Here is a 57,671-nt window from a genome sequence, read left to right as displayed (position 1 = left end):
ATATACCTTTTGGCGCACTTCTTCATTTTCCCAGTTTAAATCTGCCTGCGTCACATCAAACAAGTGCAAATAATATTGCCCTGTTTTTTCATCATACTTCCAGGCAGAACCGCCAAATTTGGACTCCCAGTTCGTCGGCTCGCTGCCATCTTCCTTTCCGTCGCGCCAAATATAAAAGTCACGGTACGGGTTGTCCTTTGAAGAACTGGCTTGCTTGAACCATTCATGTTCTGTCGATGTATGATTCACCACAATGTCCATGATGATTTTAATGCCGCGTTCATGTGCCCCATCCAGCAAACGATCGAAATCTTCCATCGTTCCGTATTCTTCGTGAATGTTATAGTAGTCACTGATGTCATATCCGTTGTCACGCTGAGGCGACTTATAGATTGGCGTAAGCCAAATGACGTCCACACCCAACTCTTTTAAATAGTCTAGCTTTTCAATAATGCCCGGCAAATCGCCGACACCATTGCCCTTTGTATCATAAAAACTTTTCGGATAGATTTGGTATACAACTGCTTTTTTCCACCAAGGATGTTTCATCTCTTCCACCACCATTTGTTATTTAAGTAAGTATACTCTTGTTTCATAAGGTTTTAACTTGATTGTATGGATCGTCTCTGTTTCATCTACTGCATAGTTGCTGATCAATAATTGTGCAGAATTATATTCAATCGTATCCGGCAATCCAAACACCGGCTTCTTTCCGAAAAAATTACAAACAACCAGCAGCGTTTGCCCGTCCAGTGTACGTTTATAAGCAAAAATCTCCGGATGATCCTCTAAAAGCAATTCATAATCTCCGTACACAATAATGTCCTGCTCTTTTCGAAGTTGAATGAGTTTGCGGTAATAATGGTAAACGGAGTCCGGATCTGCCATCGCCTGCTCAGCGTTCACTTCATGATAATTCGGGTTGACTTTAATCCATGGCGTTCCTGTTGTAAATCCGGCATTTGGACTTGCATTCCACTGCATTGGTGTTCTCGAGTTATCGCGTCCTTTTGCATAAATGCTTTCCATGATTTGTTCTTCAGGAATTCCATCTTCCTTTTGTTCCTGATACATGTTCATGATTTCAATATCACGATAATCGTCGATTGATTCAAAGCGAACATTGGTCATTCCGATTTCTTCTCCCTGATAGACATAAGGAGTGCCTTTCATCATATGAAGAAGGGTGGCGAGCATTTTCGCTGATTCCACGCGGTATTCTTTGTCATTTCCAAAGCGTGACACTGAACGCGGCTGATCGTGATTATTGAAGTAAAGACTGTTCCATCCCTTTTCTTCCAGCGCTTTTTGCCACTTTGTCAAGTTCTGCTTTAAGTCCAGCAAGTTAAGCGGCTTTAAATCCCATTTTCCGTTTGGACCGTTATCTAGCCCCATGTGTTCAAACTGAAACACCATGTTTACTTCTTTACGATCTTCATCTGTATAAAGTCGGGCCAATTCCGGTGTGACCCCAGGCATCTCTCCGACTGTCATCACATCATAGGAGGAAAGGGCTTCACGATTCATTTCTTGCAAATAGTCGTGAATATGAGGGCCGTTTCGATAATATTTGCTGCCGGATGCATACTTTTTCCCGGGCTTGGGCTCACCGTCAGGCAGCTCTTCCGGTTTTGAAATAAAATTGATAACATCCATACGGAAACCATCAATGCCCTTATCGAGCCACCATTTCATCATGTCATACACTTCTTTTCGAAGCTTCGGATTTGCCCAGTTTAAATCAGGCTGTTTTTTAGAAAAGAGATGTAAATAATATTCACCCGTTGCTTCGTCATACTGCCATGCTGAACCCCCGAAATTGGAATACCAGTTGTTCGGCTCTTTTCCATCTTTGCCGGGACGCCATATATAATAGTCACGGTATGGGTTGTCCTTCGATTTTTTTGCTTCCACAAACCATGGATGCTCGTCGGAACTATGATTGACAACAAGATCCATAATAAGCCTCATCCCGCGTTTATGTACTTCGGACAGAAGATCTTCCCAATCGGCCATCGTGCCGAATTCATCCATAATATTTTGATAATCGCTAATATCATATCCGTTATCATCATTAGGTGATTTGTAAACAGGAGATAGCCAAATCACATCAATCCCTAGTTTTTTCAAATAATCAAGCTTGGAAATAATACCTCGCAAATCGCCAATGCCGTCACCATTACTGTCCATAAAGCTTCTGGGATAGACTTGATACACAACGCTTTCTTTCCACCACGTTTTACTCATTCACACCAACTCCTAATATTCCGCTGTATGTATGCTCTATAAAGGAAACTTCCATCAGTGGGGGGCTTACTGCCCGTTAATGCGGGATAAAGCAAGATACGATACCATCGTGAACAAGCTATATGCTTTTATGTTCGATGGTATCGTTGGCTTTTCTTATCATAATCCTTAGAGCCTGCTTCTTTCGCAGGCTCCATGTTTCATTATTTGTTTTTACGCAATTTGCCGAATACAAATGTCAACACAGCTGGAACGACGATCGCAATCGCCATGCCGATAAAGAATGCTCCCCAATTTTGCGGGAAGATGGATAAGAAGGCAGGCAGGCCGCCGACACCGATAGATGGTGCTTGTACGCCATTCATTGTAATAACCATGCCTGCAAGCGCTGATCCGACGATCGCTGAGATAAAGGCAAAGCGGAAGCGTAAGTTCACACCGAACATCGCCGGTTCTGTAATTCCAAGATAAGCTGAGATTGCAGATGTTAAGGATAAACCTTTCAGCTTTTCATCTTTTAATACAAACATCATCGCTAATGCTGCAGAACCTTGTGCGATGTTTGATAGAGCAACCATCGGCCATAAGAATGTTCCGCCTGTGCTGCCGATCAATTGCAGGTCAACGGCTAAGAACGTATGGTGCATACCTGTAATAACAAGCGGAGCATAAAGACCGCCGTAAAGCAATCCGCCTAACACAGGAACAGCGTGGAAAATACCTACAACGGCAGAAGTAATCACTTTAGCAATGGTAAATGTAATCGGTCCGATTGCAATGAATGAAAGAAAACCAGTCAACAATAAGGCAATTGGTGCTACAAGCAACAACTGGAATGCATCCGGAATACGCTTTTTCAAGAAAATTTCAAGTTTCGCTAATACGTAAGAAGCAACTAATACGGGCAATACTTGACCTTGATAACCAACTTTTTGAATTTCAAAGCCGAATAAGTTCCATGTTGGAATTTCTTTTGCTGCACCGTAACTCCATGCGTTTAAAAGATCAGGGTGCACTAACATCAAACCAAGAACGATCCCCAACAGCGGGTTTCCGCCAAATTTGTTCACAGCAGACCAACCGATTAATCCTGGTAAAAATACGAATGCTGTATTCGCAATTAAGTTAATAATGCTTGCAAAGTCTTTCCACTTTGGATACACATCCACTAATGCTTTTTCATCAAAGAAAATGCCAGGGCCGGTTAAAACGTTATTAATCCCCATTAATAAACCGGCTGTTACGATGGCTGGCAAAATCGGGATGAAAATGTCCGCCAATGTCTTAATCGCCCGTTGCAGCGGATTTAAATTTTGTGCAGCGGCATCCTTAATCTCTTGCTTAGTTGCTTGACCGATTCCTGTCATCTGAACCATTTCGTTATATACTTTATCAACGGTGCCCTGCCCGATCACGACCTGAAACTGACCGTTTGCAGAGAATGAGCCCTTTACAAGATCAATATTTTCAAGCGCCTCTTTATCCACTTTGCTCTCATCTTGTAAGGCAAAGCGCAAGCGAGTGACGCAGTGGGTAGCGGCTGCAATATTATCTTTGCCGCCAATAGCCTGAACAATTTGTTCCACAGATTTTTTATTTACACTCATCTTTCTATCCTCCTGTTACCGTTTACAACTCCACGAAAGTAAACGGCGTTAATTCCCTCTCCAAAAACTATATTAAAACATTTAAACTCATCTTTTTTTTACCTTTTGTCAACGGTTTCATTTTTATCCCTCTCTTCCACCTTTTCAAAAGATCGGAAAATAACGGCTTTGCTTAAAACCTTTCCATCCCGGTAAAAATTCCGCCTGGTGAATCGCTTACATGAAGCGATTGAACAAGCACTTGTATATACAAGATCAAACTTGTATATACATATTATCCTGCACATGCAATCTTGTCAACAAAAATCGACAAATAAACTGAATATATTTTCCCCTTCATTCTCTAGTAAAATTAGGATGAATTTATCAAAGGTATACCCAAAAACGATGGGACCGAAAGAAGTCAATAAAATAAAGAGGGTGGTTCAAAAGCATAAAGGATACGCTTTTGAACCACCCTCCTGAAAACAGATAACCGGCGCTAAACATTTACATTCCAAAACTATGATATTGGACAAAAAGAACGAATGCACTTTTATTCATGCGATAGATAGGCATCGATTTCCTGCAAATACTCACCGATTTTTCGATTATGAATCACAAGGTCAGCCATTCCATCCAATTCCGTTTCTTCCATATTGATAATGACAAGCTGTGCTCCATTCCGTTTTGCCTCAATCGGAAATAAATTGGCTGGAGACACTTGGAGAGATGAACCAAGCACAATAAACAAATCGGCTTTTTTCGTTTCTTGTTCCGCTGCCAGCACCGCTTCATCGGGAAGTGTTTCTCCAAACAGAACGACGGACGGACGAAGAAATCCCCCGCATTCACATGTCGTGTGTGCCTGCAAATACAGGTTATGGTTTGCCTTTTGCCTGCATCTGTCACAGTAAAGATACCGTAATGTTCCGTGCACCTCTGCAATGTTTTCGCTGCCGGCAAGATGATGAAAACCATCTACATTTTGGGTGATGATGCTTTTAATCAGCCCTTTTCTTTCCCATTTCGCTAATATATAGTGCCCGTCGTGAGGCTGACATTGCTTTAATCCTTTAATTCGCTCTGTATAAAATTCCACAAATTCGTCACGGTTATGCTCCATCGCATACGTACTGGCCAGCCTTGCAGGGTCTTTGTATTTCCATAATCCTTGAGCAGCTGAACGAAAGTCCGGTAACCCGCTTTCCGTCGACATACCTGCTCCCGTTAATACAACAGGATACTTTGCTTTACGCAGCAACGTTTGTAATTCCATCACCTTCACCCCCTGATTCGACTCCAAGTTCATTATACCATATTTTGCCTTGCCGTTAGTTTATCATACAATTAGTTGTCCATATCCAGTCCGTCTAATTTCTTATATAAATCCCACTTATTTTTTTAACCTCTATCACCGGATCTTCTTCTATTCATACCTTTCTGTTCTCTCATCTTGCTTAATTTTTTAACATCATCTATCGCTTGTTATCCTGTTTATGTTCCTTTGTTTGAGCATCCTGAATAGACTCAAAAGGTTCTCAATCATGTAGCATGGACCGCTTTTGTCCATGTTACATGATTGATGTGGATTTATATATTTTTAAAAAGAAAGGCACACGACTTAAAAGCCGTGCGCCTTTCGCTCTTAGTAAGGGATATTAACTGAAAAAAAGCCCAGTGATTTGGTACCTCGTCTTAATGTTGATTTGGTAACGTTCTTGCTGCTTCCTCTTCAGCGAATGTGCTTAAATTAGAAGCCGCACCCGCGGATGCAAAACCGGCGATAAGAGTTACTGCTAGACAAATGCTTGTTAACCATTTTTTCATCTTCATCACCCTTTATAGTAGTGTAATGTTACTGCTATTATAACTTACTTCTAAAAAGCTTGTAGGAACGTTGTCACGTATTCTGTACAGGAAAACTGCATCAAATGGACGATAAACTGCTTCTTTTTTAAAAACATATAATTATAGTAATATTTTCATGTCATTTTAGATGGCGTGTTGTTCCAATAGCTTTTTCATCTGCTGCTTCACAAGCGCAACAAATTTTTCATTTTTCTCCAGCCCAAAGATAAAAATAGCTTTCTCTAAATATTGTGTCCCTTTTTCTTTTTGCTGCATTTTGATTAAGTTGCAGCCAGACTGATAATGTAACTCGCCAAACAAATAGAGAGACTCGCAGCTGATGCATAAATGGATCCCTCTTTCACTATATACCAACGATTCTTTATACTCTCCCATTTCCGTCAATGTCCGTGATAACCCGTACAAAATCCGAATTTTAATTTTTTCATTTTTAATCTGCGGCAAATACTTTAATTGAGTCAATGCCGTTTTATAAATATCCACCGCTCGCCCAAATTCTTTTTCTTCATTATGGATAATGGCGACACTGTTCAAAACCTCAATTTCTCGTTCCTTGTAATAAGAATGAGAGGTTTGGGTTAATGTAATGGCCTCGTACAATTTACTTAGCGATTTGTCTTTATTTTTATATACATAATAGTCACAAATCCCTTCATGCCACATCAAAAATTGCTTATTAGCGGGCGTTTGAAAAAGCGGACTCTCTTTTTCACGCTGAACGATATGAGCGACGGAATCATAATCCCTCTTACGAATATATTGACGTATTAAATTTTTGACCTCCGCTACATAATCAAGCCTTGGCGTTTCAATAATATCAAAGAAATAGTTCATATCTACACCAAGGCGTTTGGAAATTTCATATAAGGTGATGCTGTAAGGATATTCATCCCCGTTTTCAAGCTTACTGATTTGTGCCTGTGTACAAATCCCTTGTGCCAGTTCTTTTTGTGACAATCCGACCATTTTTCTTAGTTCACGAATGATACTGCCAATACGCACTTGCTGCTCCACATCGCGTCCCTCCCGCCTTTTATCTTCCTACCTTCTATTTATACATAACTCGTACCATTTCCTTCTTAATTCGAAATACTCATAAAGAAAGCCCGTCAATTGGCGGATTTTTAAGGAACTAGACAGAGACACAGCTTGACGTATAAAAAAGAGGTTGTCCCAAAAGTACAAAAAACGTACTTTTGGGACAACCTCCTGTGATGAACCATCATTAAAAATCCAAGAAAATCAAGGATTTCAGCGACATTTATCACAGAAAAATATATAAATCCAATTTAATAATCCGACATAAACATTTGCCTATGGTTCTCTTATGGCTTTTTTGGTTTTCCCACCTTGAGTCTGCTAAAAGGGTCTTCGTATAAGCAGCTGCTTATGCGTAACGAATTCGACATGGGCGGTTTTTGCCTATGCCGAATTCGTTATGTGGATTTATATAGATGATGATCATTTCCTAGAGGCTTTTGAGCCCCTTTAAAATCCGTAATGAACGGATCTCCTGTTTTGTTTCAGCTGTTCCAAGCTGATAAATTTTTTCGTACAGCTTTGTGATTAAACTATGCTGCTCTTCTCTTGTCTCTATGCCGTTTTCTTCATTCAACGATGTAATAATTGGTGTTGGATCATATTCGGTTGTCTTGATCTCTTATGCTAATTCTTTCGCTTTTGTTTCTTTTCCTAAAATCAACACAGATAATGCTCCAATTACGATTGCAATACAAAAAATCGCAAAAATCATGGTAATCGATGTTTGTTGGGCAGCAAGATAACCGACTAAAAGAGGTCCCAATATTCCTCCGACACGTCCGAACGATGCAGCCATTCCGGCTCCCGTTCCGCGAATTTCTGTCGGGTATTGCTCTGGAGTGTAGGCATACAACCCGCCCCATGCTCCTAGATTAAAGAAAGATAAGAAAATACCGGACGTTAATAATAATGGCAATGACTCAGCATTTCCAAAGAAATAGGCACTTACTGCCGTTCCAATTAAATAGGTGACTAACACGAATTTTCGACCAGCTCGCTCAATCAGCCAGGCAGCGCTGAAATAGCCCGGAAGTTGGGCCAATGTCATGATTAAGACATACTGGAAGCTTTTAATTAGACTGAATCCTTTCATGACCATAACGCTTGGAAGCCATAAAAACATGCCGTAATAGGAGAAAACGACACAAAACCACAAAACCCAAAGCATAATCGTTTCACGGCGATACTGTCCTGACCAGACATCCGCCATATTCTGAAACACAGAACGCTTTGTTTGAACTGCTTCAAAGCGCGGTGAATCGGGTAGATTCCAGCGTAAATACAAAGCGTAAAATGCAGGTAGCGCGCTTAAAAGCAAAGCTGTCTGCCATCCAAACTTTGGAATGATAAAAAAGGAAATGAGCGCGGCGATCAACCAGCCTCCTGCCCAAAAGCTTTCAAGCAATACCACTACCTTTCCCCGCTCTTTTGCGGGCACTGTCTCTGACACTAATGTGGATGCAACCGGCAATTCCCCTCCAAGTCCCATCCCAATCAAAAAGCGTAAAAGCAAAAATACAGCTAACGTAGTGGAAAAAGCGGACAATCCGCTTCCGACGGAAAACAACAATAATGTAATAACGAAAACATGTTTACGCCCAATTTTATCGGCTAAAAGTCCAAATATGAACGCGCCGGCGGCCATACCGATGGAGTTCACACTCCCAATCCATCCCATTTGCTGGACAGATAAATTCCACTCTTTTTGTAAAGCGGCCAGGATGAAGGACAACATCCCCACATCCATCGCATCAAACAACCAACCAAGCCCTGCGATACTTAAAAGCTTGCGATTTGATATATTCTTTGCCTTAGTCATTGTCAACCCCCTTATTTTACACGTGTAAACTTCGACTTTACATCAAAAATATTATAATCAGTACTATGATTATATTCAATCTTTTTTTACACATGTAAAGCTGTAAAGTGCATTATCACTCTTTACACTGGATGAACTTGTCCCTTATTATGTGCGAGAATAGACGATTGTAAAAGGGGAATATCCAATTGGTTTAAAATCAAATGCTTTTGATCCAGCCTCATTTTCAACAAATTTGATTTGTTACCTTATGTTGGGAGCATATAAAAAAACGTCCTTTCCGTCATACGGGAAAGGACGTTTTTTATGAAGCTATAAATTTTTACCTTCATTTTCAATTGAGTTGTTGTATAATCATTATTAAAGTATTCGTTAAACCATTTTACACAGGGGCGATTTCTGCTAAACTATTCCAATGCCTTTTACCCTAGACACTGTCATGTTTAGTCGTTATCGCCTTTTGAATTTTTGCGGCTATTGCCTCTTGATTCCCCGCCCTTTTCACCAATTTCTTCATAGAAATCATCACCATGATTTTTAGATGTTGCTTCTCCGCCTTTTTGACCGATTTCTTGATAAAATTCTTTATCATGATTTTCTGATGTTGCTTCTCCGCCTTTGCGGCCGATTTCCTGATAGAATTCCTTATCATGATTTCTGGAAGTTGCTTCTCCACCCATGCGGCCTGCTTCTTCTCGACTCATTTTGTTATCATCGTTTCTGTTATTTTTGTTGTTTTTGTCTGCCATTTTTAATTCCTCCTTCATTATTCTAGTAAGTTGTGCTCTACCACTTTTTTATGTGGTTGGTTATGATATACCACTTCCCCTTTATGCTAAACCTTTTTTTCATAAAATTTTTAATACGAAACATAGAGTACTAGATTGTTTATGCTTTCTTACATAGCAAAAAGAAAGTCTGGATATGCCCAGACCTTCTTTCGATGTATACCGCTATTTATTACTTATGAATCCAAATTGCACCTGCTGAGTTATCTTTTGCTTCACCGATGACTTGGAATTTCAGGCCGTGATTTGGAACAAGGCGGCCTGCATCAGGAATGCGAGCATCAATATAAGATTTCGCATCATCAAAAGCAGTCGTTCCCGGTAAACTTAAGAAATTGTAAGTACCGCGTACAGAGTTCGATACTGTAAATGCCGGTGTAGGATCTAATGAGAACGCTGCATTCGCTACCTGGTAACGAGTACTTTGCGTCAATTTCCCTTCTATATTAGGAACGGCTGCCGGATGTGCATCGACTACTCCCAGGAAGCCTTCACCAGGGTGTTCGCCAACCCAGTTGTCCATGAAACTTTCGTCACCGTACCATACAACCATACCTGTGTTGTATTTCGCACCGCGGGAATACGCTAATGATTTATCAGCACCGGCATAATTTCTCCACTCCAAATAATAGTAATTATCTTTGAAATAGCTGCCGTCTGTTGTTTCGAATCCATCCAATTGGAATTTCGGTGTACCTTCTGCATCATCGAAGAACACTTGGTTACCGTCTACTACTAACTCTGCATTATCTAATGCAAAACCGTCCAATGCCAGACCACCGTCTGTATCGTATTCAAATACAAGCTTCACTTTTTTGCCCGCAAACTGACTTAAATCATAGGACTTGTCTATCCATTGGCCTTTTGAAGATTCTGCGCGAGTATCACGATCTGTATCGTCATCACCGATTGTATCGATTAATATTTCTTGACCATCGTCTGTTATCGCATTTACATATAAGAAGTCGTAATCCCATTCAATATCAAAGTACGCTTTATAATTAAATGATGCAGACGTTGCATTTGTTAAATCAAATTCAGGTGATGTCATTCTTGTCAGAAGATCATCTCCTTTTGTGCTGTAATAGTACTTCGCGCCAAAAGCAGGCTTAATGCCTTGCAATTTTTTTTTCGGCAAGTTAACCTTTACGACGCCGGGATTTTTGGATTTGGTTACACTTTGGTCAATAATAGTCGCTACGCCGTCTTTCGCAATGTCTTCATAATCGATTTCGGTAATGTTGGCCCAGTTGCCGCCCATTACTTTTTGGAAAAACTCTTTATTTTGCGGGGAGAAGCTGGACGGTGCCGTTCCGGCAATGTTCCCGTTCCAGCTGCCGCCGCTCATGATGGACCATGATGCAACAGGCTCGCCTTCGCCTGTATACTGGGTATCATACTCATCCGGCAATCCTAAATCGTGGCCGAACTCATGGGCAAACACACCAACCGCTCCGTCTTCCGGCTGGATTGTGTAGTCGTACGCTGCCATTTTTCCATCCCAATAGTCGACTTTCGCCTCTGTACCATCGACTTCATACGGGCCATCTAATGTCCAACGATGTGACCAGATTGCGTCGTCACCTAATTTACCGCCGCCTGCCTCCTGACCTGTACCGGCATGGATGACCATTAAATGATCGACTAAACCATCCGGCTCATTTTGATTTCCGTCACCATCAATATCATATTGGTCGAATCGATCGTATTGGGCCAAGTCGATACTCGCTTTAACCGCTGCATTCAATGCATCCTTTACAAGATCGCGAGGTCCTTTAGGATTTAAATTATCATTCCCTCCATTTGGATTGTCATCTCCATATTCGCGCGCATTGCCCGGCACTGTTAGCCAATCGGATACCGTGCCGTCCACTGTATAGCTGCCGCCTGACTGTTCTTCATAGTATTGCTTGAATGTTTGAATTTTTTCCCCATTAAAGAGTGTGAATTCTTCATCACCGAACATTAACTGTTGATAATGCTCACGATTGAAATCTTTCGCGTACATATAACCGTCTTCTTGCACCACGTTGTTATGTTTGAAGTCGGCAAACTCTGTTAATAAAACAAGAACTTTATCTGTACGAACAGAGCCGCTGTAAGAGCCTTGCTTCGCAGAATCTACTTTTACATAGCCGTTCGGCTTTCCTTTTTTAAAGTTTTCATGGCCATTTTTCAACTGTTTTGTTAGCTTGTCTTTTTGTTTCGCTAAAAACTCTGAGGCTTTTTGATCAAGCATCTTATCATTATGGTGGTTATGCTTTTGATGTATGTCTCCTCCTTTTTCCTTAATATACTGTTTGACTGCTTGTTGAACTTCCTGCACTGAAGCACTTTTTGAAATCATACCGCGCTCTTGCAAAGTCTTAGCAAGACGTTCTTCTGGAATAGTGTTTACATCAATAGGCGCTGATTCCGCCGAGCTGTCTGAAGTTGTTGCAGCTTGTACAGGCGTTGACAATGCAGAACCTAGCAATAAACTCCCGGCCATGATAGATCCAACTGTTATTTTTGCTAGTTTAGCCGCTTCTTTCTCCCTCTTTTCAGCAGACCTTCTTAGCTTTCTCATGTGTACCCCCCTCCAACAATTTAGAACAAAGATAATTTTGTGAATTATCAAACTTTTATTCGATTATATCTCACTATTTTTTTACAACAATAAACCAAATGGCTTATTTTATTAATAAAATATTCTATTAAAATATCAAACATAATGTCTTGATAGTTGGAATGAAGACTATGATCCCATACCTTATATAACTATAGTTATTTGAAAACGGTCTTTTTTCTTATCTGCATCATTCAATAATGTTATAGACCTGTTTTTAAAACTGCAAAAATAAACCTCTGCGCCCATAAGGATGCAGAGGTTTCTCTTCCTTTTCTCATTCATACTTGGACCATTTGACCGTACTCTCCAATACAATAGCCAACAAGATTCCCATTAATAAACCATTGCTGATTAGAGGACGAATGTAGATGGATACACTGGCAAAAACCTCGGGTGGCATGTTCATTAAGGAAATTCCCATTAATGCAGGAAGGGCAATACGATAAATGGTTTTCGAATTAAACGTATAGTCTTGAATGCTTCGTAACGCTGTCCCAAACAGCTGTAAATAGGCTACAAATAACACCGAATTCCCTACTGTCACAGGCAGCGTTGAAAACAATGCGCCCAGTGCGGGGATAATCCCCAGAATGGCAAATAAAACGCCGCCAATGAGAAATGGCTTCCGATCTAAAATCCTGGAACTTTCCAAAAAGCCGATGGAAGATGTGAAGGGCGCATAAGGAACAAGACCTAACACAGCGGCAATACAGGTAAAAAGGCCCGTGATCGTGAAGGAAAAGCGATATTGACTGTTTTCTGTTGTTGTTCCGTGCAGCTTTTCTGATGCACGGATCGAGGCCATGGTATTACTTGCGTTTAATATCCCCGCTAAAAACGCTGTAATGACAACCCCAAGCTGCAACTGTGGTTTTCCCCATGGAAACAGCGACAGCTCAAAACCTGTGCTGCTAACCAAAGGAGATGAGGGAAATAACCATACATATAAAATCCAGCCAATGGTAATTCCGATCAAAATCGCAAAATTGCTGATAAGCCCTTTCCCTTTTATGCTGATTACGCTTACCAGAATGACAATGGCGATGGAAAAAAGACTGACCGGCAAATCAAGGGAACCTTCTTCCGTCACCTTCAGCATTCCTTTAAAGAAGATAAGGATAAGCTGAATGGCCAATAACAACAAATATATACTCATGACCATTGGGGTAAAGATTTTTTGCAATAGGGGAACTAAATTCAATGCACCAATCATCATCGTTGCAGCACCTGCAAGAAGAATCCCCAATGCAAGACCGCCTCCCACTTCTGCATAGCTCATTCCAACCGAAGAAGCGGAAGTACATAAACTAAGAATAAGTCCCCACCATATGCCCGAGTGCCCTTCCAACAACGGATAGCGATGCCCGATGATTCCTTGCAATATGCACGCAAGGCCCGTGACGATAAACGAACTTCGCATTGCTATTGCTATTTGCTCCGCCTCTAAATGGAAAGCGTTCCCAATCGAGACCGGCACAACTACCGTATTGGCGAAAATAAAAAAGAGCCATTGGAGGGAGGCAAACACGGTGGCTGAGGAAGATAATTTACTCACATTTTCTCCTTCTTTCTTTCAAACTACGACCCTTCTATTATATCTCACATAAATAATGGGGCACGAATTGTTTTTATCCGTGCCCCATTATTTATGTGGATTTATATACAAATAGCTGTCTTAAAGTGCTGCTTCGTCTGTTGTTTTTTCCATCTCCGTTTTAAAAACAGGGAAGTTGACATTGTGTCTAACTGCCATCACTCGAATAACGAACGTTACGGCGAGACATATATATAACGATAAAATATGCGGAACATGATCATATGTTAGCAAAAGACTCACCGATCCAATAATGGCAGCAATCGCGTAAATCTCTTTTTGAAAAACAAATGGAATTTCTTTAGCGAATACATCGCGCATAATCCCTCCGCCAATTCCCGTGATCAATCCCATGGAAACGACAATAAAGGGTTCATCCATGTTATGGGTTAAAGCGGTGTTCGCCCCCACTGCAGTAAAGACACCAAGACCAATAGCATCCGAAATCATGATGATTCCGTGAAGCCGATTCACATTATGGTAAAACAGCCATGTAGCCAGCGCCGCTGCTAAACTGACAAAAAAATAGATTGGTTCAACAAAAGCGGTTGGCGGTACATTCCCAATCATTACATCGCGAATGATTCCTCCGCCTAGAGCTGCTGCTACCGCCAAACAAATGACTCCGAATAAATCAAGTTGCTTTTTGATTCCGACAAGCGCACCGGATATTGCAGACGCAATAATCCCAAGAAACACGAACACATTAATGACAGCCATATTTTCCCCTCACAATATTTGATTTTACAAACATAAAATTTACAACAATCCGGGGGCTGTGACAATACTTTTTTCACCATTTTTATGAAAGATTTCACAAAAATGAACAATTCATGAATCCCTTGGCCCGCTTAGCTTCAACCATAAAATTTTCCACGCGGTAAAAAAGCGTTTTCACAAACTTTCCGTTTGCCGTTCCGCTTGAATGATCGACCAGTGAAATCGAAAAAGGTTCTCGTATAAGCCTTCGACCAGGGCCCGCAACGGAAATGGGCGAAGGCTTATGCGTAAAGAATATGACATGGGCGGTTTTTGCTCATGTCATATTCTTTATGTGGATTTATACATATATTCGACAAAAATAGGCAGAATCCTAGTCTTTCCTCATAGTCTCTTACTACCTTTCTTCCATTTCCACAATTTCCCCTATTCCCTTACCCCCAAAAATCGACATAAACTATAGAATAGATATATGAGACTTTAACTCTAAAGGAATTGGGTGAAAATATGTTCTCGAATACTGAGATTGGAATTGATTTAGGTACAGCAAATGTCCTTGTTTATAGTAAAAGTAAGGGTATTATCTTAAACGAGCCTTCCGTTGTAGCCATTGATACAGAAACGAAAAATGTGCTGGCGGTTGGAACGGAAGCGAAAAGCATGATTGGAAAAACTCCAGGCAGAATTATGGCGATGCGTCCGTTAAAAAAAGGCGTGATCGCTGATTTTGATGTCACAACAAGCATGCTGAAACAAATTATGAAAAAAATTACGAAAACATCAGGATTTTCCCTTCGCAAACCGACCGTTGTGGTTTGTACACCGTCCGGTTCCACAACAGTCGAACGACGTGCCATTCACGACGCGGTAAAAAGCTGCGGTGCCAAAGAGGTCCACTTAATTGAAGAACCTGTAGCGGCTGCCATAGGAGCAGATTTGCCTGTCGATGAGCCAGTGGCAAACGTGGTAGTCGATATCGGCGGAGGTACAACAGAGGTGGCGATCATTTCCTTCGGAGGAATTGTTTCTTGCAACTCAATCCGCATCGGGGGAGATAATCTGGACGACGATATCATGCAGCATATCCGCAAAAAATACAATTTGCTGATTGGTGAACGAACAGCTGAGCAAGTGAAGATGGAGATCGGCTATGCTCCGGTGGAACACGAAGAAAAGACGATGGATGTGTGCGGCCGTGATTTAGTGACGGGGCTTCCGAAAACAATTACTGTCAGCTCCTATGAAATTCAAGGGGCCATAAAAGAATCACTGCTTCAAGTTTTAGAAGCCATTCGCGCTACATTAGAAGATTGTCCTGCAGAATTAAGCGGAGATATCGTAGACCGTGGAGTCATTATATCCGGAGGCGGCGCTTTGTTAAACGGCATGCAGGAGTGGCTAAGCGAAGTCATGGTCGTGCCTGTCCATGTCGCTCCAAGTCCTTTGGAATCAGTGGCAATCGGAACAGGGCGTTCCCTAACATTTATTGATCGAATTCAAAAAGCTGTGAAGTAACAAGAAAAACAGGAACCTTTTCAGCAGGTTCCTGTTTTTTTATGGCCGGTTTAAAAAACAATGTTAATTTTCCATGTTTTTAACTCCTATGTAAAAAAACCGCTATTTCCCACACTTTCATCTCCGACTAACCATAGACAAGATATCAATAACCTCACCGAGTTCATCCAACAATTGTATCCAGGTACATTGAATAATCCTTTTTTACACTCTATTACAGCTGCCGAATATTTGCATATGATGTTTTACATTTTCGTACGCTGCATGGATGACATCTTGATGAAAAATAAAATAATCTGCATAAGCCGCAGCCTCAACCGATTTATTAACCGTGTTCATCACACTATTAAAAGTGGCGGTCGCGACGTTAATTTTGCGAATGCCATGTTGAATACACTTCTTAAAATCCTCAGCGCTAATCCCGGAGCCTCCATGCAATACTAACGGAATGTCCACTTGTTGGTCAATTTCTTGCAAACGATCCAATCGTAAGTTTGGGTTCCCCTTGTACATACCGTGTGCATTTCCGATGGCAATTGCTAATGCATCTACATTGGTTTCCTCTGCAAATCGCTTCGCTTCTTCCACGCTGGTAAGTGAAATCTCAATATCTTCCGAGCCGTCTTCACTGCCGCCGACCCTGCCGATCTCCGCTTCCACTGTTGCACCATATTGCTTTGCCAGCTTTACAACCTCTTTTGTATTTCGAATATTTTCTTCCAGCGGATGGTGAGAACCATCATACATAACAGAGCTAAAACCAATTTCTAACGTCTGCTTAATTTTCTCGATTGTCATCCCATGATCAAAATGAACTGCTACAGGAACATTGGCTTCTTTCGCCGCTGCCACCATTAAAGGACCGATCATATGGATGGGTGAATGCTTAAGACGAACTTCCGCAATTTGCAGAATTAAAGGGGAGCGCAATTCCTCCGCTGCTTTGATAGCTCCCATTACCATCTCCATATTTGCAATACTGAACGCTCCTACTCCGTAATTTTCTTGCTCTGCTTTCGTTAAAATGTCTTTCATTTTCACTAATGCCATTGAATACTCACCTTTTTCATCATGATTTACCATTCCATGTTTAATAAACAGCACCATTAGGTTAAGCGCTTACCCTTTTCACGAAAAAATTATACGTTTGCATTCTAGGTGTGTCAATGAGAATTCCGAATATTTTTAATTGTCAATCCAAGGTCGATACTCCTTTTTATACTTTCAATGCAAAGGGGCTGTCGATTCACGAATAATTAGTTCAGGAGAAAGGAGTAAACGTTCTTTATAGGTTTTAGGCTCTTCCATTTCTTGAATTAATAGATTCACCACTTTTGTCCCTATCTCTTTCATCGGTTGAGCAATTGTCGTTAGCATCGGAGTTGCAGTAGTGGAAAGAACCGTATTGTCAAATCCGATGATCGATACATCGTGAGGAATACTTAAACCTGCTTCTTTAATGGCTTGCATGGCTCCAATGGCCAATAAGTCGTTACACACAAAAATAGCGGTGGGTCTCTCCTTCAATGAGAAGAGTTGTCTAGCACTTTCATACCCTTTTGTTATGGCAGCTTCTGTTTTAATAACGTACCTGTCAATTCCTTGAACACCCGCTTCTTCCATAGTATCCCTAAAGGCATATACACGAGGTTTATTGCTGCGGACATTTTCCGCGATAATAGCAATTCTTCTATGGCCCAGGGATAGTAAATACGAAGTAGCCAAGTAGCTCCCCCGATAATCGTCAACCGTCACTGTATTTATGGATAATTCCGGGATTTCTGACGCTACCAGGGCAATGGGAATATGTTGCTTTACCATATCTTCAAGCAAGCTTGCACATCGGAAAGCCGAAGCTACAATAAGACCATCGATTTGCTGTCGGATTAAGAGCGATAAATACTTTTCTTCCTTTTCTTTATTATTATCCGTGCTGCACATCATGACATTGAATCCCAGTTCATGGCTGCGATCTTCAATGCTTCTTGCAATTTCAGCAAAAAAAGGATTTGAAATATCAGGTATAAGAAGGCCGATCGTTTTTGTTTGTTTTCCTGTTAAAGCAGACGCTACTACGCTTGGATGATAATTGAGCTCACTTATGGCCTGAAGCACTATTTTTCTTGTTCGTTCACTGATACGTCCAGTATTGTTTATCACTTTTGATACGGTAGAAATTGAGACACCTGCTTGTTCAGCGACACTATAAATCGTCGGTTTCATATAATGCCTCCTCTCTTATAGACTTATATTATGTAATATGAATCTTTCAAAAATAGGCAGCACCGCTGAAAGCGTTACTGCCTATTAGATATTTGCCGGTCGACCCTTTAACTCTCTCATGTAATTCTCCGCTGTATCCTTAATTCGCCGCAAGTCTATTAACCAACTTATTCATATATAGATCGATTTAGAAAATTCGACCTGACCAAAGAACGGCCATGCCAAATTTTCTAGACCTAAGCGGCTGGCACCCCCCTTGCGGGGTTGGCGCCAACCGCATAGGTGAACCCTTGAGGGCGAATTCAAGTTGTCTGGATCACCGATTGTGATGCCTCTTGATTGAATGAAGATGTGTCGAGTTATTAAGTGGAATATATATATAGATTAGATCCTGCGAAACAGAAGCGTTATGTAAAGACTCATAACCCTTTTCAATATAATGCACAACCTGTAAGGAATCCTCAATAGAATATCTTGGTTGCCAGCCATTGAGGATGCAATCATGCAAATGTTCGACTTGATTTAAATATTGATCATCTTCGTAAGCTTCGTATAAAACGGTTTGATTATTATGATCTTTTATAATCACTTTCCCAAAATGATCGGGTGATACGTCTGGACGGAAAGATGAATCTACTAAAATCGTCCCTTTTGGCCCAATCACTTCATAGCGATTAATAAATGGAAGTTCGACACTTGCTGTCACCTCAGCCGTTCGCCCTTTTTTGCTGCTTTAATAGCCCATTCTGCATGCAGGGCATTGGGTAGGGGAATGTAGACGGCATTAATAGCGGGATCATCAAGTAACTGATCATATTCTTTATAGATCGTCGGGATATTGAATCTCTCTGCACGTCCCTCGCTTTTACTTGCAATTGCCACTACTTCGGCACGATCCGAACGCCTTAAGGCTGGTAAGAGCTGATCATAAGCGATATTCGCCGCGCTGAGAATCCCCCAGCGAATTTTTCTCATACATTATCAACTCCCTGTTTATACTGAAATATGCTGATCCGCATAAGACATTATAAAGCATTTGCAAACTTGGCTGTTCCCGTATTTTTATCGAACATACAAGAGTAGTCAAGTGCTTTTACCAAAAGCACCCGGCTACTTCCCATCTTTCCAAAATCAACCTTGTTATTTAGAAATGCTTTGTAAGAATTCTAATTTTTCTTGTGCATTATCTTTTGTAATTACATCAATGCCGCTGTCAATACGTTCTTCAACCTTTTCACCTTTCACCGCTTTTACTGCATTTTCTACTCCCTGGTACCCCATATCATATGGACTTTGGGCAATCGTTCCTGCCAGTTTTCCGTTTTTAATGGATTGAACGGCTTCAACCGTACCGTCTGTACCAATAACCGGAACTTTTAATCCTTTTGCATCAAGAGCGCGCAATACCCCCAGCGCCATGTCATCATTTGCACTAAAGACACCTTTTATATCGGGATCTTTTTGTAAAATATTTTCCATAACAGACATCGCTTTTGTTTTGTCACTGTCAGCCGGCTGTTCGGCTACAACTTTCATTCCGGCTTTCTCTAACGCTTCTTTTGCCCCTTTAATACGCTTATCGGTTGCTTCGTTACCTAAAGCACCTGCGATTAATGCTACTTTGTCCCCTTTTTGAAGCATGGAAGCTAATAGCTTACCGCCTTCTTGACCTGCTGTATAGTTTTCCGTTCCAATAAATGATGTTTTACCTTCAAACTCAGCATCTGTGTCAATTAAAAGGACCGGAAGATCACTTTGTGTCGCTTGTTCTAATACTGGTACAACTGTATCAGGCTGTGATGGTGAAACGACAAGAGCACTGGGACTTTGGTTAAGAGAATCTTCAATCATATTTACCTGTTCCATGATTTGCGATTCAGCAGATGGACCGACAATCGTCACATCAACACCTAAGTCTTTCCCGGCTGCTTTCGCTCCAGCTTCAACATACTTCCAATACGGGCTGCTTAACGTTTTTAAGACAACGGCAACACTCTCGCTTCCGCCTTCTCCACCCGTTTTGGCTGAAGAACCCTGACTGCATCCAACTGCCGATAATAGTAAACCTGTAGCCGCTAGTACCATTCCAAATTTTCTCATTTTTTTCTCCCCCTGTTTTCTATATAATGTGAATCTTCATTCAGGGGGGTACCTTCATCCCCCACTGAATGTTAGTTGAACCAATCTGGCTTTTACCGGCATTGATCCCTACCTATCTTCTTCAGATTCCTTATCATCTTGAGATAGGGGTCTTGCTGCCAGTTAATGCGGGATAAAATGATCATTCAAAGAAAGCGTTTAATCAAAAATCCCTGAAAAAGTGTCTTGATTAATGATCCATTATCCCTTCTTACTGTTTCGCTGACGAAGCACATCCACATATACAGCAGCGATAATAACGAAACCAATAACGGTCATTTGAAAGTCGGCTGATACGTTCAAAAGGTTCAGTCCGTTTCTTAATACCGCGATGATCATCGCACCGATTAATGTACCCCAGACCGTACCAACACCGCCAAAGAAGCTTGCTCCACCGATAATAACAGCGGCAATCGCATCCAGCTCATATGATAACCCGGCAAGCGGGAACGCTGAGTTTACACGTCCTACCATAACTAAACCTGCAAGCGCTGCCATAAATCCGCTGATTGTATAAACGATGACCAATACCCGATTAACATTAATACCGGATAAGTGGGCTGCTTCTTTATTTCCACCGATTGCATAAATGTATCGGCCTGTTTGTGTTCTTGTTAGGAAAACATGGAAAATAACATACATAGCAATAACAAGCAGGAAGCTAACCGGGATCGGGCCAACAAATTCCCTTCCCAAAAACTGAATCATATATGGGAAACCGGCAATCGGGGCTGCTGCTGTAATAATAAGAGCTAATCCCCTCGCAATGTTCATCGTTCCAAGTGTTGAAATAAACGGATGGGGCAACCGTAATTTTGTTAACATGATTCCGTTCAACCAACCGAAAAAGGCACCTACCAATAAACATACTAGTATTCCGACGAATGGATTCATTCCCATGTTGACTGTTACAACCCCCATCAACATGATGGCAATCGCAAGAATAGATCCTACAGACAAGTCAATTCCGGCTGTTAAAATCGGTAAAAGCATCCCGAGCGCCAGAATGGCATTAATAGATGATTGACGTGCAATATTCATGACGTTGTTGACCGTTAAAAATTTATCTGATAAAACCGTAAGTATCACGCTTAACAATACTAAACCAATTAGAGCCCCAAACTTTTCCAAGTAATAACGAGTGGATTTTCCCTCTTTTGCTGCTTTTGATTTCTCTACAATAATCTCCGCCATACTATCAACCTCCTGTAGCCGCTTTCATAATATTTTCTTGTGTTGCTTCCCTGCGAGGCAAATCCGCTGTAATCTGTCCTTCACTCATGACCAGAATGCGATCGCACATTCCTAAAATTTCTGGTAAATCAGAAGAAATCATCAATACGATAGCTCCGTTTTCTACCAGCTGATTCATTAATCGATACACTTCTACTTTTGCTCCGACATCAATCCCCCTCGTCGGTTCATCGAAGATAAAGACCTTCGCTTGTGTACAAAGCCATTTTGCAATGACGACTTTTTGCTGATTACCGCCGCTTAGTTTGCGTGCATTCAATGTAATATCTCCTGGGCGGACCTTTAATTCTTTTATATAGTCTTCAGCTGTATGTTTGATTCTTTGCAAGTCTATTAATCTGTTCTTCTGAAAGCTTTTCATATTGGCTAGTGAGATGTTAAAATCTAGAGGCTGATCTAATAAAAGGCCTTCGTTTTTACGGTCTTCTGTGATAAAAGCAATACCTGCATTAATCGCATCGCGTGGAGTTTTGATGGTTACTTCTTTTCCATCGATAAAAATTTTCCCGTCCTCTTTCGGATCTGCTGCAAAAATGGCTCTCGCCAGTTCAGTACGTCCTGCCCCAACAAGACCTGCAATCCCTACAATCTCACCGTAGCGAACATGGAAGGATAACGAATGTTTAGAGCCCTTTACTTTCAAATTCTCGACACGAAAACCTTCATTGCCGACCGTAAAAGATTGTTTTGGATATTTCTCATCTAATGTACGGCCTACCATTAGCTCAATCCATTTGTCTGTGCTTGTCGTTTTAACTGGGAGGGTCTCAATTTTAAACCCGTCCCGCAAAATCGTAATTCGGTCACCCATTCTTTTAATCTCATCGAGCCGGTGAGAGATGAAGACAATGGCTATTCCTTTTCTTGTTAATTCTTCAACAGTGCTGTATAACTGCTCTACTTCTGTAGCACTCAAGCTGGCTGTTGGCTCGTCCATGATGATTAGCTTCGCATCAAGAGTAAGCGCTTTTGCAATTTCAACTAGCTGCTGCTGGCCAATTCCCAGCTCACCCAGGTTTCGATCGGCTAAATTAGGGTTTTGGCCAAGCATTTGTAAATAATGTTTCGCCCGCTCTTTCATTTGCTTATGATTCAACAGCGATGCTTTTCCGCCATTTTTTAATTCCCGGCCGAGAAAGATATTCTCATACACTTTCAATTGCGGGATGACATTTAACTCCTGATAAATCGTTGCAATACCAAGTTTCATTGAGTCTACGGGATTGTTGATATTTACAAGCTGGCCTTCCCAATATATTTCCCCTGCATCTTTTTCGTAGGCGCCAGTTAAGATTTTAATAAGCGTAGATTTTCCTGCACCGTTTTCTCCAAGCAGTACATGTACCTCTCCTGGGCGGACATCCAAATCAATGCCTTTCAATACATGGTTGTTTGAGAAACTTTTCTTTATGCCTTTCATCAACAATAAACTTTTTTCCTCGTTTTTCATTTATGGACTCCTTTCTTACTTGAATACTATAAGCCCAATATAAGCTAATTAAGGTAAGCGCTTTCCTTCCTTTTTTAAATTATATGGCGATTACGAAAATTAATCAACATTATTTTTCAAAAAATTCGATTATTTTTATTTTTTTGAATCAATCAATCAGATTGACTAGCCTTCGGTATCTCCTAACACTGAAAATACTGTTCATATGCAATACTTCCACTTTCTCTGGCTAGTATCACAGTTGTGTTCCTGTTGGCTGTATGTCTTTTACCAGAATAAATCTAACGAATCTTATAGTCCTTTCATTGACAAGCACAAAAATGTAAGCGTACCTTCCTCCTCTTTGGAGTTAAGCGCTTAATTCCAAAGAGGGGGATTGATATTGAAAATAAGATACTTATCGGGGCATTATGTCTAATTTCACAAACTTCTTGCGCGGGAACCTTCTTTCCCAACCGATTGGAATAAAACTAACATAGCAGCGATCAATGATAATATACCGGCGAAAAAAAACACTTCATTTAAGCCGATTCGCTCAGCAATTTCTCCCCCCATGATCGGACCAGAAAAGATGCCTAAAGCATAAAACGATTGGTAAAAACCCATCGCCGACATTTTTATTTCTCCAGGACTAATTTGTACGACTTGGCTTAATAGCAATGGAAAAACAAATCCGAGTGAAAGACCGATAGCGGCGTGTACCCAGCTAATCGAAATGAGGGATTTCGAAAATGGCACAATAAAAAGAAAGATAGACGTAACGCCAAAACTGCTCATTAAAACTAGTTTATTATACCTCACATTTAATTTGTAAAATACAAGCCACAGCGAAGACAAAGCATGCGGTATGAAAAATGCACACGTTAACCATAAAAGGGACTTCTCTTCTGCTCCTAGTCGTACCGCATAAATAGGAGTGAACCCGAATATAGTGATAAACAAAATGGCGTGTGCAATTAAAGAGAGAACCGTAATCATCTTTAGATGAGGCATAAGGAACGTTTCTTTTATATGCAGTGAAATATTAAAAAAAGCTTTATCCTCTTGTGATTCGACTTCTTTAATGCTCCAGGCAAAAAAAGCACCAAGCAATGATACAGCAACGCCCACCCAAAAAGGAAAGTTCCATCCAAAGAGAGCTACTAGATATCCGCTAATTGCCATGCTGATAAACTGTGCGGCTACGGTTAAAAATTGCAAAATACCCATCGCTTGCGAAGCGCGGCTCGTTATAAAATACTGCGAGTATAAAACGGTAGCCATTACCCACATAGAAGCTGTAATGCCGGCCAAAAGTCTTGCGATTAAAACCATTACAAAGGAATGAAAATAAATTAAAAGCAAACTGCTAATAAGCGCCATTACAAATCCAGCGACAAGCAAGTGTTTTCTCAAGCCTTGTAAAAGGTCTGATAATATACCAAACGGAAAACGAAGTAATATCTGTGTTATGCCATAGCTTCCAAGAATAATCCCTATAGCAGAATAAGTGAAACCAATGGATTGTAAATATACTCCAAAAACAGGAGCATAAATATAAATAGCGAACCAAAAGCAGAACACGGCCATCATAAAAAAGAAATGATTTTTTACAGAAATGTTTGGCTGCAGTTTCGCTGCTTTTCTCTCTTTTAATGCCCCCAAATTGCTCAACCTCTCCATTTCTTATTTGTAGAAATTATTGATATGAATTCATATACATAACAAAATCCCCTTCAAGTAAACAGTATCGTGCTTTCTTGTTACCGTCTACTTAAAAAGGGATAATATGGCTTTTGTTTTAAGATACCGATACCTGTTGTTCTAATTTGCTTGTCTCATCAATTCAGGCTCCACAGCTTTCTTTGCTTCCGGAAGGGTGAGGAAATTCGTTAAGAAAGCACCAGCGAAATACAAGCCAGCGAAAATCCACATCACTCCGCCCACCCCTAAACTTCCGATGAAGGCGGTAACAATTAATGGTCCTGCAAAAGCGGCCAATCCAGAGCCTAAGTTCAGAACAGACATTGCTGCCCCCTTATTTGTCTGGGGCGAGAGAAGGTACTAAGGCTGTAAGAGGTACATAACCAGCCTACAGCTCTTCCTAACATATTCTGTGGCGTTCGATAAGAAACCCAAACCAAGAATGAGTAAGCAAATAAAGGATACCCAAAACCTCTCAAAGCATAACCCAACAATAGTATAGAATAGTTCATATGCGGAATACCCCAAGCGATAAATCCAATTGAACCAAGGATAAAAGCACCCAAACCATACGTCATGGCCTTTCTTGGGCCCCAGTTCTGAACAAACACACCCGAAAACCAGGAAGAAGCAGATACAGTAATTCCATAAACCGTGAATAGCAAAGCGGATTTTTCCATCGTCAAGCCTTGATCAACGAGATAAGGTGATAACCATCCTTGTTCCAAACCATCTTAATTTTTTAACATCACATCTATCGCTTGTTATTCTGTTTATGTTCCTTTGTTTGAGCATCCTGAATAGACTCAAACGGTTCTCGTATAAGGCTTCGGCAAGGGCCTGTAAGGGGAATTGGCGAAGCCTTATGCGTAAATCATGTAGCATGGACCGCTTTTGCCCATGTTACATGATTTATGTGGATTTATTTATATACGGCCTCATTAGCGGGATGTGATTGGACTTTAATTAGTTGACCTGTTTCGAACGATTCTTTGCAGGCGTATCCTAGAATGGTAGATTGAACGCCATCATCAACCGTTACATGTGGCTGACGATTTTCTAAAATACATTGAATAAACTCTTCTACTTCGCTTAAATACGCCTGTTCAAACCTTTCGATAAAACCTTCAGAACATTCCTTTACTGCGCCCTGGTCTCCAAATACCGTTACCATGTTTTTCTCGGGGACAGTTCCAATGCGAAGCGTTCCTTTTGTCCCGACAATTTCCGTTTCAATATGATACCCGTGGGCGCAATTGCGGCCGGCCACAAAAATCCCCATTGTGTTATTTTTAAACTTTACAAGAGCTGCACCTGTCTCTGCATCATTCAATTCAGCGATTTCCGGGTAGGCATAAGCGCCGCCAATGGCCCATACAGAATCCGCTTCCGATTGTAGATACCATCTCGCGAGATCTAGATCATGAATGGACATGTCTAAGAACAGGCCGCCGCTGTAGTTGTTTTTGGCAAAATTCATGAAACCGTCTATTGCTTTTGCGGGATCGAATCCGTAACAACGAATTAAAACAGGTTCACCGATTACACCTTGTTCCATTTTTTGTTTTGCATATTGATAAGACTTGTCGTAACGTCGCATAAAGCCAACCATGAATACTTGATCTGGATGTTTTTCTACAGCTTCTTTTACGCGAACGACCTCATTCAAATGCAGGCCCAGAGGTTTTTCGGTAAAGACGTGAAACCCTTTCTCCAATGCTTTTTCAATTTGTTCACAATGAAAGCCTGACGGTGAGGCGATGAAAATGGCATCCAACTCTTTATTTTCTAACATATCGTTATAATTCGTATAGCCGTGGGGAATACCCCATTCCCTTTGAAGCTCATCCACTTCTTCTTTCACAACGCTGCATATAGCATGAAGTTCGCAATTGCGAATACGAAATGCCAGATTTTCAGCATGCTGTCTTCCTAAACGACCTAATCCTACAATCCCGATTTTCACTTTTTTCATTCATATATCCCCTCTCTGTTATACAAGCGCCCAACAATTCGTAAGGGTTTTCAAAAGATGCATTAAAGACCGCCTTTTTCTCTTATATACCGACGAGCTTTTACAGCATATTCGAAAGGATTGGCTAATGCGGGATCCTGTTCTGCCTCTACAACGAACCAGCCTTCATAATCTGAATTACTGATTATTGTGAAAATTTCGTCAAATTTAATCACACCATCTCCAGGTACTGTAAAAGCCCCTTCCTTGACTGCCTGCAAAAAGCTTAAGTCATTTTCTTTCACTCTATCTACTATCTCTTGGCGGACATCTTTTAAATGTACATGTTTGATACGAGGTAAATATTTTTTTAAAATATAAAGCGGATCTTCTCCTGAGAATACAAGATGACCTGTGTCAAAAAGTAATGAAACAAGCTTCGGATCTGTCATCTCCATTAACTTCTCGATTTCTTCCGTTGTTTGAACGCCTGTGCCCATATGATGATGATACACAATCCGCATACCCTTCTCTTCAGCCAGTTTTCCCAAGTGGTTTAACCCCTCTGCAAGCCTGTTCCATTCTTCTTGTGTAAACACTGGCTTTTCCCTGAATAGTGGAACATCCATTAATCCTTGAATGCTTCTTCCCTGCTCGGACACAACAATAACTTTTGCTCCCATTTCATGCAGGAAATCCCGATGCTGAATAAACGCCTCAACGGTTTCTTCAAGCGGTTTTGTTGTAAGAAATGAACTAAACCAAGCACTTGCAATTTCTAAATTACGCAATGATAAAGCCTTTTTCAATACAGCTGTATCCCGGGGGTATTTATTGCCCACCTCGCTTCCCGCAAATCCAGCTAGCGCCATTTCACTGATACATTGTTCGAATGTATTCTCTCCTCCCAGCTCCGGCAGATCATCATTTGTCCAAGCAATTGGCGCAATACCAAGTTTAATTGTGTTTTCTTTAAACATCTCTCTGTCTCTCCTCTACCCAATAATAGAAAGGGCTTTCATTAAAGCCTGAAATTCTCTATAAAATTTTACTTACCAAATGGACCTTCCCTAATCATTGGTATCTTACAGGGGGGCCTGAAAGAGAGAAGAAAGGCTCATTTCGTAAGTTTTTCTGGAATGTGCACTTTTGCCCATCCCAGAAAACTCTTTAATAGCGTCTTGCTTTTTGTAGGTTACTTTCTTTATCCTCGTATGCGGCTTGCATTTTGGGACTGGCGGACACTTCCGCAACCCCTACATGCCACCATGATTCATAACCGTTTGTCATCGTTTTTGGCAATACTTTAATATCAATTAATGTCGAAATGGATTGCTTTTTCGCATCTTCAATTGCCGCTTTTAATTCCGGGATCGACGTAACGCTGTACGTCTTCACACCATAACCGGCCGCACTAGCCGCAAAATCAATTTTCATAATATTTCCATTTAATTTTCCGGCTTCATTGTTTCGGTAACGGAACTCTGTACCGAAGCTGCCCATGCCGTTACCCATTTGTAAGTTATTAATACAACCGAAACCAGAATTATCAAAGAGCACTACATTGATTTTCTTTCCTTCTTGAAGGCTTGTCACCAATTCCGAATGCAGCATTTGATAGCTGCCGTCTCCAACCATTGCATACACTTCTTTATTCGGCTCAGCCAGCTTCACTCCAAATGCACCGGAAACCTCATAGCCCATACAAGAATAGCCGTATTCCATATGATACGTGTTCGGCTTACGGGATACCCACATTCTTTGGAGATCACCCGGAAGACTGCCGGCAGCTCCAATAATGACCGCATCTTCATCAATCAGCTTATTGATTTCCCCAATCACTTCTGTCTGGGCTAACCGTGTACCAAGTGTCTCGGCATATTCCGCTAATGCCTCATCAAGATGACCTGCCACTTCCGGCGTGAAGCCTTGTTCCTCATAACGAATGTTGTGCAGACGTTCCACCTCTGTTTCCCATGCATCTTTTGCAGCCGCAATTTCCGTTGTATAACCCGATTGGTAATGGATCTTTTCCAGTTCATTTCCTAAAGCAATAAGAGCTGCCCTTGCATCTGCCACTATTTTCACCGCATCAAGCTTACCCGCATGAAACTCGGAAACATTGATGGTTAAGAAATCGGCTTGTTCGTTTTGAAATAGCTGTTTCGATGCGGTCGTGAAGTCCGTAAATCTTGTCCCGACTCCAATCACAAGGTCTGCTTCTTTTGCAATCATATTGGCTGCTAAATTTCCTGTTACGCCGATACCGCCAAGGTTATAGCGATGATTGCTTTCAACTGCACTTTTTCCAGCCTGTGTTTCCCCGAATGGGATATGGAACTTTTCTGCAAACTGTTTTAAAGCTTCTGCCGCTTCAGAATAACGCACGCCGCCGCCGCAAATGATGATCGGTTTTTTCTTTCCTTTGATAAGCTCAACTGCCTCTGCCAAACTATCAGTTGTTGGAACACGGCGTTCAATTCGATGAACACGCTTTTTGAAGAAATATTCCGGAAAATCCCACGCTTCCCCTTGAACATCTTGCGGCAAGGCAATTGTTACAGCGCCGGTATCCGCAGGGTTTGTCAAAATACGCATTGCGTTAATCATGGCAGTCATTAATTGTTCCGGGCGATTGATACGGTCCCAATACTTACTCACGGCACGAAAGGCATCGTTTGTTGAGATCGACAAATCATGAGTATGCTCGATTTGCTGAAGAACGGGATCGGGTTGTCTTGTCGCAAATACATCACCAGGAAGCAATAATACCGGAATATTATTGGCAGATGCCGTCGCTGCCGCCGTGACCATGTTGGCCGAACCCGGGCCGACCGAAGCTGTACATGCCATAATTTGCCTGCGATGCTTTTGTTTGGCAAAAGCTACAGCTGCCTGAGCCATTCCCTGCTCATTTCTTCCTTGATACACTTCAAGATCTCCGGCATCTTCTTCTAGTGCCTGACCGATTCCTAACACATTCCCGTGACCGAAAATGGTGAAAACACCTTTGACAAACTTTTGCTGCTGTCCATCGAACTCTATATATTGCTCATTTATAAATTTCACTAATGCTTGCGCAGTTGTCATTCTTAACGTCTTCATTAATCATCGCCACCTTCCTATTCTATCTTTTCTCACTATCGTATTTGAATCTACTAAAATAAAGAATTAAGCGCTTTCTTCTTTATGTAACATGAGATGGTATGAAAGGGAAACCACGGAAGCGCTAAGCATTTCTTATTTCCCTCCTCTTCCATCTATACAAATGCGACTGAACTTTTTAACATCCTCATCGCTTTTTATACTGTTCATGGCATTTTTGTTCTTGCATCTTGAGTACACCAAAAAGGTAATCATGTAACATGGATGCTTTTTATCCATGTTACATGATTTATCTGGATTTAGACTACCAGCGAGTTGTCACCATTTTCTTTCTTGTATAAAACTCTACTCCGTCTGTACCGTTCGCATGAAGATCGCCGTAGAAAGAATCTTTCCAGCCGGAGAATGGGAAGAATGCCATTGGTGCAGGAACACCGACATTGACACCTAACATACCTGAGTGGATGGTTTCACGGAATTGACGCACGCTTCCGCCGTTTTTCGTGTAAATGCAGGCACCATTTGCGAATCTTGAATTATTGGCAATTTCAATTGCCTCATCTAATGTTTTCACGCGAATGACCGATAAAACCGGCGCGAAAATCTCATCTTGCCAGATCTTCATTTCTTGCGTTACTTCATCAAAAATAGTAGGACCAACAAAGTAACCTTCACCTTTTACCGCCGCATCTTCTCTTCCATCACGAACAAGGCGGGCTCCTTCTTGAACGCCTGACTCGATATAGCCAAGTGTACGCTCTTTATGACCATCACGGATAACAGGCCCTAAGAATACATCTTCTTCAAGTCCGTTTCCGATTTGTAGTTTGTTTGCTTCTTCTACTAATTTTTCAATCAATGCATCAGCTACTTCTTCTTGAACTGTTACAACAGAGGCAGCCATGCAGCGCTCACCCGCAGAACCGAATGCTGCACCAATAATTTGAGATGTAGCAATATCAAGATCGGCGTCATTTAACACGATGGAGTGGTTTTTCGCACCCGCCAATGCTTGAACGCGCTTTAGATTTTCTGTTCCTTTTTTGTACACGTATTCCGCAACAGGCTGAGAACCAACGAAAGAAATCGCTTTGACCAGCTTGTGCTCAAGAAGGCCGTTTACGACATCATGCGCACCGTTGACGATGTTTAACACACCTTTTGGCAAGCCCGCTTCTTCAAATAATTCAGCAAGGCGGGCAGCTAAAAGCGGGGTACGTTCAGATGGCTTTAACACAAAGGTGTTGCCGCACGCAATCGCCAGCGGGAACATCCAGCACGGTACCATCATCGGGAAGTTAAATGGCGTAATACCGCCTACAACCCCGATTGGGTAACGATACATGCCAGACTCAATATTTGTCGCGATATCCGGAAGCTGTTTCCCCATCATTAACGTTGGTGCCCCAGCTGCAAATTCTACACACTCGATTCCGCGTTGCACTTCGCCGTACGCTTCCTTGTAGCTTTTGCCGTTTTCAATTGTGACCAATTTCGCTAACTCGTCCCAGTTATCGACTAATAATTGTTGATATTTAAATAGAATGCGGGCACGTTTTGGAACCGCCACTTGTGACCATGTTTGAAACGCTTCGCTCGCTGCTTGTACCGCTTTGTCTACATCTTCTTTTGTAGAAAGAGGAACTTCCGCGATCACTTCGCCAGTTGCCGGATTATAAACGGGTTCTGTTTTTGCGGCAGATACTTCTACCCATTCGCCGCCGATATAGTTTTTCACTGTTTTTACCGCTGTTTGTGTCATGAACATTCTCTCCCTTATGTTTTTTTATTGACGCAGCTACTGTATGGATATCTGCATATCCGGAGGCACCAAAAGCAGGAATGGTGCAATCCAATAGTTGTGCCTTTCATCAATCTATCCATTTAACTAGCACTCTAACTTTTTGCTTTCCTAACGAGCTGCTTCTAACACTTCTTCTGCTGTTGCCATAAAGCTTTTCAATTCCTCGACTGTTGGCATGGCGTCCGAGCAGCTATGTTTTGAAATGACAATTGAAGCAGAAGCACCGCCTAACCGCATTGCCTGAGAAATATCCATTCCCTGCATCAATCCGTAAATAAAAGCGGAAGCATAGGAATCGCCTGCACCGAAGGTTTTTAGTACTTTCGTTTTGAAAATTCCGCCTCGATGGGACTGGCCGTCTCCCGTATAAGCAATGGAGCCATCTCCTCCATGTTTAATGACGACGATTTGGGCATGATGTGAAAACCATCTCTCGGCTGTCACTTGATCATTGGATTCCTCATAGTTTAATAGTTTTTCCATCATATCAAATTCTTCACGAGTGCCGATGATGACATCACATTTTTCGGCTGCCAGATTGTAATAAACGGCTGTTTCCGCTTCAGATTCCCACGTATAAGGACGGTAATCGATATCAAAGAAAACGACGACATTATGTTTTCTTGCATACTCCAGTGCTAAAAACACCGCTTCTCGTGAAGGACTTTTTGCTAAAGCCGTTCCAGAGATTAATAGAGCTTTTGACTGTTTGATATACTCTTCCGAAACTTCTGTTGGATCCAGCTTTAAATCGGCCACATTGTCTCGATACATCAAAATGCTGCATTCTTGGGGACTTTTGATTTCTGTAAAAGCTAAACCTGTTACGGCACCTGTTCGATCTATTAAAACGTTATCTGTGTTAATGTTGTTTTCTTTTAAGTATTGGGTAATGAATTGACCCATTTGATCGTCGGACACTTTTCCGATAAAGCCTGTTTTTAGGCCCAGACGAGCTGTCCCGATTGCAATATTTGCAGGAGAACCTCCTACATATTTGGTAAATGTCTTTGTTTCTTCCATTGGCCGCTGCGTTTCATTGGCATTCAAATCTATACATAAACGTCCGACTGCTATAAAATCCAAGGGGCGATTTTCCATAAAGACGAGTGGATTCACCGGATAATACCTCCTTTTAATAAAGCGCTTTCTTAATCTAACAAAAAAAATAATGAAGATAATTATAATAAAATGTGGTAGCGCTTGAATGGTATACATTCGAGAAAATAGGTTAAGCGCTTTCCTTAATTCTCATTATACATATTAAAGATGAAAACGCAAAGTGTTTTTTTGTTATTTTTAGAATATTTTTTATTCTCTTGATGCGTACCAAAAAAAGCGCTTGCTGTTTTTGCATGCGCTTTTTTTGGTGAATTCAATTATTAGCATAAGTCATTCTGCTCTATCCCGTTAGGTCCCCTTCTGTTCTTATATCTTGAATAAGTTCAAAAAGGCCTTCACTAATGGGAGATGGATGATTTTTATCCATCTCCCATCAGTGATATGGATTTATATAGGTGCTGTAGAATTTCGTATAACTAACTCCGGAAGCATAAGAGTGCGCTGTTTTGAAGTTTGTTCATTTTCAATTTCCTCGAGCAATACTGTCATGGCCTGATTGGCCATCTCCTTAATCGGCTGAGATACGCTCGTTAAGGTTGGATTGGCGATTTCGGCTAAGATTGTATTGTCAAAACCAATGATAGAGAGTTCCTCCGGAATGTTTATCCCAAGTTTACGAGCCTCTTCGATCGCTCCGATTGCAAGTAAATCGTTACAGGCAAAAATAGCTGTAGGCCGGTCTTCCTTCCTCTGAAGCAACTGACGTGCAACCATTTTTCCATTCTCAATGGCAGCAGTCGTATAGATGATATTGGACTCGTTTAAGTTCATTCCCGCTCTTATAATTGCCTCTTTATAGCCTTGGACGCGATGATAGCTCCTCGATATATCCTCAGCGATGACACCGATGTGTTTGTGCCCCAGTGAAAGGAGGTAGCTTGTTGCCTGGAAGCCGCCTTTATAGTCATCTACCGAAACCGAGTTAATTCCCAATGTCGGTATATCAATAGTGAACAAAACAACAGGGATTTTCTCTTTTAACATCTGCTCCACCAAAGCTGTCTCTTTAATATAAGAAGCGATAATCAACCCATCTACCTGTTTTCGCATCAAAAGAGAAAGGTAGAGATTCGCTTTTTCATCCTTGCCGTCCGTACTGCAGATGACCAGCCCAAACCCCAATTTTTGAGCACAATCTTCGAAGCTTCGCGCTACTTCCGCAAAAAAGGGATTAGCAATGTCCGGAACCAATAAACCGATTGTTCCAGTTCGTTTTCTTGTTAACGCAGAAGCGACCATGCTGGGCTGATAATTCAGTTGGGTCATGACCTCCTGGACTTTTTTTCTTGTCTTTTCACTTATTCGTCCAGTATTATTAATGACTTTTGAAACAGTGGCAATGGAGACTCCCGCTTTCTCTGCCACATCATAAATTGTAACCTTCATACTGTCGAAATCACCTTTTTATTCATATTACCTACTATTATATCACAAACGCCATTGCGTCTTTCCTTCGATCTGCAAATGTTTTCCTGGATATATGAATCCGCATAAATCATTTATCATGGAAAAAACATCCATGATAAATGATTTACATTGACTTACACAACCTTCCAAAACAAAAAAGAATGACATCCAAGTCATTCTTTTTTGACATTATTTAATAGGCTGGAAAAGCCATTCATGGTCCGGATCGTTATGAAATTTCCAAGTGCGGACAGGGCCTGCCATTACGTTCAAATAATAGGATTCATACCCTGGCGGCGCTGACACCGGATGATATCCTTCAGGAACGAGTACAACACTGCGATTTGGAACAGCAATGGTCTCATCCAGGGAACGGCTGTCATTGTATACTCGCTGAACAACAAAGCCCTGCTTTGGATTGACTTCATGGTAATACGTTTCTTCCAAATAAGATTCAGAAGGAAGGTTATTTCGATCATGCTTATGCGGAGGATAACTCGACCAATTTCCAGCTGGAGTAAACACTTCCACGACAAGCAAGCTGTCGGCCGGCTTTTGCTCCGGTAAAATGTTATGAATTTTTCTGGCCGTATGACCTGATCCGCGATCTTCAACCCCGACATCTTCCGGTGCAATTAACCGCGCTTCATACGTTCCCTTTCCAGGAGCGAGGCAAACTGCCAACTCAAGGTCTGTCAAGGCTTCTACTGTATACGTATCTTCATTTGGTACATATACAGAGTAAGGAGGAATTTTTTCAAAAACGGACATGCGCTTTCCAATTTCTAAAAAGGATGTGTGATCTGTATAAACCGATGCTTTTCCGCTTAATACAACGAGACAAGCCTCTTGATCACCGGTTTTGTTCGTTAACGTCTCTCCGCTCTTTAAAGAGTATACTTCAAAGCCTACATATTCCCACCCCGCATTTTCCGGGGTTACCGATAGGATTTTCCCTTGTTTATCACGCTTCTGGGGGCGCATAATTAATTTCGACATACGAAACCCTCCTCTTTTTTCAGTTTATTAGTTGAGCACAACTTTATCTTCTGCTTGTTCTATATGTTCAATCTTAACTGGACGGCCCGTCACGAAGGATTCCTTTGCCGCCTTTGCAATTCGTTCCGCTTGTAGCCCATCGTTTCCACAGCAAATTACCTCTTGATTTTCCAGAAGCGCCTTTGCAAATTGTGTAACTTCCTCTATATAAGCCTGCGTATAGCGCTCAAGGAAAAAGTATAACGGTTTATCCTTTGAAACACCTTCCGCTGTAGATACTTCTACTGTTGTTGGACGGCAGTTATCAGCCGTTGCCGCTCCTTTTGCCCCAAACACTTCAACTCGCTGGTCATAACCATAAACAGCTTGACGGCTATTGTCAATGACTCCAAGTGCGCCGTTTGCGAATGTTAACGTAACAATGGCTGTATCCACATCTCCAGCCTCTCCAATAGCAGGGTCGACTAAAACGGCTCCTCGAGCAGATACTTCCACTACCTCACTATTCATCACATAGCGGGCCATATCAAAATCGTGAATCATCATATCCATAAACAGTCCGCCTGAAGAACGTACATATTCCACGCTTGGCGGCTCTGGATCCCTCGACGTAATCTTTAAAATATGCGGCTGACCCACTTCTCCTTGCTGAACAAGCTCGCGTACTTTCTTAAAGTTCGGATCAAAGCGGCGGTTAAATCCAACTTGTAGTTTTACTCCTTCTTCTTCAACTACTTTTAACGCTTCAATTGTCTCTTCAACTGAGAAACTAACAGGCTTTTCACAAAAAATATGCTTTTTCGCACGTGCTGCTTCCTTAATGATTTGAGCATGTGTATTGGTCGGTGAGCAAATAAATACCGCATCGATTTCAGGATCAGTCAGCAAATCCTTATAATTATCTGTTAAAACAGAAATCCCTTTGCTGGATGCCCATTCCTGCAAATGATTAACGACTACATCGGAAACCGATTTGATTTGTATTTCAGGAATGGATAGTAAGTTATCTACGTGCAATTTGCCGATACGTCCGGCACCAATAATTCCAACTGTAATCTTCTTCATACGAGCTATCCCCTTTTTTGGAAAGTTTGGGAAAGCGCTTAACCTATTTTCATTACTATTATATCTAATTTGAAAGCGCTTTTCAATATAAAATGCAAAGTTATTCCATATTCTATATGAAAAAGAAAAAACCTTTCTCCTAACAATGAAAGACAGAAGAAAGGTTTTTTCATCGACACGATCGATTTTCAGTACAGCTTTTTCTTAATTCATTTGCCCGCCTGCATTCACATAGCGTGCACTGAATTCTTGCACAAATTGATTGGTGATGTTCGTATCATGGATAATCAACATATTTTCATCATTTACACTATTGCCGTTTTCACTCCAGTTTGTAGAACCTACTACTACTGTCGGATCGCTATTTGTATCTGCATCAATGATCATCGTTTTGGCGTGAAGCTTTCTTGTTTCGGCGTCTTGATAAACAGGAGCCGGAGCAGCCCAGCGAACATTCGGATTGTTTGTGCTCACTTGTGAAGCCGTCTGTCCCGTCATATCCACGCTTGCCGACCACCATTGATTCCAAAAATCAGAATCAAACACGCCTTTCACATCAAAGCCTGTACGCTGCCCTTGCAAATCATTATAAGATCCTTCCCATTTGTATTTTAGTTCGTTTACAAGCGCCTGGTCACTCCAGGCAAAAATCGTGAAATATGCCTTATACTGTGCTTCATTTTTCACTAGCTCTGTCATTCTTCCAACCGCATTATCGCCGGCAGAAAAATAAACTTCTACTTTCTTGCCCCCGATTGTCACAACATGGGGGATGTTATCCGTTTTGCGTGAGCTGAAGTTGGATGTAACAGGGTTCGGCTCAGTCGTATTGCTTCCCCACATTTCCTCAAACTCAGTTCGATAAATGGAAGCCAGTTCAGGAGAGTGGATTTCGACTACATGATTCTGATTTCCATCCAAAATACCTTGCTGCATATTTTCTTCCGACCCGTAAAGGCCCGTCACCGTAAAATTCCAGCTTCCCGTAAATAACCATTTGCCGTCGATAACCGCGAACTTGTTATGCATCTGGGCATCAGGTGAATAATAACTATTCTCCGCTTTTTGCTCTCCCTCAACAAATAGATGGCCTGTTATCGTTTGGCTGCCAACTTGTACCGTTTTTTCCGGGATATCCCCTGTACTGGAAGGCAAACCGTATGCAGTACGTTTCGCTGTATCTTCTATTGCAAACATCGGTGAATCAGAGAGAATATGAATATCATCATTCGTTCCAATCACCATATCTTGTCCGCGGACCATTTTCTCAAGATATAAACGCATGATTTCATAACGTTCCACATAATTGGGATCACTTGAATCCTTTGCATCCGCTAATACACGTACTTTTACGCCTTGGGCCGCTTTCTCGATTAACTTATCAACCACTTTCGGGAGATTGAGTTCATAGGTGGCAAAATCAATGGATGTCGTGGCTTCATTCAGTCGCTTCAGTAAGCGGTTTTCCAAGTTTATGTTATAGTTTGCTTCGTTTCCGGCAGAAGCGTATTGCGTCAATGCACTCTTATTAAAATAAACGTTCATCGCTCCAAGTGCATCGCTCACATTATTCAGCTGTTCCGATGTCGACGGTTCAACTGGAACAGATTGTGCAACAGAGTTAGCAGACTTAGGCGTACCGCTGCCGCCGTTATATGCAGCAGTAGAGTTGCCCCAGTTTGTAGATGCATCTCCATTGCTGTAGGAATCAATGCGCTCCATGGTTGCTTTTGTGGTGTTATCCCCCGCATACCAAGTGCTCACAGAATCAATTAAGTTATGATTCTCATCATATAACATTAGAGCTTCATCTGTGTTATCAAGGCTGCCGCTGTAGATTTGATCAGCCGTCACACCACTTACCGTGTTATCGTCCGTTCTTTCCAATAAGAAATAACCTTTGGCCGGAATGTGTCCGGACAGCTGAATGGATGGAGAGCCATCTTGTGCCTTCAGCGTCCATCCCGTTATATCCATTTCTTGATTTGTGTTGTTATAAAGCTCCATCCACTCGTCGGCATAAGAAGCCGTTGTCCCCATCCATGCCACCTCGTTAATGACGACATCCCGCGTCACAGCAGCTTTTGTCTCCTCCTGAAATGCCGGATGTAAAAAGCTCGTCCCTACTACAGCGATGGAACAGATTACTGATAAAACCGTTTTTCTTTTTAGCATTTTTCCCTTCTCCTCTTCTTGTTGTATGCGCACCCGTCCATTATAAATGCGGTAAAACTTGCGAAGGAATAAGGAAAAAGGTCGATGTTTTCTAAATGTTTCGTAAACAAAAATAGATAAATAGATTGAATATTATTTTACAAAATTAACTCTTTCTTTAATTTTTTTACAAAGGTTCTTGTTCTTCGTGAAAACGACAAAGCTGACTCAAAAATCCCCTCATAAAAGGATAAACTTTTTTAAAATCAAATGAAGCGTCAAGAAAATCCTTGATTTTGTTGACGCTTCATTTGATGGGATGTCTCAAAACGACATAATCCTCGTCGTTTTGAAACATCCCCTTTCTATGATTTCTGAACTGCCCGTAACTGTTCATTGAGAATTGCTGCATCCCTCATTGCTCGCTCGTCCTGTAAAATATCGTCAGGCTTACTTCCTTTCCCGATCACATAGCCTGCAAACTCCATTCCCATAAAATCAAAAATATATTGAAACTGCTGAATAAGCGGCAATGCCTTAATCCGGGGATTGTCTCCCCCTGCCACAATAACATACGCCCTTTTCTTGCTCATTTGTTCTTTAAAATTGTAACGAGTATCACGCAAACTCTGTGACCAGCGATCAACAAAATCCTTCATCGCACCCGACATCCCGTACCAGTATAACGGTGTCACAAATACAAGAATGTCATGCTCTAGAACCTGTTCAATCGTCACATCGTAGTCATCATCAATCGGCTGGAAACCCCCTTCTTCATGCCGTTGATCCACGACAGGCTGAATGTTTCTGTCCCGCAAATAAACATGGGTGATTTCCAGCCCTTCAAATGCCGTTTCGGCCAACTTCTCGGAATTCCCGTTTGGACGCGAACTTCCGTATAATGCAAGTATTTTCATTTTGACACTCCTTCAAATTTTAAAATTTTCTCCTGTCTTTTAAAGATACAATATTCAACCGTTATAAACAAAAGACGTTGCTTCTGACCATTTTATCTGAATCCCCCTCTGAAAGACTCTGTTCCAAGAACAATGTTGATAATGGGAGCATCCAATTTCCTCAAATTACTGATAATGGATAAAGTGAAACTTCATTCACCGGAGATCTTACTGCCAGTTAATTTCCCTCTTGAAAAACATGAATTCCACCAACAATTAAGTGAGGTTATTTTTAAAACGGGCGGTAACAGGCACCTAAAATAAAATGTACATAGGAAACTTGCCCCTTTCACATTTAGCTTGTGTACATAAATTGATTTTGTCAGGAATAATTTGAAAAGGAGCGTAATAAATGACGGATGAACATCCAATAGAAAATTTACCATTTTTAATGAATGATGAACTAGATCCAACAACTTCATTTTTTTGGTTTCCGCCACTAGGGGAAGGAACGCCGGCACCGGATACATTTGATAACTCACTAGAGACCTTCATAACAGTAACAGTTGAAAATCTAACTACAAATACCCCCCTTGCACAGTTTGAATTGCTAGGTATTTCTGAAAGTAATTACAGGGTTAACTGGAGAGTGAGAAATGTTCGAATAGGAGATGAGATTCAATTTCTGGTTGAAGTCAACGAAGTGACTCGAAATAATACAAATTTACCTCCTATTGCACTTGTTCCTCTTACAGTGATAGCTGGACCAAATACGTTTGTTAATAACCGGATCATTCCTATTAGATTTAGAATTGATAACGATCCAGTTATTCGAGCACGCCAGTTAAATATTCTAGGAAACACAGCAACACAGATTGCAGAACAATTAAATTCCGAGTTTTTTATAACCGTACAACAAACTGCACAAATCCTTGCCAACGAGGCTTTTAGAGCAACGGAGATAGCTGGTGCACTTCTTTCAGTGTTTGACCTTGAGGCCGGGGATACAGCCGAAATCTTGATGCTGCTAGGTTTTAGTGTACTTGATATAGCTCAAGCACTTCAGGAGGTATTCAACTTGGCTGCTCAAAGTGCTGCAGAGATCTTAAAGGCGGTAGGCTTTACCGTAACGGAGGTAGCGTCAGCCCTTAAAGACGTATTCCTCGAAGCTGCGCAGGGTGCAGCTTCGATTTTAAAGGTCATCGGCTTTACCGTAACGGAGGTAGCGTTGGCCCTTAAAGACGTATTCGTACTGGCAGCACAGGGGGCGGCAACGATTTTAAAGGCGATCGGCTTTGTCGTAACGGAGGTAGCGTTAGCCCTTAAAGACGTATTCTTACTGGCAGCGCAGGGGGCAGCAACGATTTTAAAGACGATCGGCTTTGTCGTAACGGAGGTAGCGTCAGCCCTTAAAGACGTATTTGTACTGGCAGCACAGGGGGCAGCTTCGATCTTAAAGGCCATCGGCTTTGTCGTAACGGAGATAGCGTCAGCCCTTAAAGACGTATTCTTACTGGCAGCGCAGGGGGCGGCAACGATTTTAAAGGCGATTGGCTTTGTCGTAACGGAGATAGCGTCAGCCCTTAAAGACGTATTCTTACTGGCAGCACAGGGGGCGGCAACGATCTTAAAGGCCATCGGCTTTGTCGTAACGGAGGTAGCGTCAGCCCTTAAAGACGTATTCTTACTGGCAGCGCAGGGGGCGGCAACGATTTTAAAGGCGATTGGCTTTGTCGTAACGGAGGTAGCGTCAGCCCTTAAAGACGTATTCTTACTGGCAGCACAGGGGGCAGCAACGATCTTAAAGGCGATTGGCTTTGTCGTAACGGAGGTAGCGTCAGCCCTTAAAGACGTATTCCTAGAGGCAGCACAGGGGGCGGCAACGATTTTAAAGGCCATCGGCTTTGTCGTAACAGAGGTAGCGTCAGCCCTTAAAGACGTATTCTTACTGGCAGCGCAGGGGGCAGCTTCGATCTTAAAGGCCATCGGCTTTGTCGTAACGGAGGTAGCGTCAGCCCTTAAAGACGTATTTTTACTGGCAGCGCAGGGGGCAGCTTCGATTTTAAAGGCGGTCGGCTTTGTCGCAACGGAGGTAGCGTCAGCCCTTAAAGACGTATTCCTAGAGGCAGCACAGGGGGCAGCTATGATCTTAAAGGCGATTGGATTTATTGTAGCCGAAATAGCTACAGCACTTTTTGACGTTTTTACTACAGCAGTTGAAGAAATTGCCGAAGTCCTTCAATTTATAGGCTTCACTCTAATGGAAATAAGTCAGGTTCTCAAGGATGTTTTTTCCTTTACTGCTCAAGCCATTGCTCAATTTCTAAATGATGTATTTAGTGTAGCGAACGATGTTGTTACGGGGATATTAAATGGACTTGGTTATGCTGCAGAAGAAATAGGTGAAGCCCTTGAAAGCGTGTTCGGTGAAGTTGGCGACTTATTCTGTGACATATTTGGCGGTGGCATAATTGGTGACCTATTTTGCTAGATACTGAAAAATAGGTAGTTACGCCCTGCACATTCCTTGAAGCGGGAGTATTCTTTCGGAAAATAATAAAATTCGTTTAAGGTAAAAAAGAGAAAGGGTGACTCAAAAGCGCCGTTATTCAACGACCTTTTGAGTCATCCTCCTTTTATCCCTCATTAACCATTAAGGGACAATAAGACCCTCACCTCGAGCTAGAGGAAACAGAAGAAGCTTAGGTGAGGGATGAAGAAAACCTTACTTGATTACATAAGATTTGCGAATGTTAATGCTCTATGCAGCATCTTGGCGATTTGGGCACGTGTAGTACCGCCTCTAGGATCAAAGCTTCCATCATTCTTTCCGCTCATAATTCCTGCTTGCAGAAGGAATTCAATATCCTTTTGAGCATAAGGGCTAATGATTTCTTTATCCTTTAATAGATCTAATTTTTTTGATTGATCTAATTTTGCAGAGTCATATGTGACAAAGTTTAATGCCCGTTTGATCATTGCTGCAGCTTGCTCGCGTTTTACAGGTTCAAAAGGAGCGAATGTCCCATCTTCCTTCCCTGTGATAATACCAGCTTCTACCGCTGCCATAATATCTTTTGTATACCAGCTGTCAGCACTTACATCTTTAAAACGGCCATCGTATTGCTTATCTGTTGTTAACCCTAAGCTTCTTGTTAACAATAACGCTAATTGAAGGCGGGTCGTTGTATTATTTGGTCTGAATGTACCGTCTTCATAGCCTTTAATGATAAATTTAGAAGCTAATGTTTCAATATCCTCGCGGTTCCAGGCCTGCTCTAAATCTTTATAGGTAACTGTATTTTCAACAACAGTGTATTTACTGTTCGTTAAGCTTTTGAAAATAGCCTTGTTGCCTTCAAATTTGGTTGGGATTGCAGAGACCGTACCGTCATCATTTAATCGAACCGCTGTCGCACGGTTTGGATTTACTGTCTTGCTCATTGTAATCTCGCGCTCTACATATTGAGTAAAACGGTCAATCTCTTTCATTTTACTTCCAGCAACGGCCCCAATCTTGAATTCTACTACTTTTGCTGCCAGATTAAGATTATTCTTCTTAATTGCCCCTGTAGTGTCTGTTGTTTCATTCATGGTGATAGATAGTTTTACATCCTTGCCTTGTACACCTAAAGATTGGGCAATGGCTTCTACATTAATCTCACTGGCCGGAAGCGTATAAGAGACGACATCACCTTTTAGTTCAACGGTGAACCGTTGATCTTTTTCATTTAAAAGATTGAACGTTTCAGCTGAAATTTCTACTTTCGCCTTTTCATTACCTGTTACTTTAGGCATAGAGATTTCTAATGCTTTTGATTTAGGGTTATTCTTGATAAACTCCTCTACTTTGCTGTTATCTACTTTAGCAACAACAGATGCCTGTCCCTTAGAATCCGTCTGCTTTTCCTCTTTAACGTAAGGCTCTTTTCCTCCAGCAGATGGAGTTGTTGTGCCGCCGGAGCTGCCTGAACCACCACGAGATCCTCCGTTTGAGCCGCCGCCTGAGTTTCCGCCACCATTGTTACCGCCGCTTCCGTTTGATTGAATAACAGTAAACGTATCTGTTGCTACTTCTTCATCTTTACCCGCTACAATTGTATAAGTTCCAAGCTCCGCTTCTTGCGGTAATGCAAAAGAAGCCTCATATTGTTTTTGATCATTTGGTTGTACTATATCAAAATATAAAACAGTATTATTCGGTGCAACTACTTTTATAGTTACTTCTGAAAAAGTAGATTGCCCTCTAATAACCAAAGTTTCTCCACGCTTTTTGGACTGAACATCTTCAATTGAAATGTTTTGGGTGCCTTCTCCCGATGCTTTAAATACAATAAACTTATCAGTTGCTACTTCGCTTCCTTGTCCTGCTACTATTTGATAGGTTCCTGTTTCGGCATTGACCGGCAGTGTAAAGCTGCTGGAATAATCACCATTATTAGAAGGCTGCACAGAGTCATAAAATAGATTTAAATTATTAGGGTCTACTACTTTAATAATTACATCAGAAGAAGTTGCTTTTCCTTGAATCGTCACAGCTTCTCCCTGCTTCTTATTTGGAATATCGTTTAAAGTCGGCGCAGCCGCAAACGAAGCGGTCGGAAGTGCTGAGGAAATAAGGGCAGCAACTAATCCCATTGATAAGAATTTTTGTTTCAATTTGAATCCCTCTCTTTTTTAGAGTCATAAACCCGGAGAGAACTCCGGGTTTATCTATTTTTGCTCCGGTCTAGATTATCTAGTTGGTTGAACTTAAATTAGCTGGCTTTTGTTGCATCAGCTGGTGCTGTTGTTTCTGAAGCTGGTGCTGCTGTTTCTGCAGGTGCAACCGCAGCAGGAGCAGCTTCAACTTTTTGGATACGACCTTCTGCTTTGTATTCAAATGGTTTGGGCAATGATTTTACAAAATCAGCTGTTGCTTTCAAATCTTCCGGACCCACTTCTAAATCTGTGGAAAGTGCTCCAATGCCGTATTTCATGTTTCCATACATGTAGTTGTTTACAACAACTGTATATTCTTTAGTTTTATCAATCTTACTTCCATCTGGTAGGAAGATATCTACCACTTTACCTGTTTTAGCCGCACTGTCATAAGTATAAGTGTACTTGAAGCCGGCAATGTGGAAGTCAAGACCTCTGTCTGTGATTTGGTTGTTTAATACAGTTTCTAAATCTGCACCACTAAGTTTTACTTTGTTTAATACATTACCGAACGGCTGGATAGAGAATAAATCACCAAATGTAACTTCACCCGCATCCAGCTGTGCACGGACACCGCCGCCGTTCATCAGGGCAAAGTCAGCATTCATCGCAGCTTTCATGCCGTCTGCGATTAAGTTACCAAGTGCTTTGTCACCAGATTCCCCTATATTAGGGTAATCTTTTGATAAAGCTGCTGAAGATTCACCGACTACTTCCGCCTTAATTGGAGCTATTTTATCTTCGTACTTTTTCATAATAGCTGAAATGGCAGGGTCTGGAGTGTAATCAGGTTGGTAAACTGTCACGACTTCTGCTTCTTTTTTCACAATATCGCCTGTAGCAGGGTCGATTTCAAGATCAACATCAGAGAAAGCAGAGCCGTAAGAATATGCTTGAACGAGCAATTTACCGTCAACTTCTTTATCAACAAAAACATGGTTATGGGCAGCAAAGATCGCGTCAACTTCATCATCCACTTTTTCGGCAATGTCAGATGCATCGAATGCATCAGCTTTACCGGTTTGTGTCGTAGGGTTATGAGCAAGTACAACAATTGCCTCTATGCCTTGTTTCTTTAACTCTTCCGTGTACTTGTTAATTGCTTCCGCTTCATCGGTAATTTCAAGTGTTTCATTGCCTTTACGTACAATCATGTTAGGAGTCTCTTGTGTTACAACCCCGATGAAACCGATTTTTGTACCGCCAACTTCTTTGATAACATAAGGCTCAGTAATTAACTTACCAGTAGCTGAATCATATGCATTCGCAGCAACAACCGGGAAGTTCATTCCGTCATAGTTTTCAGTACCTTTTGGATGCTGACCACCCTTGATCATACGCTGTAATTCAGCAATACCTTCGTCAAATTCGTGGTTACCAAGCGTACCGACATCGAAGCCCATAGCTTCCATTACCTCAACAGTAGGCTCATCCTGGAATAAGGCAGAGATAAGCGGGCTTCCGCCAATCATGTCGCCAGCATGAACTAAAAGTGTGTTGGGATTGGTTGCTTCACGCTGCTTCATTGCCGCAGCTGTGTATTCCATGCTGCCTGCCAATACATCTTTGCCGTCACGTTTTAATTTAGTGTCTGTATCTAATTGACCGTGCAAATCGTTTAAGCCTAGTAATTGTACCTTAATATTCTCATTCGGAGGCTCTGTCGTATTGCTGCCCTTTAAGTCAATTGTATAAATACCATAGCCTTTATCGTCTGTTCTGCCAGTGTATTTAATGTTATCCGTTGATTCTGCATACGCTGCTCCCCTAGGTGAAGATGTGAATGTTACATTTACATCGCCGTTAATAGGAGCAATCGACCAGTTGTGATCAATCGTTGGATTAATTTCACCTTTTTCTTTAATGTAATCCATTAAAATTTGGCGATTTTCATCAGCAGAATCTACAACATATTTGCTGCCTTTCACGCCAGGGAAGTTACCGCCGCCGCCTGCACGGTAGTTATTTGTAACAACGATAAAGTCTTGATTTGGATCAACAGGCTGACCGTTATATGTCAAGTTAACAATACGGCTATTGTTAGCATCGATAAGGTCACCGTTAGGCTTATATTTTGCAGGTTTAGTTACATCAACTTGATACTGAACCCCGTCAATAACATCAAAGTTATAAACTTGGAATGAAGGGTTTAATAATGGTTGTTCTTCTGTTTTAGAAGGATCAATTTGGTTAAATTTCCCCGCCGACATTTCTAACCATTCTTTCACAACGGAACCTTTCACAAGAATTGCTTTTAGGGTGTTATCATAGAGATAAAGGTCACCGGCACTGCGGATTGTTAAATCGCCTTTTTGAATTTCTGTATATTCATCAGCATTGTTGCGTCCTGCTTTAAATGGTGCACCTACGGATAAAATCGGAGTGTTTTTATACTCTGGTGCGTTTAAAGCAATATATTTTTCTACATACCATTTCTGGGCAGCTGTCACAACTTGAACGGAAGGATCATCTTGTACAAGTGAGAAATAGCTGTGAATTGGTGCAGTGGTTGTGCCAAGCTTACCATTCGTATAATCAACTGTTGCTTTGTGCTCATTCTCAATTAATTTTACTAGAGACTGATCAACATCACTTGAATCTGCTTTCACGGCTTTTGTAGAAGATTGAGAGTTAATAACTTCCCATTTACCGCTTCCAGTTTTCATAATGTCTAAATCGATAATACCTAAATTTCCACCGCCATAACCAGCTTGAACAGCGGCCACACCATTGATTGTTCCTTTAGCATTGTCTACGCCAGGTAAAGGTTTACCGTCAGTACCTTTGAATAAAGCATCCAGAGCGTTTTCCGTAGCGGCAGGAAACACCTTATGAGTATGAGAGAACGTAATTGCGTCGATTCCGTCAACTTTACTTAATGCGTAAACAGCATCTTCTGCCATTGCACCTTTCACTGCGGCGCCGTTGAATCCTGAGTGTGTAAGGGCGATAACGATATCAGCGCCTTTTTCCTTCATCTCTGGAACATATTTTTCCGCAGTAGTAACGATGTCTGCTGTCGTCACTTTTCCTTGAAGGTGTGCTTTGTCCCAATCCATAATTTGCGGAGGAGCGAAGCCTATATAGCCGATTTTCAATGTCTGTTTTTGACCTTTTTCGTCAATCACTTCCTTTTCGACGATTTTATAAGGCTCAAACATCGGTTTATCATTTGCAGGATTTCCGTCTCCATCGTCTTCATTAACGTTAGCTGACACATAGTCAAAGTCGGCATCATCATAAATTTCATCTAACATATCTAAACCATAGTTAAATTCATGGTTACCTAAAGTTGCCATATCATAATCAAGTTCATTCATGATTTTAATGGCAGGATGTACTTGTCCATCTTTTAATGGATTAATCTGTGCCATATAAGAGCCCAGTGGTGTACCCTGAATGGTATCTCCATTATCTACTAGAACACTATTTTCCACTTCCGCGCGAGCCTGCTTAATGAGTGTAGCCGTTTTAACCACACCAACTTTGTTTGAATCAGCACCTTTATAGTAATCATGGTTCATTAAATTCGTATGGGTATCTGTTGTTTCCATAATACGCAGTTTCACTAAAGAACTAGGAGAAGAGATAGTAACCGGTGCAGCTAAGCTGTTACCCACGTCTGTAAGGCTGCCGCTGTAGCTGTCTACTACAAACACTTTTACTGTATAAGATGTACCGCTCACATTAAAATGGGCTGTGAATTTTTCCGTATGGTCAATATCTGTTTCAAGAGCTGCGATACTAACAGGGGTTGTACCATTCATTAATTGAAATACAACGACTTCGTCACCTTCATGTTGTTGTTTTTCTGTTGGTGAAACTACTACACTTGCTTTCACACCGCTGGAGAAGTTAAGGTCACTTTGACCAATAATAAACGGTTTATCAGCTAGTACATTTGTATAGGAAGGAGTCTGTGCCGGTTGAGAAACTACTTGACCTGTTGGGTTAGACAGTCCTTCCGCACCAGCCGGGGTTGAAAGAAACGGGGTTGACACTAAAATTAATGCAAGAGAAGTAGCTAAAAGCTTCTTCACACTACGTGGTTTTCGTTTTTTCATCAATCATTCACCCTTCTAGAAATAAGTATTTTTTACTATTAATCTATTAAGAACTAAATCAAAAATACTATATCATTAGTAGATTGGTATTTTTGTAAAGATTTTTTTAAATTGTAAATGATTGTCATGAATTAGCATCTATTTGTTAATTTAGTGTAAATATCCAGAAGTGTTATAGGTGGACTTTATACTGTGAAACCTTGATTTTCATTAAATAGAGAAGATTTAAAAAATATATAATGTCCACGAGAAAATTTACATTAAAACAAAAAAATAAAAAAGAGGCTCACGATTCAAATCGCAAACCCCGTTTCTATCATCTATACAGACAAATATAAAACCGATCTAGAAACCCAATCTAGAAACCCTTCTCTCTACTCCTTCTCATAAAATAGACTCCACCTGTATCTTTTGAGAAACCAAACAACTCATAAAAACCTTCCATCTCCGGCCTACAGTAAAGCTCAAAATGGCGAACATGCTGTAAGGAATGATGCTGTAAAATATAGTTCATTAAATATTGGCCGATTCCTTTTTTCCGATGCGATCCCTTCACGATAATATCTAAAACAAGCGCTTTGTAGACATAATCCGTTAATACCCTTCCAAAACCGATTAGTTCATTTGCCTCTGCATCTTGTATTCCGATTACAAGACTTGTATGCTTGAGCATTTCCTTAATATCATTGAGTTTTCGGCCTTTTGTCCACCATTCTTGCTGGTACAAATCATAAAGGTTTTTTACATCATCTTCTGTAAGCGTTTCCATCACTTTTACATTCAATTTCTTCCCTCCTCCCATTCTTACTAATTACTCTTTTTATAAGGATATTCCTATTCAACAAGTTGTCTATAATGATAAATATTTTAACAAGCACGGCGACAGCAGTTAGAAATTATGGATCGATATTTAATGAACCGTCAAGAAAATCGTTGGTTTTACCGGATTTTCCATGAAGCTTCATTTAAAGGGGTTGAGCCCAAACGACATGGTCCTCGTCGTTTGGGCTCAACCCCTTTTGTTAGTTAATATCCCCTAAATAAACGGGAAGTTTCGCATAACGGTCTGTCATATGCATTAAAAGCGGCCGGATTGCAAGCGGGTATAAAGGAACATCCATTAAATCATCCAATGCAAGCCATTCTACACCTATTTGCTTTTCATCCGGAACAGTACCGCATTTGACAGCCTCAGCCGGTGATTTTAATGTACAGGAAAATAAAAATTCCACTTGATGAAAGTCGCGGTCGCTTTCCGGTTTGTGGTGTTTTTCGATATAATCGCGGACGAATTTTAATTCCCCTACTTCCACCTCTACGCCCACTTCCTCCATACATTCCCGCTTTAAATTTTCATGTAAGTTTTCCCCATGCTCCTGTCCGCCGCCTGGAAGGAGATACAATACTCCATTCTCACCTTGCATTTTAATCGCAAGCAGCTTTCCTTCATGAATGATGATCGCTTTTGCTGCAGTTCTGACCATTTTTTCCGCTCCTTTTTCTTTTCATACTGCCTATTATAAAAAAAATAATCATAAACCATCCACCGCCTGCCCGTGTGATTGTGCCAAAATCACGATTTACAAATATAACGAATTAACAGGCGTGCTGGTTACGCTAATAGCCTTTTTTGATATCCACTTGATTAAGCAGCGGCTCGTTCTTTTCAATCTTATTAAGTGTCTCCATAAAGCACTTCACCGCTTCTCCCGGCGACGTAATCGCTGCAATATGCGGTGTAATGGTGAGATTCGGATGCTCCCACAGCGGTGATTCATCCGGCAATGGTTCTTTGTTCACCACATCCAAAACGGCTCGGCGCACCCTTCCGTTCTCCAGCGCCTCAAGCAAAGCCGGCTCGTCCACCGTTGCTCCTCTTCCTACATTGATAAAGCCGGCACTATTTAGCTTTGCAAAAAAGGAAGAACAAAAAAGCTGATACGTTTCGCTCGTAAGGGGCAGCGTACTAACCACCCAGTCTGCTTGCATCAAAAGGTCGGATGCTTCCGATACAGTCACAACTTGTCTGAAATAAGATTTGGATGCCCCGCTTAACGAAACTCCATACACCATCATTCCCAATAATGAAAAAGCCTTTGCCAATTCCTGTCCGATTTCCCCCGTTCCATAGACGACAACGGTCTGGGTTTGTAACGAAACAGGCTCGACCATCTCCCATCGTTTTTGCGATTGCATCTTTTGAAAAGTCTCATGACATTGTAAATCTCTTAATATGTAACTTAAACAATATTCACCGATCTGGCTTCCAAACGAACAAACCGAGCGGGTCAGCAGTACATGATCGTCCCATTTTCGTTGAAACAAATAGGCATCGACGCCAGCCCCTAACGAATGTACCCATTTTAAGTTCCCGAATTCAAAATTAGCCGTTGGCCGAAAACTGACATAAGCATCCGCCCATAAGAAATCATCACGGGACACTTCATCTTCTTCCAAAAATCGGAGGTTTTTAGACAGATGCCGTGCTTCTAAAATCTTTTCAATCCCTTTGTAAATACGTCCTGTTACCAGGATGTTTTCAATGTTCAACCTTGTCTCCCCCATTTCAGTAGATGAATCATCCATTACGGAAATAGTATACCAGCAATTAGCTCACAATTCTTACTTTTCTCCTCTCCCTTGCCTAAAAGACAAGTTAAACGATAAAAAAATCATTGATATACTAATTCCCTACTATATTGCTTTTCATTTTGACAATAGGAACCAATTCCTTTATTTTTAAACATAAGTCACTATATGAATCCACATAAAGAATGTAACAGGGACAAAGAACACCCATGCTACATTCTTTAGGAACCTTTTCGGACGGATTCAAGATGTAAGAACAAAAGAGCCGTGAATAGTATAGAAAGCACAAGCTAATGTTGAAAAATTTAGTGAGACTTATAAGTTATTTATTTTATCATTTCCGACAGAAGACTCCCACCTCAAGAAATGCGAAGGGCACAGCCCAATGAGTAGGTGGGAGATGAATGGCGGTTGGCATTAGCCAAAATGATCCTCTTGATGGTATAATCAGAACGAATGTTCCTAATTCGTGAGGTGAGATTCATGCTAGTGAACAAAGCCTACAAGTTTCGCCTATACCCAAATAAGAAACAGATCGAACTCATTAACAAAACCATCGGCTGTTCAAGATTCGTTTTTAACTTTTTTCTGGAAAGGCAAGTGCTTAAACAAATACGAAACAGTGAAATCACTTCCTGAGCTAAAGAAGCATTACTCTTTTTTGAAAGAAGTAGATAGTATTGCCTTGCAAAAGTCAGTAGAGAATTTAGCTGATTCCTATGACCGCTATTATAAAAAGCAAAACAAACAACCACGTTTTAAGTCAAAAAAGAATCCTGTTCAATCCTATACAACAAAGCATACGAATGGAAATATCGCTGTAATAGACAACTATATCAAATTGCCTAAACTCGGGAACGTCCGTTTTGCGAAAAGTCGTGAAGTCGAAGGTCGAATTTTGAGTGCAACCGTAAGAAGAAATCCTTCTGGCAAATATTTTGTTTCTTTAGCCACCGAATCGAAAGTAACGGAATTACCCAAAACTAATTCGGCTATCGGAGTTGATGTCGGCTTAAAAGACTTTGCCATTCTTTCGGATGGGATGGTTTACTCCAATCCGAAGTTTTTTCGCACGCTGGAACAAAAGTTAGCCAAAGCACAAAAAATGATGAGCAGACGAACCATAGGCGGTGCGAATTGGTACAAAGCTAAAAAGAAAGTCGCTCGTACCCATGAAAAGATTTCCAATGCAAGAAAAGACTATCTAGACAAAATCTCCACCGAAATGGTCAAAAACCACGACATTATCGGGATGGAAGATTTGTCCGTTTTAAATATGATGAAAAACCATCATCTTGCAAAAGCCATCAGTGAAGTGTCTTGGTCACAATTCAAAAGCATGATGGAATACAAGGCGAATTGGTACGGTAAACAAGTAGTAACCGTTGCAAAAAACTTCGCCAGCAGTCAACTTTGTTCCAGCTGTGGCTATCAAAACAAAGACGTTAAAAATCTCGGATTACGTGAATGGGAATGTCCTAAGTGCCATACCCATCATAATCGTGATATTAACGCAAGCCTGAATCTTAAAAATGAAGCCGTAAGACTTCTAACCGCAGGGACTGCGGGGATCGCCTAATCAAAAACTGGTGGATACACTGGTGTTCTTAGGAATCTCCCGCTTCAAACAACCCGTAAGGATGTTAAGCGGTGAGTAGTTCAATTTTTAGGAGGAAACATGTTACAAAAATTTGGTTTCTCGCAATATGAAAGCAACGTTTACGAAATTCTTGTATCGAGTGATGAGCCGATGGATGCAACAAACATCGTCAAATATTCCCATGTACCAAAGGCCAAAATATATGAAGTATTGTCCCGCATGATTGAAAAGGGAATGGTCATGGATACGATATCCGAGAAAAAAAAGCTTTACTCTGCCCTCCCTTTAGAAGTGGCGATAAAAAAGTTGACACAAGAATTTCAAACGAATATCGATGAATTAAGAAGCAATAAACAGAAGAGAACATTTACAGATGATCGGGTTTGGAATTTGAAATCAAACTCTTCCATCCTTGTTCAATGCAAAAAACTGATAGAAGAAGCGCAGCATTCCATTTTAATTTCAGCCTGGCATGATGATTTCTCGGAATACTTGTCTATGCTGGAAGAAAAAGAACGGAACGGCGTAGCAGTGGAGGGACTTGTGATCGGGGAAATCCCATCACAATTATCAAACTTACATATCTTAATTCCTTCTGAAAAACATCATTTATTGGAAAGGTCAAGACTCATTGTTGCCGACCAAAAGGAAATTATTTTTGCCGTTGTGGAGAATAATCAATGGCAGGCAATGAAAACGATGTCTCAACCGTTTGTCAAGTTTTTCACAGACTTTTTCTATCATGATTTGGCTCTTGCAAAAGTAACGGAAAAATTTTATGACCAGCTCATGAATGACGAAGAAATGAGGGCATTGTTAATGAAATTGCGTTATTAAAAAAGGGATTTGCCTGTTATGGCAAATCCCTTTTTCAACGGATGCAAAAAAATGAAGATTACTCATGCACCATGTTTCCAACCGCGGCGGCTGAAGGTCGTGTGATGGAATAAACAGCACATACTAAAGCAGCTAATACAAATAAAACGCCTACCCAGGAATTATACATGATCGAGCTTTGTTCGATTACAATGCCGCCGATTGCCGAACCGGAAGCAATCCCTAGATGGCAGGCAGAGTTATTGATACTTAGCTGAATATCTGACGTCTCTGGAGATGTTTGAATCAGATAGTTTTGTTGGGCCGGTGAAATTGCCCAGCTTAACGCACTCCACATCACCATGATCACTAAAAAGAGAACAAACGAAGCCTTTGTAACAATCGGCATTAAAATCATCATCACGGCAAACAGAGGGATAATCGTCAAAATGGCCCTTCCGGTTCCCACTTTATCAGAAGCCCATCCGCCCATGCCTCCTCCCATGACAGCCGCAATCCCGAAAACGAAGTACATGATGCTGATCATGGTGGAATTCAAGTGCAACGTCGATTGTAAAAATGGAGTAAAGTATGCATATAACGTTAAATGACCAGTCAGGATCAAGACGGAAATCATCTGCGCACTGAAAACCTTTGAATGTCTCAGCGCTTTTACCTGTTCACGCAGCGGAACGATAGGATTAGGCGCTATTTCTTTTAAGAACAGCGAAATGCTAACCATCGCTACAATGGTCAAAAACGAAATAAGGACAAAAGGAGCTCTCCAGCCATAAAGATTGCCAAGCATCATTCCAATCGGTACACCCAACACAAGTGATCCGCTGATCCCCATGTAAATAACACCGATCGCTCTTCCTTTATATTCCGGCTTTACAATGCTTGATGCAATCGTAACGGAAAGAACGATCAACAAAGAAGCACTCGCCGCTGATACGACTCTGGAAAGCATCAAGATCGCATAATCGGGAGTGAATACTGCCATCATATTTCCAATCAAGAAAATGAGCAAAGTCCATAAATATAATTTCTTCCTCTCTATTTTCGCCGTTGCATTTAACAAAATCGGAGACGCAATGGCAAAAGCCAAAGAGAAAACTGAAATAAGTTGACCTGCCGTACTAATGGAAATTTGCAAATCTTTGGCGATCAGGTCAAGAATACCGCCAATAATCAATTCAACGATTCCAACGATAAAAGCTGAAATTGCTAAAATATACACACTCAAATTCATTTATGATCACCTCTATAAAGTTACTACTATTATAGTAACCTATTGAAAATAAAACAAGAGACTTTTCATCTGTTCCACAAAATGGAGAAAAAGAGTCCCTCTCTCGCCTCTTCTTCCCTCCTTCCATTACCTCTAACACAAAGGAACAATATAGGTATTAAGAATTAAAGATATCAAAGGAGGAAGTTTTACATGGGAAAGGGGGTAAGGAAAAATAAAGTGTTCGCAACTTAACAGCGATAAAATGTTTTTAATAAGAAAACGCCTCCATGTTAAATAGTAAATCTATATCTGGAAAATATAGAGTATAATATTAAGAAAGTAAAATCTAGCAGGGGTAGAGATCATTGGAAAAACAAAAAAGCAGGTATAGATGGGTTGTTTTTGCCACAGTATTGTTTACTTATTTTTTAATCGTTAGTCAAAGAACAGCGCCTGGATTAATTTCAGATCAATTAATGAAGGAGTTCAATGTTACAGCATCTACCATTGGATTACTGACGAGTATTCAATTTTTGGCTTACGCTGGTTTGCAAATTCCGATTGGGATATTGTCTGATCGTTTTGGTCCCAATCTTTTTCTTATTATAGGGACACTACTTAATGGTTTAGGTACTTTAATTTATAGTCTTGCACCAAATGAATTGGTTCTGCTTCTTGCCAGATTATTGGTAGGAATGGGGGATGCGACAATTTGGATCAATTTGGTGTTAATATTGAGCCAATGGTTCAAAGTGAAAGAATTTGTCGGATTGCTTGGTCTGGCAGGGATGATTGGGAGCCTTGGTTTCTTGATGGCGACTGTTCCCTTTTCTACATGGATAGCCTTATCGGGGTGGAGAGCACCATTTTTCACAGTGGGAATTATTTTATGTCTTTGTGGAATTCTCCTTTATTTTGTACTCGTTAAAAAACCAAAGCGAATGATGAAGAACAATTCTGTAACCAACATATCATCTGTTAAAATGGAGCAAAAACGTGAAAAAACTCTTGTTATGTTACGTCGCATATTTTCTAGTCGTCAAGCATGGGCAGCATTCTTATGCCACTTTGGCGTCGTCGGTACATATGTAGGATTTATCGGTTCTTGGGCAGTTCCATATGGGATGCATGTGTATGGAATGACACGCTCAGGTGCGAGTCAGCTCATTATGATCGGCCTTATTGGGGCAATCATTGGCGCTCCTCTAACAAGTTGGGTTGCAAGTCGTTTAGAATCGATAAAACGACCCTATATTGTTGTTCATATGATTATTTTTTTAAGTTGGATTGCTTTTCTTTTATTCAGTGGGAAGCCGCCATTTTTCATGCTTATTATTCTTTTCTTAATCATTGGTTATGGAAATGGGGCAAGCGCTCTAACATTCGCGATTGTTCGCCAATCTTTTGCTATCAAGGAGGTCGGTGTTGTCTCAGGATTTGCTAATACGGGAGGATTTTTAAGCGCCGTCCTATTACCAAGCATTTTGGGGAAAGTATTAGACCATTTTCATACTGCTTCAAGTAGTGTTGCATACCACTACGGTTTTATTATTCCAGTCATATTCTCAATGTTCGGCATGATTGGAGGAATTCTCATTAAGGAACAACTTCAGGAAGTGAAGCAACCAAGTAAACTAACGGTTTAGTTGAAATGAAATTTAGGAGAAAGCAAAAGTTGTATACTTGCTTTCTCTTTTTCTATGAAATAGACTGGTTCTGGTGCAGATACGACATAATGCTGTTTCTGAACATAATAGGACTCTACCACCTGACGTTGAAGATAAAATGAGTATAATGACTTAAAAATAAAAATTCCTCCACCAACAAAATCAAAAAAAGTGATGTTATAATAAAATGCTTATGTTTTACCATTTATTTTTCCTCGAGAAAGAAAAGATTTTGTTTAAGAAAGGCGATAGTATGCTAAGAGGCTCAAAATCTAAATTATGTTTGGTAGGATTCTATTTTTTCCTAACCATCACCTATTTGCTCTGGAGACTATTTTTCACGTTACCTACTGACTTTGGCATCGTTTCTTTAGTCGCTGGAATCATGTTATTATTTGCGGAGTGTGTAGGATTCGTTGAATCTATTATTTTCTATTTAACAGTCTATGATACCCGTACTCCCAAAACACCAATCGTTCCAACCGATCGATACCCGGACGTTGATGTGTTTATTGCAACGTATAACGAACCTTCTTCTTTATTATATAAGACAATTGTAGGTTGTAAAAATATGGACTACCCAGACCGTAGTAAGGTACATATTTATGTATGTGATGATGGGCGTAGAAAAGAGATACATGAACTTTGTATCAAACTGGGGGTAGGCTACATTACAAGAACAGATAACAGACATGCGAAAGCGGGAAACCTTAATCATGCTTGTACGCAGACGACATCCCCTTATCTAGTGACGTTTGATGCGGATATGATTCCTATGAGTGATTTTTTAATGGCCACGATGCCTTTCTTTATAGAAGATCCAAACGTTGGATTTGTTCAAGTCCCTCAGAATTTTTACAACGCGGACCTGTTTCAATATAATCTTTTTTTGGATGATAAAATACCGAATGAGCAAGAATTGTTCTCTAGGTCCATTCAAGCTGGAAAGTATAAATACAACGCCGTTATTTATGCGGGAAGCAACACTGTTATTGCTCGTAGGGCCATAGAAGATATCGGGGGTTTTGCAGTTGATACAATAACAGAAGATTTTGCGACAGGGATGCTTATTCAAGGTCAGGGGTATCGAACAGTCTATCTAAACGAAGTTCATGCTTCTGGATTGTCCCCTGAGACGTTGGAAGACTTGTATAATCACCGGATACGTTGGGGGCGCGGGGTTGTACAGACTTTCAAAAAATTCATCCCATTATCAATAAAAGGGTTAAGTATCATGCAAAAAACAAGGAAACACAACTGTCATTGTGTTTTCTTAATAACCACTGCCATTATTCGCTGCTTTTAATCTTGCCTCAACTTCTTTTAATCTAATACTTATATCAGCCTCTTTTTCCTTTATGGCTTCGTCAGTCATTTTTTTGCTATCTCCATATTATGTTGCTGCAATTCTTCTTTCATATCAAGCCTTTGTTGTTGTTGTTGAGCTTTTAAATCGAGTTCCTTTTGTTCCTTTTCCCTCAAATATTGAATATGTTCCTCTTCCTTTTTACGTTCATAAGCCAATTCTTTTTTTTGTTTCGCTTTCATTGCTTTTTCTGCTTTTTTCCTTTCCTTATAAGCCTTAGAAGGAGGGGTTGGGACAGTTTTTTTGTCATTTGTTTGAATGATGTAAGAGCCATCCGACAAAGCAATAATATTCATGTACTCCATTTTTTGTTTCTCAAAAGCTTCTCTTTGACCTTTTGCCAAATAATATTTACCGTCATGTTCAAAATAAACGTCATCACCTTGAACTTGAGCGTTGGCAGTATAGGAAACAAAGTTCCCAACGGGCTCTGCATTCTTTTTAAAGGCGTTGCATCCAAGCATTCGCTTCCCTCCCTAAGTAAAAAATTTAGCTTCAACTAAATCTCCCCGTTAGCCAACCATGCCACACTTTGCGGCACCATCAGAAAGATCAAAATATTAATTTTCAGGATAATCATCTTAAC

At 41.0% G+C, this 57,671-nt stretch carries 40 protein-coding genes and 3 pseudogenes (1 of these 43 running past the window's edge); 6 read left to right on the top strand and 37 right to left on the bottom strand.

Features of this window, described 5'->3' with window-relative positions; translation table 11 throughout:
- From treC to ACFOU2_RS14185, 11 genes and pseudogenes are all read right to left on the bottom strand, one after another.
- Positions 1 to 549, bottom strand: partial view of an alpha,alpha-phosphotrehalase gene (treC, locus tag ACFOU2_RS14235; RefSeq protein WP_377916196.1) — the 5' portion only. 1,137 nt of this gene lie to the left of the window's left edge; 549 of the gene's 1,686 nt are visible here — the first part of the coding sequence; it begins with the start codon at positions 547 to 549; its stop codon lies off the left edge, out of view.
- A gap of 18 nt (positions 550 to 567) precedes the next feature.
- Entirely contained in the window at positions 568 to 2,247 is a 1,680-nt protein-coding gene (locus ACFOU2_RS14230; protein WP_377916194.1) for a glycoside hydrolase family 13 protein, read from the bottom strand.
- Positions 2,248 to 2,450: 203 nt separating this feature from the next.
- Entirely contained in the window at positions 2,451 to 3,854 is a 1,404-nt protein-coding gene (gene treP, locus ACFOU2_RS14225) for a PTS system trehalose-specific EIIBC component (RefSeq protein WP_377916192.1), read from the bottom strand.
- Positions 3,855 to 4,389: 535 nt separating this feature from the next.
- Positions 4,390 to 5,112: an NAD-dependent deacylase gene (locus ACFOU2_RS14220; RefSeq protein ID WP_377916190.1), complete on the bottom strand. Its 723-nt coding sequence runs from the start codon at positions 5,110 to 5,112 to the stop codon at positions 4,390 to 4,392.
- A 419-nt stretch (positions 5,113 to 5,531) separates the two neighbouring features.
- Positions 5,532 to 5,663 (bottom strand): hypothetical protein, encoded by a 132-nt coding sequence (locus ACFOU2_RS14215; protein WP_377916188.1) that lies wholly within the window; start codon positions 5,661 to 5,663, stop codon positions 5,532 to 5,534.
- Positions 5,664 to 5,828: 165 nt separating this feature from the next.
- Positions 5,829 to 6,719 carry a helix-turn-helix domain-containing protein gene (locus ACFOU2_RS14210; protein ID WP_377916186.1) on the bottom strand — a complete coding sequence of 297 codons (891 nt, stop codon included), beginning with the start codon at positions 6,717 to 6,719 and terminating at the stop codon, positions 5,829 to 5,831.
- A 646-nt stretch (positions 6,720 to 7,365) separates the two neighbouring features.
- Positions 7,366 to 8,565, bottom strand: a complete 1,200-nt coding sequence (locus ACFOU2_RS14205) for an MFS transporter (RefSeq protein ID WP_377916184.1) — start codon at positions 8,563 to 8,565, stop codon at positions 7,366 to 7,368.
- Between the two features lie 485 nt (positions 8,566 to 9,050).
- Positions 9,051 to 9,314 (bottom strand): annotated as a pseudogene (locus tag ACFOU2_RS14200) (KGG domain-containing protein); the annotation flags it as partial.
- 211 nt (positions 9,315 to 9,525) lie between these two features.
- Entirely contained in the window at positions 9,526 to 11,844 is a 2,319-nt protein-coding gene (locus ACFOU2_RS14195; RefSeq protein ID WP_449237049.1) for an immune inhibitor A domain-containing protein, read from the bottom strand.
- Between the two features lie 394 nt (positions 11,845 to 12,238).
- Positions 12,239 to 13,519: a uracil/xanthine transporter gene (locus tag ACFOU2_RS14190; protein ID WP_377916180.1), complete on the bottom strand. Its 1,281-nt coding sequence runs from the start codon at positions 13,517 to 13,519 to the stop codon at positions 12,239 to 12,241.
- Positions 13,520 to 13,639: 120 nt separating this feature from the next.
- Positions 13,640 to 14,278, bottom strand: a complete 639-nt coding sequence (locus tag ACFOU2_RS14185; protein ID WP_377916178.1) for a trimeric intracellular cation channel family protein — start codon at positions 14,276 to 14,278, stop codon at positions 13,640 to 13,642.
- A gap of 507 nt (positions 14,279 to 14,785) precedes the next feature.
- On the opposite strand from ACFOU2_RS14185, the gene mreBH reads away from it, so the two are divergent.
- Entirely contained in the window at positions 14,786 to 15,793 is a 1,008-nt protein-coding gene (gene mreBH, locus ACFOU2_RS14180) for a rod-share determining protein MreBH (protein WP_377916176.1), read from the top strand.
- 204 nt (positions 15,794 to 15,997) lie between these two features.
- Here the strand turns inward: mreBH and ACFOU2_RS14175 are convergent, their stop codons facing one another.
- From ACFOU2_RS14175 to ACFOU2_RS14085, 19 genes and pseudogenes are all read right to left on the bottom strand, one after another.
- Positions 15,998 to 16,843 carry a class II fructose-bisphosphate aldolase gene (locus ACFOU2_RS14175; protein WP_377916174.1) on the bottom strand — a complete coding sequence of 282 codons (846 nt, stop codon included), beginning with the start codon at positions 16,841 to 16,843 and terminating at the stop codon, positions 15,998 to 16,000.
- A 174-nt stretch (positions 16,844 to 17,017) separates the two neighbouring features.
- Positions 17,018 to 18,016 carry a LacI family DNA-binding transcriptional regulator gene (locus ACFOU2_RS14170; protein WP_377916172.1) on the bottom strand — a complete coding sequence of 333 codons (999 nt, stop codon included), beginning with the start codon at positions 18,014 to 18,016 and terminating at the stop codon, positions 17,018 to 17,020.
- Positions 18,017 to 18,332: 316 nt separating this feature from the next.
- Entirely contained in the window at positions 18,333 to 18,722 is a 390-nt protein-coding gene (locus ACFOU2_RS14165; protein WP_377916170.1) for a hypothetical protein, read from the bottom strand.
- Positions 18,719 to 18,991, bottom strand: a complete 273-nt coding sequence (locus tag ACFOU2_RS14160; protein WP_377916168.1) for a Gfo/Idh/MocA family protein — start codon at positions 18,989 to 18,991, stop codon at positions 18,719 to 18,721. The genes ACFOU2_RS14165 and ACFOU2_RS14160 overlap by 4 nt, the downstream gene beginning before the upstream one ends.
- A gap of 165 nt (positions 18,992 to 19,156) precedes the next feature.
- A complete protein-coding gene (locus ACFOU2_RS14155) occupies positions 19,157 to 20,116 on the bottom strand; it encodes a sugar ABC transporter substrate-binding protein (RefSeq protein ID WP_377916166.1) in 960 nt (319 codons plus the stop codon).
- Between the two features lie 240 nt (positions 20,117 to 20,356).
- Positions 20,357 to 21,349 (bottom strand): ABC transporter permease, encoded by a 993-nt coding sequence (locus tag ACFOU2_RS14150; protein WP_377916164.1) that lies wholly within the window; start codon positions 21,347 to 21,349, stop codon positions 20,357 to 20,359.
- 4 nt (positions 21,350 to 21,353) lie between these two features.
- Positions 21,354 to 22,859, bottom strand: coding sequence for a sugar ABC transporter ATP-binding protein (locus ACFOU2_RS14145; RefSeq protein ID WP_377916162.1), 1,506 nt, complete (start codon positions 22,857 to 22,859; stop codon positions 21,354 to 21,356).
- Between the two features lie 420 nt (positions 22,860 to 23,279).
- On the bottom strand, positions 23,280 to 24,503 hold the full coding sequence (locus tag ACFOU2_RS14140; RefSeq protein ID WP_377916160.1) for an MFS transporter: 1,224 nt from the start codon (positions 24,501 to 24,503) through the stop codon (positions 23,280 to 23,282).
- Positions 24,504 to 24,662: 159 nt separating this feature from the next.
- A pseudogene (locus ACFOU2_RS14135) lies at positions 24,663 to 25,276 on the bottom strand (MFS transporter); the annotation flags it as partial.
- Between the two features lie 188 nt (positions 25,277 to 25,464).
- Complete coding sequence (locus tag ACFOU2_RS14130) at positions 25,465 to 26,517, bottom strand: Gfo/Idh/MocA family oxidoreductase (protein WP_377916158.1); 1,053 nt, start codon at positions 26,515 to 26,517, stop codon at positions 25,465 to 25,467.
- A 62-nt stretch (positions 26,518 to 26,579) separates the two neighbouring features.
- On the bottom strand, positions 26,580 to 27,476 hold the full coding sequence (gene iolE, locus ACFOU2_RS14125; protein ID WP_377916156.1) for a myo-inosose-2 dehydratase: 897 nt from the start codon (positions 27,474 to 27,476) through the stop codon (positions 26,580 to 26,582).
- A gap of 190 nt (positions 27,477 to 27,666) precedes the next feature.
- On the bottom strand, positions 27,667 to 29,601 hold the full coding sequence (gene iolD, locus ACFOU2_RS14120; protein WP_377916154.1) for a 3D-(3,5/4)-trihydroxycyclohexane-1,2-dione acylhydrolase (decyclizing): 1,935 nt from the start codon (positions 29,599 to 29,601) through the stop codon (positions 27,667 to 27,669).
- Between the two features lie 304 nt (positions 29,602 to 29,905).
- Positions 29,906 to 31,363, bottom strand: coding sequence for a CoA-acylating methylmalonate-semialdehyde dehydrogenase (locus ACFOU2_RS14115; protein ID WP_377916152.1), 1,458 nt, complete (start codon positions 31,361 to 31,363; stop codon positions 29,906 to 29,908).
- A 150-nt stretch (positions 31,364 to 31,513) separates the two neighbouring features.
- Entirely contained in the window at positions 31,514 to 32,524 is a 1,011-nt protein-coding gene (gene iolC, locus ACFOU2_RS14110; protein ID WP_377916150.1) for a 5-dehydro-2-deoxygluconokinase, read from the bottom strand.
- Between the two features lie 390 nt (positions 32,525 to 32,914).
- On the bottom strand, positions 32,915 to 33,913 hold the full coding sequence (locus ACFOU2_RS14105) for a LacI family DNA-binding transcriptional regulator (RefSeq protein WP_377916148.1): 999 nt from the start codon (positions 33,911 to 33,913) through the stop codon (positions 32,915 to 32,917).
- Positions 33,914 to 34,123: 210 nt separating this feature from the next.
- Entirely contained in the window at positions 34,124 to 34,933 is an 810-nt protein-coding gene (gene iolB, locus ACFOU2_RS14100; protein WP_377916146.1) for a 5-deoxy-glucuronate isomerase, read from the bottom strand.
- Positions 34,934 to 34,960: 27 nt separating this feature from the next.
- Complete coding sequence (iolG, locus tag ACFOU2_RS14095) at positions 34,961 to 35,998, bottom strand: inositol 2-dehydrogenase (protein ID WP_377916144.1); 1,038 nt, start codon at positions 35,996 to 35,998, stop codon at positions 34,961 to 34,963.
- 204 nt (positions 35,999 to 36,202) lie between these two features.
- Positions 36,203 to 38,173, bottom strand: a complete 1,971-nt coding sequence (locus tag ACFOU2_RS14090) for a phospholipase D-like domain-containing protein (protein WP_377916142.1) — start codon at positions 38,171 to 38,173, stop codon at positions 36,203 to 36,205.
- Positions 38,174 to 38,517: 344 nt separating this feature from the next.
- Positions 38,518 to 39,069 (bottom strand): flavodoxin family protein, encoded by a 552-nt coding sequence (locus ACFOU2_RS14085; protein WP_377916140.1) that lies wholly within the window; start codon positions 39,067 to 39,069, stop codon positions 38,518 to 38,520.
- A gap of 391 nt (positions 39,070 to 39,460) precedes the next feature.
- Here ACFOU2_RS14085 and ACFOU2_RS14080 point away from each other — a divergent pair, with 391 nt between their 5' ends.
- Positions 39,461 to 41,539, top strand: a complete 2,079-nt coding sequence (locus tag ACFOU2_RS14080) for a hypothetical protein (RefSeq protein ID WP_377916138.1) — start codon at positions 39,461 to 39,463, stop codon at positions 41,537 to 41,539.
- 242 nt (positions 41,540 to 41,781) lie between these two features.
- Here ACFOU2_RS14080 and ACFOU2_RS14075 read toward each other — a convergent pair whose 3' ends face one another.
- From ACFOU2_RS14075 to ACFOU2_RS14055, 5 genes are all read right to left on the bottom strand, one after another.
- A complete protein-coding gene (locus tag ACFOU2_RS14075) occupies positions 41,782 to 43,707 on the bottom strand; it encodes an S-layer homology domain-containing protein (RefSeq protein WP_377916136.1) in 1,926 nt (641 codons plus the stop codon).
- Between the two features lie 98 nt (positions 43,708 to 43,805).
- Positions 43,806 to 47,813: a bifunctional 2',3'-cyclic-nucleotide 2'-phosphodiesterase/3'-nucleotidase gene (locus ACFOU2_RS14070; RefSeq protein ID WP_377916134.1), complete on the bottom strand. Its 4,008-nt coding sequence runs from the start codon at positions 47,811 to 47,813 to the stop codon at positions 43,806 to 43,808.
- A gap of 358 nt (positions 47,814 to 48,171) precedes the next feature.
- Complete coding sequence (locus ACFOU2_RS14065; protein ID WP_377916133.1) at positions 48,172 to 48,597, bottom strand: GNAT family N-acetyltransferase; 426 nt, start codon at positions 48,595 to 48,597, stop codon at positions 48,172 to 48,174.
- Positions 48,598 to 48,835: 238 nt separating this feature from the next.
- On the bottom strand, positions 48,836 to 49,297 hold the full coding sequence (locus ACFOU2_RS14060) for an NUDIX domain-containing protein (protein WP_377916132.1): 462 nt from the start codon (positions 49,295 to 49,297) through the stop codon (positions 48,836 to 48,838).
- Between the two features lie 133 nt (positions 49,298 to 49,430).
- Positions 49,431 to 50,363: a D-2-hydroxyacid dehydrogenase gene (locus ACFOU2_RS14055; protein WP_377916130.1), complete on the bottom strand. Its 933-nt coding sequence runs from the start codon at positions 50,361 to 50,363 to the stop codon at positions 49,431 to 49,433.
- Between the two features lie 522 nt (positions 50,364 to 50,885).
- Between ACFOU2_RS14055 and tnpB the strand changes: the two are divergent.
- Both tnpB and ACFOU2_RS14045 read left to right on the top strand, forming a co-directional pair.
- Positions 50,886 to 51,981: pseudogene (gene tnpB / locus ACFOU2_RS14050) on the top strand (IS200/IS605 family element RNA-guided endonuclease TnpB).
- 99 nt (positions 51,982 to 52,080) lie between these two features.
- Entirely contained in the window at positions 52,081 to 52,839 is a 759-nt protein-coding gene (locus ACFOU2_RS14045) for a TrmB family transcriptional regulator (RefSeq protein WP_377916128.1), read from the top strand.
- 58 nt (positions 52,840 to 52,897) lie between these two features.
- Here ACFOU2_RS14045 and ACFOU2_RS14040 read toward each other — a convergent pair whose 3' ends face one another.
- A complete protein-coding gene (locus ACFOU2_RS14040) occupies positions 52,898 to 54,070 on the bottom strand; it encodes an MFS transporter (RefSeq protein ID WP_377916126.1) in 1,173 nt (390 codons plus the stop codon).
- A gap of 347 nt (positions 54,071 to 54,417) precedes the next feature.
- Here ACFOU2_RS14040 and ACFOU2_RS14035 point away from each other — a divergent pair, with 347 nt between their 5' ends.
- Together ACFOU2_RS14035 and ACFOU2_RS14030 are read left to right on the top strand one after the other, a co-directional pair.
- The gene (locus ACFOU2_RS14035; RefSeq protein WP_377916124.1) at positions 54,418 to 55,698 is read left to right on the top strand and encodes an MFS transporter; all 1,281 of its coding nucleotides are present in this window, start codon (positions 54,418 to 54,420) and stop codon (positions 55,696 to 55,698) included.
- A 274-nt stretch (positions 55,699 to 55,972) separates the two neighbouring features.
- The gene (locus ACFOU2_RS14030) at positions 55,973 to 57,025 is read left to right on the top strand and encodes a glycosyltransferase family 2 protein (RefSeq protein WP_377916122.1); all 1,053 of its coding nucleotides are present in this window, start codon (positions 55,973 to 55,975) and stop codon (positions 57,023 to 57,025) included.
- A 65-nt stretch (positions 57,026 to 57,090) separates the two neighbouring features.
- Here ACFOU2_RS14030 and ACFOU2_RS14025 read toward each other — a convergent pair whose 3' ends face one another.
- Positions 57,091 to 57,549, bottom strand: coding sequence for a hypothetical protein (locus ACFOU2_RS14025; RefSeq protein WP_377916120.1), 459 nt, complete (start codon positions 57,547 to 57,549; stop codon positions 57,091 to 57,093).
- Positions 57,550 to 57,671 lie beyond the last annotated feature (122 nt).

Source organism: Bacillus songklensis, from assembly GCF_042649685.1.
GTDB classification, from domain to species: Bacteria; Bacillota; Bacilli; order Bacillales; family Bacillaceae_H; genus Bacillus_BA; species Bacillus_BA songklensis.
The sequence above is the reverse complement of the archived record's forward strand: the minus strand, read 5'-3'. Positions and strand labels throughout refer to the sequence as shown.

Bases quoted from the DNA above. Each gene is read 5' to 3' on its own strand.
- ACFOU2_RS14230 (WP_377916194.1), bottom strand. From the start codon at position 2,247: ATGAGTAAAACGTGGTGGAAAGAAAGCGTTGTGTATCAAGTCTATCCC.
- treP (WP_377916192.1), bottom strand. From the start codon at position 3,854: ATGAGTGTAAATAAAAAATCTGTGGAACAAATTGTTCAGGCTATTGGC.
- ACFOU2_RS14220 (WP_377916190.1), bottom strand. From the start codon at position 5,112: ATGGAATTACAAACGTTGCTGCGTAAAGCAAAGTATCCTGTTGTATTA.
- ACFOU2_RS14215 (WP_377916188.1), bottom strand. From the start codon at position 5,663: ATGAAAAAATGGTTAACAAGCATTTGTCTAGCAGTAACTCTTATCGCC.
- ACFOU2_RS14205 (WP_377916184.1), bottom strand. From the start codon at position 8,565: ATGACTAAGGCAAAGAATATATCAAATCGCAAGCTTTTAAGTATCGCA.
- ACFOU2_RS14195 (WP_449237049.1), bottom strand. From the start codon at position 11,844: ATGGCCGGGAGTTTATTGCTAGGTTCTGCATTGTCAACGCCTGTACAA.
- ACFOU2_RS14185 (WP_377916178.1), bottom strand. From the start codon at position 14,278: ATGGCTGTCATTAATGTGTTCGTGTTTCTTGGGATTATTGCGTCTGCA.
- mreBH (WP_377916176.1), top strand. From the start codon at position 14,786: ATGTTCTCGAATACTGAGATTGGAATTGATTTAGGTACAGCAAATGTC.
- ACFOU2_RS14175 (WP_377916174.1), bottom strand. From the start codon at position 16,843: ATGGCATTAGTGAAAATGAAAGACATTTTAACGAAAGCAGAGCAAGAA.
- ACFOU2_RS14170 (WP_377916172.1), bottom strand. From the start codon at position 18,016: ATGAAACCGACGATTTATAGTGTCGCTGAACAAGCAGGTGTCTCAATT.
- ACFOU2_RS14160 (WP_377916168.1), bottom strand. From the start codon at position 18,991: ATGAGAAAAATTCGCTGGGGGATTCTCAGCGCGGCGAATATCGCTTAT.
- ACFOU2_RS14155 (WP_377916166.1), bottom strand. From the start codon at position 20,116: ATGAGAAAATTTGGAATGGTACTAGCGGCTACAGGTTTACTATTATCG.
- ACFOU2_RS14150 (WP_377916164.1), bottom strand. From the start codon at position 21,349: ATGGCGGAGATTATTGTAGAGAAATCAAAAGCAGCAAAAGAGGGAAAA.
- ACFOU2_RS14145 (WP_377916162.1), bottom strand. From the start codon at position 22,859: ATGAAAAACGAGGAAAAAAGTTTATTGTTGATGAAAGGCATAAAGAAA.
- ACFOU2_RS14130 (WP_377916158.1), bottom strand. From the start codon at position 26,517: ATGAAAAAAGTGAAAATCGGGATTGTAGGATTAGGTCGTTTAGGAAGA.
- iolE (WP_377916156.1), bottom strand. From the start codon at position 27,476: ATGTTTAAAGAAAACACAATTAAACTTGGTATTGCGCCAATTGCTTGG.
- iolD (WP_377916154.1), bottom strand. From the start codon at position 29,601: ATGAAGACGTTAAGAATGACAACTGCGCAAGCATTAGTGAAATTTATA.
- ACFOU2_RS14115 (WP_377916152.1), bottom strand. From the start codon at position 31,363: ATGACACAAACAGCGGTAAAAACAGTGAAAAACTATATCGGCGGCGAA.
- ACFOU2_RS14105 (WP_377916148.1), bottom strand. From the start codon at position 33,913: ATGAAGGTTACAATTTATGATGTGGCAGAGAAAGCGGGAGTCTCCATT.
- iolB (WP_377916146.1), bottom strand. From the start codon at position 34,933: ATGTCGAAATTAATTATGCGCCCCCAGAAGCGTGATAAACAAGGGAAA.
- iolG (WP_377916144.1), bottom strand. From the start codon at position 35,998: ATGAAGAAGATTACAGTTGGAATTATTGGTGCCGGACGTATCGGCAAA.
- ACFOU2_RS14090 (WP_377916142.1), bottom strand. From the start codon at position 38,173: ATGCTAAAAAGAAAAACGGTTTTATCAGTAATCTGTTCCATCGCTGTA.
- ACFOU2_RS14085 (WP_377916140.1), bottom strand. From the start codon at position 39,069: ATGAAAATACTTGCATTATACGGAAGTTCGCGTCCAAACGGGAATTCC.
- ACFOU2_RS14080 (WP_377916138.1), top strand. From the start codon at position 39,461: ATGACGGATGAACATCCAATAGAAAATTTACCATTTTTAATGAATGAT.
- ACFOU2_RS14070 (WP_377916134.1), bottom strand. From the start codon at position 47,813: ATGAAAAAACGAAAACCACGTAGTGTGAAGAAGCTTTTAGCTACTTCT.
- ACFOU2_RS14060 (WP_377916132.1), bottom strand. From the start codon at position 49,297: ATGGTCAGAACTGCAGCAAAAGCGATCATCATTCATGAAGGAAAGCTG.
- ACFOU2_RS14045 (WP_377916128.1), top strand. From the start codon at position 52,081: ATGTTACAAAAATTTGGTTTCTCGCAATATGAAAGCAACGTTTACGAA.
- ACFOU2_RS14040 (WP_377916126.1), bottom strand. From the start codon at position 54,070: ATGAATTTGAGTGTGTATATTTTAGCAATTTCAGCTTTTATCGTTGGA.
- ACFOU2_RS14030 (WP_377916122.1), top strand. From the start codon at position 55,973: ATGCTAAGAGGCTCAAAATCTAAATTATGTTTGGTAGGATTCTATTTT.
- ACFOU2_RS14025 (WP_377916120.1), bottom strand. From the start codon at position 57,549: ATGCTTGGATGCAACGCCTTTAAAAAGAATGCAGAGCCCGTTGGGAAC.